Source organism: Paenibacillus sp. FSL R7-269 (genome assembly GCF_000517865.1).
GTDB lineage: Bacteria > Bacillota > Bacilli > Paenibacillales > Paenibacillaceae > Paenibacillus_AQ.
Genome location: NZ_ASPS01000004.1, coordinates 57672 through 115342, shown reverse-complemented (window position 1 = coordinate 115342; position 57671 = coordinate 57672). Strand labels below are relative to the sequence as shown.

Here is a 57671-nt window from a genome sequence, read left to right as displayed (position 1 = left end):
TGCCTTTGATCCGAACCGGGGCGATTTCTCCCTTATGGCGGATCTGGACAGCCCGATTTTTGTGGAACAGGTCATCCACAAAACCTATATCGATGTGAACGAGCGGGGAACGGAGGCAGCGGCTTCCACTGTAATTGGTATGCTTGCCGGAGCAGCAGCGCCCCCTGCAGATAAGCCCTTTGAAATGAATGTCAACCGGCCGTTCCTGTTCATGATCCGGGACACTCAGAGCGGAGCTGTGCTGTTCCTTGGGGCGATTGAGAATCCGCAGCGCACGGATTGAATTCAGGCTGGGATGAATTTCAAGCATTTACGCATAAATGATCCCTTCACAGGTCACAATAGGAAAAAACCAGAATGAAGGGATTAACGTGAATGCTTTTCGCCTGAAAAAACAACTGTGGCGGCGGTGGAGACGCTGGAAAAAAGCTCCCTGGGTAGGTGCGGCATGCCTCGTGCTGACGTTGCTCGCCTGGCGCGGCATGCAGGTTCCGGAAGAGATCAGCACGCTGCTTAAATCTTCGTCATTCCTGAGCGGCAGCGCAGGGCAGAATCTGGAACCCGGAAGCAGCTTACCGGCTGTAGCCGCCCTATATAACCATACAGATGATGATGCCGAAGAGGATGCCGCCGTGTTGAACAGTCAAGAGCTGCTGAAGGCTGTGGGCAAGGAAGCCATCAGCAGAACAGTGCATCTCAAGACGCTCTATGTAGCCGGTGAAGAGGTACAGACCCTGCCGGGCAAGCAGACCCCGGCCCAGCTTAACGAGCTGATTGTCCGGCATGCGGGCTGGAGCGGCTGGATTAGCCGGGAAGGGGACCTGTGGCTGGAGCAGCGGGTCAATGACCTGTCGCCGCTGACCAAAAAAGAAGCCTACTTCGGGGTGGACGAGCAAGGCAACCTGACCTTGTTCCAAGGACCGCCCGAGGCGGAGCGGGTCATGAAGACCTTTTTCCAAATGGACATGGGCTCGATTAAATCCTCTTTACCCAAGGGGATCTGGGAGCAGCTTCATCAGGGCATCCGGGTGCAGGATCTGGAGGAGTACAACAGCGTACTCTCCACATTCAGCGACTATGCGCGGGATTCCTCTGAACAGGTGATGCATGCGGAGTGAGGGAGACTATAGAATTAGCAGCAGTAGCATGAAGACTCGCGGCGCACAAGTGGCCTGCGGGTCTTTGTTGTGTTTGGCAAGGTTCATTTCCCCGGGGACAAACTTTTTGTCTCCCGGGGAATTTTTTTTGCTATAATGGGTGGAAGGAATACATATGTTCGCTTTAGGGCCGGAGGGATGGATGCAGAGGGCCTGCATCCGCAGGGTTATTCTGCCTTGGCGTCTATCCGAAAGTATCCGCCCGGGCATAGAGGAGAGAGAAGGATCTTGCGCATTTTGGGGATTGATCCGGGGCTGGCGATTGTCGGCTTTGGCTTCGTAGATAAGGTTGGCAACAAATTAACACCGGTCCAATACGGCTGTATCCAGACCGAGGCACATACCCCGGAAGAAGAGCGTCTGCTGCATGTCTATGAAGGCATGGTGCAGCTGATTGATAAATATAAGCCGGATGCGGTAGCGGTAGAGAAGCTGTTCTTCAGCCGCAATGTGACCACGGCCTTACCGGTGGCGCAGGCACGCGGGGTGCTGATTCTGGCAGCCGTACAGCGCGGGCTTCCGGTGGCAGAATACACCCCAATGATGGTGAAGCAGGCTGTAGTCGGTTACGGCAAGGCGGAGAAGAAGCAGGTGCAGGAGATGGTCAAGCTGCTCTTGAAGCTGACGGCTGTACCGAAGCCCGATGATGTGGCGGATGCGCTGGCGGTGGCGGTATGCCATGCCCATTCCGTGAGTCTTAATTCCAAATTAAATGAGGTATTGCGAAAATGATAGATTTTCTTAGAGGGCCGGTTGCGCATCTGGAGCCGGAATATGTTGTGCTGGATGTTCAGGGCGTGGGGTACCGGGTATTCTGCCCGAACCCGTATGCTTTTGCCAAGACTGAGGGTCCGGTGACTGTGTTCATTCATTATCAGACCCGCGAGGATGCTACGCTTCTGTTCGGATTCCCGTCGCGCGAGGAGCAGCGGCTGTTCCGCAAGCTTATTGAGGTATCGGGCATCGGCCCGCGTGTCGCGCTGGGCATTCTGACTGGCGGAACGCCGGATCAGCTGATCGCGGCTATCTATCAGGAGAATATCACCTTCCTGACGAAGCTGCCGGGAATCGGCAAGAAGACGGCGCAACGGATGATTCTGGACCTGAAGGACAAGCTGGACGGCTTCGGCGGGGCAGCCTTACAGACGGGATTGTTCGCAGTAGCGGCTGAAGCGCAGAACAAGGCGGAGGCGCTCCCGTGGGAAGAAGCCAGAGATGCCCTGAAGGCGCTTGGTTACACCGATGCCGAGCTGGACCGGGTGCACTTGAAGATGAAGCAGGAAGGCACGGATACCGGACCGGTGGATGTGCTGATGAAGAAGGCGCTGGGGCTGCTGTATATCGCCAAATAGGTCCCAGAAGAACGGAGTGAGAAAGAATGGATGACCGGATTATATCGGCTAATCTGATGATGGACGAGCAGGCGGTGGAATTAAGTCTGCGCCCCCGTTATCTGGGTGAATATATCGGCCAGAACCAGGTGAAAGAGAACCTGAAAATATATATAGAAGCGGCCAAGATGCGCAGTGAAGCGCTGGATCATGTGCTGCTGTACGGGCCTCCGGGTCTCGGCAAAACGACGCTGGCCAATATTATTGCCAACGAACTTGGAGTCAATCTGCGGACCACCTCCGGCCCGGCAATTGAACGGCCCGGCGATCTGGCGGCGCTGCTGACGAACCTTCAGGAAGGCGATGTGCTGTTCATTGACGAGATTCACCGTCTGCACCGGACGGTGGAGGAGGTCATGTATCCGGCGATGGAGGATTTCGCGCTGGATATTATGATTGGCAAGGGGCCGAGCGCACGGTCGGTCCGGCTGGACCTGCCGCCCTTCACGCTAATTGGGGCAACGACACGCGCAGGACTGCTGTCTGCTCCGCTGCGTGACCGCTTCGGAGTGGTCAGCCGGCTAGAGTATTACACCATCGATGAACTGAGCTTCATTGTGGCCCGCAACGCCGAACTGCTGGGCATTGAGATTCTGGGCGATGCAGCGGAAGAGATTGCCCTGCGGGCCCGGGGGACGCCGCGGATTGCCAACCGTCTACTGAAGCGGGTACGCGATTACGCCCAGGTCCGGGGCGACGGAATCATCACCCCGGAGATTGCTGCCGAATCGCTGAAGATGCTCCAGGTGGACCCCCGGGGACTGGACAGTATCGACCATAAGATGCTGCAATCCATGATCAGCTCCTTCCGGGGCGGGCCTGTTGGGCTGGATACCATCGCCGCTACGATAGGCGAAGAGAGCCAGACCATTGAGGATGTATACGAGCCCTATCTGCTGCAGATAGGTTTCTTGCAGCGCACGCCGCGCGGTCGCATTGTTACGCCTGCGGCATATCATCATCTCGGCCTTCCGCTTCCACCGCAGCCTAACTGATTGCTGAGAATCCTGCCTATACCGCAACATCTTGCGTATGATCTAGGTACAAACTAAAGTTGATTTATCACTAATACTTTATAGGAGGCCTACAATGAAACTTGCGAAGTGGACAACAACAGGAATCGGGCTGCTGGGCCGGGGGGCAATGGCTGCATTGCTTGCAGCAGGCAGTCTGCTCATTCCGGCAGATCACGCCCGCGCCGATTCCGGCGGGCCCATCCGGGTTGCACTGTATGCCGACATTGGCAGCAAATATAAATCTACCGTACCGCTGGTAACCCTGCAGTCTGAGCAGAGCTTCAGCCTGCTTCCGGCAGCCGGCGGCAGCCCGTTATTGTCGGTTCCGGCCCAGAACAAGGTCCGTGTCAGTCTGGACGGGTTCCGGGTGAAGGTGCTGGAGACGCCAAGCTGGCAGACCGCTGCGGATGCGGCGAAGAAGCTTCAGTCTTCTTCCAATAAGCCGCAGATCTTCATGATTGCGAGAGGCGGCGCCAAGGTATATCAGCTATATACCGGAGGCTATGCCAGTGAGAGTGCAGCCAATAACGGGCTGAACGCCGTCCTCAAAGCCGGTCTGGCGATTCCTGAGGGGCAGACCCCTGCGGTGGCCGGAACCAAGCATCTGACTGCGGGCTCCTACGCTACACTCGAGGAAGCCCAGGCGGTAGTCAGCAGCCTGACCACTGCCGGCTTAGATGCTTGGCCGGTATTCATATCCGGTGATGGCGGCAGTGCGCGTACCGAGGTATGGGCAGGCGAGGCGTCAAGTGACAGCGAGCTTGCGGCGGTCTCTGCTTCGGCAGCTGCGCTGCTTCCTCAGCTTGCTCTGACGCCTGTGGCTCCGGGTGCACCCGGAGTAATGATCCGCATGGACGCAGGGCTCGATTTCAACAGCGAAATCCAGGCCTTTCATTATCTGTTATCCGGAAGTGACACGAAGTTCATCTTGTCCGGCAATGAGAAGGGAATCATGCTTACGGAAAGGTCCAAGCGGATCTACCGCGGCGATATGGAGCTTGGCAATCTGAATGGTTCATTGTCTGTCATTAACGTGGTTCCGCTGGAGCAATATCTGTATGCCGTAGTGGGAGGAGAGGTATCCTCCGGCTGGCCGGAAGAAGCGCTGAAGGCCCAGGCTGTAGCGGCACGCAGTTACGCGCTGTCCCAAGGGAACCGCTTCGATGTTGCCAATGTGGTGGATACAACGCTCAGCCAGGTCTATAACGGAATCGGTGCAGAAGCACCCACAATCATCAAGGCGGTCGATGCAACGGCAGGGGAAGTGCTGCAGAGCGGCGGCAAGGTCGTAGAGGCAGTTTTCTCCTCGAACAGCGGCGGCGTTACGGCTGACCCTTCAGAAGTATGGAACAGTGGCGGCAACTATGCCAGTGTGCCCAGCGCAGAGGATGTAGCTGCGGTGGGTTCGGCCAAGAAGTGGTATTATGTACTGCTGGACAGCGGCGTCTCCGGCTATGCCCGGGAAGATAACATCAAATTAACAGGCGATAAGACAGCCGCAGGGCTCCCCATTGCCACAGCCACAACCAAGGATGTGAATATCCGGCCGCTGCCTGTTGTTGACAGCAGTGCTGCTCCAGCAGGCAAGCTGAATCCGGGCCAGAACGCCGTAGTGCTTAATCAGGTCTATGAATCCGGCAGCTACAGCTGGATCAAGGGTCCGTATTCTTCAGCTGAGCTGCTGAAGAGCCTGACCGGCAAGACCAGCGGTACTTTGCCCTCTTCCATAACCACTCTGGAGGTTACCCGGCGCGGGCCATCGGGGAGAGCGGTAGAGGTCAAGGCGAACGGCCAGATCCTGCAGGTGAAGTACCCGGATCTGTTCCGTTCCTCCTTCGGCGGATTGCCCAGCACCTTGTTTGATATTGTACCTGCCGGAAGTTATACTGTATTAGGCGCTGACGGCTCTACAGCTGCTATCGGCAGCGCAAGCTCTGCCGGAGTGCTGTCTGCCTCGGGCCAAGTAACGTCCAGCGGCAGCGGAACGGTTGTGATGGGCGCGGATCAGACCTCCAGAGTCGTGACCGGCAGTCCGGGCTTCTATTTCATCGGCTGGGGTTACGGGCACGGACTCGGCATGTCCCAATGGGGCGTGAAGGGAATGGCCGACAAAGGGTATGATTATAAGCAAATATTGCAACACTATTTCAATAACGTTACTATAATTAAGAATTAAGGAATGAAGATCCTATTATGAATGTTGAACTTTATGATTTCAATCTGCCGGAGGAGCTGATTGCCCAGACTCCGCTTGCCGACCGCAGTTCATCCAGACTGCTGCTGGTAGACAAGGAGAACGGCCAACTGGACCACGGTCATTTCACGGATATACTGGGGCAGTTCCGCCCGGGCGATACGCTTGTACTTAATGATACACGGGTTATTCCCGCCAGACTGTTCGGAGTCAAGGAAGATACCGGAGCCAAGGCGGAGGTCTTGCTGCTTAAGAATATGGAAGGGGACCGCTGGGAGGCGCTGGTGAAGCCCGGCAAGAAGCTGAAGACTGGAGCGGTCATCGTCTTCAGCGAAGAGCTTCGTGCCGTGATTGAAGATGAGGCGGATATGGGCGGGCGGACACTCCGCTTCATCTATGAGGGGATTTTTCAGGAGATTCTGGACAGGCTCGGCTCCATGCCGCTCCCTCCTTATATCAAGGAAACCCTGGATGACCGTGAGCGGTATCAGACCGTGTATGCCCGGCATGAAGGATCGGCGGCAGCGCCGACAGCCGGACTGCATTTCACCACAGAGCTGCTGGAGCAGATTGCAGCTATCGGTGTGAATATCGTCTATGTCACACTTCATGTCGGTCTCGGAACCTTCCGTCCGATGTCTGTCGAGACCGTGGAAGAGCATGTCATGCATGCTGAATATTTCGAGCTGTCTCAGGCAGCGGCGGATGCACTCAATGAAGCCAGAGCAAGAGGCGGAAGAATAATAGCTGTAGGCACAACCTCCTGCCGGACTCTGGAGACCGTAGGCAGACAATGCCAGGGCGGGCCGATTGAGGCATGCAGCGGCTGGACGGATATTTTTATCTATCCGGGTTATGAATTCACTGTCGTCAATGCACTGATCACCAATTTCCATCTGCCCAAGTCAACCTTGGTTATGCTGGTAAGCGCTTTGGCTGGACGGGAACTGATTCTCGCTGCGTATGAAGAAGCGATTAAGCAGCAGTACCGGTTCTTTAGCTTTGGCGATGCAATGTTCATTTATTAAGCAAGAGGAAGGGTTAAACCAATGGCAGCAATTACTTACGAACACATTAAGACCTGTAAACAATCCGGGGCACGGCTCGGAAGAGTCCACACCCCGCACGGAATTATTGAGACACCGACCTTCATGCCGGTAGGCACCCAGGCTACTGTCAAGACGATGAGTCCTGAAGAGCTTAAGCAGATGGAAGCACAGATCATTCTGAGCAACACGTACCATCTGTTCCTTCGTCCGGGTCATGAGATTATCGGCGAAGCGGGCGGCCTGCATAAGTTCATGAACTGGGACCGCCCGATCTTGACCGACAGCGGCGGCTTCCAGGTATTCTCCCTGAGCGACATGCGTAAGATCACGGAAGAAGGGGTTCATTTCCGCTCCCATCTGAACGGGGATAAGAAGTTTCTGTCTCCCGAAGTAGCTATGGAGATTCAGAATGCGCTCGGTTCAGATATTATGATGGCCTTCGATGAATGCCCGCCTTACCCGGCAGAATATGAGTATGTGAAAAAATCGCTCGAACGCACCACCCGCTGGGCCGAGCGTTGCCTCAAAAGCCATGCCCGTCCGAATGACCAGGGACTGTTCGCCATCGTACAGGGGGGCATGCATGAGGATCTCCGCCGCCAGAGCGCGGCTGATTTGACTTCCATGGATTTCCCGGGGTATGCTATTGGGGGACTCAGCGTCGGAGAGTCCAAGCAGCTTATGTATGAAGTGCTGGATTACACGGTTCCGCTGCTGCCACAAGGGAAACCACGCTATTTGATGGGCGTAGGTTCACCGGATGCGCTGCTGGAAGGGTCAATCCGCGGAATAGACATGTTCGACTGTGTTCTGCCTACCCGTATTGCCCGTAATGGAACAACGATGACCAGTCAGGGAAGACTCGTCGTGCGCAACGCGCAGTATGCCCGTGATTTTGGGCCGCTTGATCCGGAGTGTACCTGCTACACCTGCCGGAATTATTCCCGCGCTTATCTGCGTCATCTGATTAAGGCCGACGAAACCTTCGGCTTGCGGCTGACAACGTACCATAACTTACACTTCCTGCTGGAATTGATGCGTAAAGTGCGTGAAGCCATCATGGAAGATCGGCTGCTTGATTTTCGCGATGAGTTTTTTGCACAATACGGATTATATGATAATCTAAAAGGCTTCTAGAGAGTACGGAGTGTTCATGTTTATTCTTGAAAGGGGGGAAATGATATGTCACAGTTTTATATGGCAGCAGGTTCAGGCGGCGGAGGCAGTATTCTGGGTCTTGTAGGTCCTTTTGTACTGATGTTTGTCGTGTTCTACTTCCTGCTGATTCGTCCGCAGCAGAAGAAGACCAAGGCACGTAACGGAATGCTCAAATCGCTGAAAAAGGGCGATAAGGTAGTTACCATCGGCGGTCTGCACGGAACGATCATGGAGATTTCGGATGACATCGTTATTCTGCGGGTTAATGATGTGACCCGATTGACGTTTGACCGTGGTTCGATCAGTCACTCGGTTGTGGAAGTAGAAGACAAGATGTAAGGGTCTCTACCAAATTACATAAAAATCGGCGTTTCTCCTAGGAGAAACGCCGATTTTTTTAAAATATAAGTATTTTTATGTTTTACGCTATAAATTATCCTTCTATTTCTCGCTGAAACGGTACCGTCCTTTAAAAGGACGGCAAAGCCGTTTCCACTTGTATGCTCCTCATATGCGGAAATGATTGCACTACCTTGTGTTGGTGACCCGGCCCCGCACTCTCAAACCCTGTTCCCCGCTGCGCAGTGTAAGCTTGGCAAGCGGTACGGCAATAGCCGTGGACAGCACAGCCAGCAAGGTGCCGCCAATCATGTCGGTCAGCCAGTGAATGCCGAGATAGAAGATTCCAAAAACGATAATAACGGCTGAGATTGTACTAATCACCATCCAGCGGCGGTTGCCGGAACGGTAAGCGAGCAGAGCCATGGAAACGGAGATGGCGGTATGCAGGCTCGGGAAGCAGTTATTGAGGCCGGATAGCGGCCGGTATTCCTGTTCAAACTTCGGGAAAACGTCGAGCATGATGAACCGTACCCCGGCAGGCGCATAGGACCATACCTCGTTAACCGGAAAGTACAGGTAGAACGGAATAGCGATAGCATAGGTTAAAATAATGGTGTAGCAGGTCGCATAGAGGATCACACGGTTTTTGTCCAGCAGATAGATCCCCAGTGAGGCCGCCAGCACGGCTTGCAGCATGAAGATATAGAAGAAGACAATCACCGGTGTCAGCCAGGGAGCGTAGAACAGCTCTTGAACCATCCTGACGAAATGCCCCTCCAGCCCGAAGATAAAACCTGTGTAATCTGCGGTCAGCCGCATCTTTTCTTCGATCTGCAGCTCATATTTATTCAGGGCAAGAATACTGAACATCCCTATAATAATGAGTGTGAATTTATAGGACCTCAGCAGCTCTCTTCCGATTTCAACTAAGGCCATCAGCGGATTGCGCCGTGCGCCGATCCAGATTAAGATCACAACAATGGCAACGGTGTACACAACTACAAGATTCATGGACTGATACAGCAAAGCATTCGAAGCCTCCTTGATAATCGCTCATATGAAGTCAGACATAGGTAGTGTACCATATTTTCAAGGGAAGGTTTCAAATTTCGAAAATTATATTAATTAGGATTTCTGTAAATTAACCCCAAACACTCCTCCGAGTGCGCTAATGCCTGCGGCCGCCAGAACCCACAGGAAGTCCATTCCCCCCGGCGAACTGTCAAGCGCCAGAAATCCGATCAGCAGCACAGCCAGTCCGTATAACATGCCTGTGAGTGCTCCTTGGTACCAGCCTCTGCGGACGGCCCTGCTGCCTGCGGTCAAGCCTCCGAATGCGGCAGCGACGCCGTGCACAATGTAGGTGTACATAGTGAGGTCCTGTTCCTGCAGTCCGCTGCCCCAGAGCAGGAGGGAGAGGATGAACGCACCCAGCATCATCCACAGGAACGAGCGGATTAAACCCGATAATACCGGACTAGATATTTTCCATGAGAATAGACGCCTGATCAGAGACATGGTAAAACCCCCTAAAAGTTTGTTAACCGGATACTAATTATTGTATGGGGAGGCTTGCCCCAATAGTACAAGAATAGGCGGTATGACTTTTACCAGTAATTAAGCAGCAGCTTTCCGAATGTTCCCCTTACGGTCAGGTCAGAATAGGGGTACATTAATCCCCCTATATGGGGGAGTAGCGGAAGGGGAGCGAAGAGAATATGTTCCAGCATATTACGACCCATGTCTTTCTGACCGTGCTGATGTATATCTTCATTTTCCTGAGCATGCGCATCATGGGCAAACGTGAAATCGGCAAGCTGTCTGTATTTGACCTGACCATTTCCATCATGATTGCCGAGATCGGTGTCTTTGTGATTGAGGATATCGAGCGCCCCATCTATGATGGTGTTGTGCCTATGGCGACCCTGGTGCTGATTCAGGTTATCGTCGCACAGCTCAGTCTGAAGAGCCGGAAGCTGCGCTTATTGGTGGATGGCAGACCCAGCATCCTGATTTCGGACGGGAAGATTCACCGGGGCGAGATGCGCAGGCAGCGGTATAATATTGATGATCTGCTGGTGCAGCTCCGCGGGCAGAATATTGTCAGTCCGGCAGATGTAGAGTTCGCTATCCTGGAGACAAGCGGGCAGTTAACGGTGATTGAGAAGAATGCCAAAGTCACCTCATCCAATCAGTCGGGCAACAGCAGCTCCGGCGCAGAGCGGAAGGAGAAGAACGGCGGTAGCCAGAAGGACTCCGGCGATGCTGAATCATCCGGCGGTGACTCTGCTTCCGTGAAGCTCCCGAAGCATAAGATCCGTTATGAAGGACTGCCGATTCCGCTGATTATGGACGGTAAGGTGCAAGACGGCAATCTCGAGATGATCGGCAAGAACCGGTTCTGGCTTAGAACCCAGATCCGGCAGAAGGGTGTCGCTGATTTCCGGGATGTGTTCCTGTGCTCCGTGGATCATAAAGGAGAGCTCTACATTGCCCCGATCAGTCCCGATAAGGGGAAGCAGACCTAACTGCGCCAGCGTCTGAAAAAGGGCACCCGTTCCAGGTCACGCCTGGAGATCAGCCCGGATAACAGGCAGATGCTTAGATAGATGGCCATGCCACAAATAGCAGCGGCCAGAAATTGTATCCACTGCGACTGTGAGATTGGAACAGACGTATAGACATACGACATCCCGGCGGCCATGATGACCGTAGCGGCCAGGATTTTCAGCGGGTCCGACCAGCGGAGGGACATTGTGGTCAGCCTGACTACACTGTAGCCGTGCAGAAGCGTGACAAGTAAGCTGTTAACCATAATGGCGATGATGGCGCCCAGAATGCCGTATTCGGGCCGGGAGGCCAGCAGGAGGATCAGCAGGATTTTGACAATAGCTCCTATCAGCGTATTAATCAGCGCCTTGCCCGGACGGTCCATGGCCTGGAGGGCCGCCTGCAGTGGGGCCTGGACATATAGAAACACAGCGAATGGGGCCATCATCCTAAGCATAGGGGCAGTATCCGCGGCATTGCCGTACATTAATGTGCAGAGAGGTACGGCAAGAATATACATAACCGCAGCAAATGGGGCACCGGTCACCATGGCGAGCCGCAGGGCTTGGTGCATTCTTTTATGAATCGTGGGCAGATCGTTGCGGGCGGCCGCCTCGGATAAGGAAGGAACGAGGGATACGGCCAGCGAGGAGCTGAGTACGCCCGGCAGCAGCAGCAGCGGAATCACCATTCCCTGCAAGGAACCGTATTGTGCGGTTGCGGCCGCAGCCGCGATTCCGGCAAGCGCGAGGCTGCGCACGGTAATGATGGATTCCAGAAGGTAAGAGAATGAGCCGATCAGTCGACCGGCCGTTACCGGTATTGAAATGCCGATTAGACGCTTAAAGACAGGTGTAGTTGTATGATCGGGCTCGTGTCCGGCACTGCCCTGTGTATCTTGATTAGTTACATCCACGGAAGGCGGGGGTTCAGACCTGTCTTTTTTGTCGTTAAAATAATATTGCCCCAGCAGGGCCAGCATTCCGGCGATCTCCCCCACAGTCACGCCAAGCATGGCACCCGCAGCCGCAAAGGCGATGCCCTTCGGCAGCAGCATCCAGGAGAACCACAGCATGAAGAAGATCCGGATGACCGATTCCAGCACGGAGGAGAAGGCCGAGGGAATCATGTTCTGCCTGCCTTGAAAGTATCCCCGGTAGATGGATGAGACGGCGACGATGGCGATCATGGGGGTCATGCTGACGAACGTATAATAGACACGCTGGTCCGTCAGAAGAACGCTGGATACCCAGGAGGCGCTGAACAGGGCAACGAAGGTGAACACAATGCCCAGCGACAGGCTGAGGGCAAGGCCGGTTTGCAGGATTTTGCGCGACTGCTCCGGGCGGTTCTCCCCTTCGGCTTCCGCCACCAGCTTGGCAATGGCCAGCGGAATTCCTCCCGTAATTACCGTAATAAGCACAATGAAAAACGGGTATCCGAGCTGATACAGACCCACCCCCTCAGCACCGATGATCCGGGGCAGGGCAATCCGGGGAATGAAGCCAAGCATCCGGTTAATGATACCGGCGAGCAGCAGGATGATCGTTCCTTGTATAAAGGTCTGTTTCCTCACAGGGCACTCCTTCTTCCTACATATGAGATGAAACTGCAGGTGAATTACCGCCATAATCAAGCCAGGCTTGTATAAGGATATGCCAGTACAGGCCTACTCCATGACAAGCATTCCATAGACAAGTTTTTTGACTGAAAGCAGGAAAGTATGAGCGCAGGGTCGAATACGTAGCACTGAGCATACGTAATTGAGGAATCTTTGGAGGTGCCTGCACGTGGAATCGGAACAATGGAGATATGACGAGCTTAGTGAAGATATCGAAGCCATGTGCATCAGCAAAGCGGAGGAATTCCGGCTCCTCGGCTATGAATATGTGACCGGTAAGGATATTTGGGATTGTATCAGCCGCAATTATGCCAAGGAGGGAAGACCTCCCCTGCACAGGCTGGTCAATGACATCTATTCGCTCAAGTCAGGCAGTTATATGACTTATCTGACCTTGGCGGCCTACCGGGGATTGAATTAACGGGGGGATTTGTCAAAAGGAACGATTTTCTTTTGCAAACGGGTACGCGAAGCAGTAAAGTAAGTACAGAGTGTTCAGACTTGTCCTATCAAACGGAGGTATCCTCGCTGTGCAGCAGAACCTGCCGTTTCTTTGTGTGAATCAAGACACCGTCATTCCTTATGAATTGACGGTCATTTCGCACGTAGCTATAATAGGAATATTGAAGTAATGAAAGGGGAACTAGCTAGAGCATGAAGAGAATGATGAGCTTTATCATTACCGTGGTCGTTCTAACCGGCGTCATGGTATTTACTACTCCCGGGCTGCTGGACAGAGTCCGTCTGGGTCTTGACCTTAAGGGCGGATTCGAAATTCTGTACCACGCCGAGCCAATGGATACGGGAGGAACTCTGACCCGCGCTTCGCTGCAGAAGACTGCAGAGAGCCTGGAGAAGCGGGCGAATGCACTCGGAACCAGCGAGCCTGAGGTGACCACCGAAGGTACAGACCGCATCCGTCTGAAGATCGCAGGTGTTACCGACGAAGCAGAGGTCCGCAAGAAAATGAAAGAACCCGCAGTTCTCACCTTCCGCAGTGCCAAGGAAGGGGATGCTCCCGGAGTATTCAGTAAGATTGAGCTTGTAGGCAGTGACTTCGTGGAAGGTGCGGCAGAGGTTCAACGCGACAGTCTGAACCGTCCCGAAATCAGCATCTCGATCAAAGACAAGAAGAAATTCGCAGAGATTACCGAGCGTCTGCTGGGTAAGGAACTTGCTATCTATCTGGATGAGAACCTGTTATCTGCGCCTCCGACGGTACGAGCTGTGCTGACCGATGGTAAGGCTTCGATCTCCGGGGGATATACACTGGATGAAGCCCGTGAGATTGCCGATACGATCAACCTCGGTGCGTTACCGCTGAAGCTGACAGAGAAATATTCCCAGAGCGTAGGGGCTACACTGGGTAAGCAATCCCTGGATGAGACTGTCAGAGCCGGTATTGTCGGTTCTGTAATTATTTTGATCTTCATGCTGCTTATGTACCGTCTTCCGGGCGTACTGGCCAGCTTCGCGCTGATCCTGCACACCTGGCTGCTGATTCTGGTATTTGTCCTGGCGGACTTTACGCTGACCCTTCCCGGGATCGCCGCGTTCATTCTCGGTATAGGGATGGCCGTCGATGCCAATATCATTACCAATGAACGGATCAGGGAAGAGATGCGCAGCGGGAAGGGCATTATGTCTTCCGTCAAAGCAGGGAACAAGACCTCCTTCCGTACAGTTATGGATGCGAATGTAACCACTATTATCGTAGCGGCTGTCATGTTCGCCTTCGGTACTGGTGCGGTCAAAGGCTTCGCACTGATTCTGATCGTGGAAATTGTACTAAGTATCGTAACAAACCTTTATTTTGCCCACTGGATGCTGACTGTGCTGGTTAAAGCCGGCGCACTCAAGAAGCCGAAGCAATTTGGGGTAAAGGAGAGTGACATCAGTGCGCTTTAAGAAAGAGCTTGACTTCGTACATTTAAGTAAATTTTTCTATATCTTCTCGATCGCCATTACTGTAGCTGGTCTGATCTTTCTGGCGACCTTCGGCCTGAATTACAGCGTTGACTTCAAGGCTGGTTCCAATGTGGACGTGTCGCTCTCGAAGAGTGTCACGCTGGCTGAGCTTCAGCCGGCTCTAAAGGATGCAGGCATTGGGCATGAGCCGACGATTACCATCGGCGACAAGCGGGTCAACATCCGTTATGATCAAGAGCTGAGTGATACACAGAGCGAGACCCTCAAGAAGTCAATCAACAAGATTGATGAGAAGGCGTCTTTTGAGATCAACACCGTAGATACCGAAATGGCCAAGGAGCTGGCCCGGAATGCGATTTATTCTGTGCTGCTTGCCAGTATCGGGATTATCATTTATGTTAGTATCCGGTTTGAATGGCGTTTCGCGTTGGCTTCCATTGTGGCGCTGCTCCATGACGCATTCATGGTAGTGGCGATCTTCTCGATCTTCCGTCTGGAGGTTGACATTACCTTCATTGTCGCGGTGCTGACCATTATCGGTTACTCGATTAACGATACGATCGTTATCTTTGACCGGATACGCGAGAATCTGCGCTTCGGTAAACAGAAGTCGTATGAGGACCTGAAGCACCTGGTTAACAAAAGTGTAATGCAGACACTCATGCGTTCTCTTTATACAGCCTTCACCGTATTTATCGCCGCGTTCTTCCTGCTGATTATGGGCGGCGAGTCGATCCGCATGTTCTCGCTGGCCATGGTTATCGGTCTGCTCTTCGGAGCCTATTCATCGATCTTCATCGCAAGTCCGCTCTGGCTGCTCCTGAAGAAGCGCCAGAAGCCGGCTAAGACCCCGGCCAAAGTCTAACACCCGCTTGTTCTGTAAGCCGCGTCTGTAGCGACGCGGCTTTTCGGAATCTTCGGGTTAGGGCGTCTTGCTTGATTTCATCATCATGAGTTTACCTGCTAGTGGTAAGGAGGGCCTCGTTATGAATGACAAACCATTACCCCGGAAACAAACTGTTGCCTGGACCGGAATCCTTAGTGATGTTCTGCTTGCTGTAGCCAAGGGAAGTATCGGTTATCTGTCAGGCAGCAAAGCATTGTTGGGGGATGCAATTTATTCGGGAGCAGATGCCGCTGCCAGACTGGCGGGGGTGATTCCGTGGAACCTGAAGCAGAGTCACAAGACTGCAGGCGCAGCCGAACGTGGCCGCACTGTACAAGGAAGCAAGGAGCCCATGGCGGCTATTCTTTTCTCTGTGCTGATTATTATGGGCGGGCTGCAGGTTGCTTTCTCGGCTATCCGTGATTTGACAAGGGGACATCTGTCGGCACCGGAGGAGTCAGCGCTTGTTGCTGTCCTGCTGTGCATTGTGTTCAAAGAGGCGGTATTTCAATACCAGTACCGTTATTTCAAAAAAAAGGGTGACGGCAGTCATGCAGCTTATGCCGATAGCCACCGGTTCAGCCTCTATACGTCTATAACTGTATTTATCGGAATTGCCCTGGCCATAACTGGAGGATACTTGAACTGGCATCCTCTGCTCTACATGGACCCCATTGCAGCTCTGCTGACCGGATGTCTGATTCTCCGCAAAGGCTATTCATTAATTGCTTCCTCTGTGTACAGCAAGAAGATTCAGGAGCTTCCTTCCGAGGAAGCAGCCAGCTTCATCGAGACGGTTCAGCGGGTACACGGAGTCATCCGGGTGGAGCAGCTCCGGGCGCTGGAGGAAGGCGACTATGTGAATCTGCATGTAAAGATTAGTGTGAATCCGCGGATCAGCGTGATGGAAGCACAGGATATTTCGGAATGTGCAAGGAAGCTGCTTCAGCACCGGTTCGTTCATGTTGGTGAGGTTCATATGGATGTTGTGCCGTATGATCCGGGTTATCCTTATAAAAGCAATCACGAGCTCGTGGACAACGATATTCCCACGCTGCTTCAGTAGTCTGCAAGGTGAGAGAAAGGTGAGCTGTATTGCTTCATTCAAAAACAAGCTGGCAATCTCCGGCAGCCGATTCCGAGCGTATTCAGGAACTGGCCCGGAGCCTTTCTATTTCTCCGCTCCTTTCTTCACTGCTGGTGCAAAGAGGTATGGATACCGCTGACAAGGCGCGCGTATTCATGGATTCAGGAGCGGAAGATAGACATGATCCATTCCTGCTCAAAGGAATGGCTGAAGCGGTGCCACGGATACAGAAGGCACTGCAGGAGGAAGAGCATATTCTGGTGTACGGTGATTATGACGCAGACGGGGTATCCAGCACAGCGCTGATGATCTACCTGCTGCGTCATCTCGGCGCCTCCTTTGACATTTATATTCCCCATCGGTCCAATGAAGGCTATGGACTGCATAATCATGCGCTGGACTGGGCGGTCCAGCAGGGTGTATCTCTCGTCATTACGGTTGATACTGGTATCAGTGCCTATCATCAGATTGCCTATGCCTCGGAGCTGGGCATTGATGTTATTGTCACGGACCATCATGAGCCGCCGGAGCTGCTGCCGGAGGCGTATGCCCTGATTAACCCGAAGCTGCCGGACTGCCCGTATCCGTTCAAGGGTCTGGCCGGAGTGGGGGTGGCTTACAAACTGGCTGAAGCGCTCCTGGGCAGCGAAGTGCCGGAGGAATGGTGTGAGATTGCCGCCATCGGCACCGTAGCTGACCTGATGCCGCTGCTGGGCGAGAACCGCAGTCTGGTGCGCAGAGGCCTCAGCAGCATGCGGAATTCATCCTTCCCGGGCATCCGAGCGCTGCTCTCGGTGAGCGGTATTGCGATGAACACCGTCAGTGCGGTGAATATCGCCTTCGGGATGGCTCCGCGTATTAATGCCAGCGGAAGACTGGATCATGCTGGCCGGGCGGTTACACTGCTGACCACGGAAGATTCGGCAGAAGCTGAGCAATTTGCCGGTGAGCTGGATCTGCTGAACAAGGAACGCCAGCTGGTTGTGGAGCGAATTGTCACTGAAGCCACCGCCAAGCTGGAGGAGAGAATCAGCCGGAGCGGACTGCCGGATATTATTGTGCTGGCGGACCAGGGCTGGAATGTCGGCGTAGTCGGCATTGTGGCCTCCAAGCTGCTGGAGCGGTATTACCGTCCGGTCATTATTCTGGACATTCATCCGGAGACCGGGATGTGCAAGGGCTCTGCCCGCTCTATTCCGGGCCTGGATATCTATGCAGCCTTATCCTCATGCGCCGGACTGATGGACCACTTCGGAGGACATCCGGCTGCGGCGGGGATGAGTCTGCCGCAGGATAAGCTGGAAGCCTTCGATGCGGCGCTGAACAGCTATGCTGCGTCTATTCTGAAACCGGAGGACTTCGTAGCTGTTACAGCTGCGGACGGCGAGGTCTCCATTGCCGATCTGACCCTCCAGGCTGCGCTGGAGCTGGAGCGGCTTGCCCCGTTTGGCATGGCCAATCCGCTGCCGAGATTCATTCTGCGCGAAGCGGTTGTGAAGGAGACCCGGAAGATGGGCCAGGAGGGCAAGCACCTGAAGCTTGTGCTCCAGCAGGACAAGCTGACGATTGAAGCTGTAGCCTTCGGCAAGGGTCCGCTGGCAGAGCTGCTTCCGGACGGAACAGTCGTGGATGTATTGGCAGAGCTGTCCGTCAATGAATGGAACGGCTCGCGCAAGCCCCAGCTGATGCTGCAGGATCTGGCGGTGCCGAAGGCGCAGCTGTTCGATCTGCGCGGCGCAGCTGATGCTGTCAAGCAGGCAGCGCATATTCAGGAGCTGCTCCGCACCTATAGCGGCAGCAATCCGGGCCGGAGTGCTGCGGTCTTCCAGAACAGCCGGACGACGCCGCTGCGTGATCTTAAGGGCATGTCCCTCTGGGTATACGATGAGTCTGCCGGGATCTCTGCTGTACATGAGCCGGAAGGCGCGCATGATGAAGAGGGACTGTCGCTGCTCTGTGTGCTGGATATGCCCGAGTCCCCGGAACAGCTGGAAGCGCTGTTCACTGCTTTTCCCCGGGCGGAGAACATTGCCCTGCTGCATTCGATCCGTGACGGGCGTGACCGGCTGCAGGTGCCGACCCGTGATCATTTCAAATCGTTATATAAATGGATCGCCGCAATCGCTGCATCTCCAACTCCTGAGCATGAAGTGCTGCTGCGGCTTAGCCGCCAGTCGGCGCTTGGTGTGCGTATGGTGAGCAGAATGCTGGATGTGTTCGATGAGCTTGACTTCATTGAGCGCAGCGGCGGCACAATCACCTTTGTCCCGCAGCCTGCCGCCAAGAGTCTGAGCTCATCAGAGCATTTCGTCAGACTGGGCAAGACGGCGGAGATGGAGCAGTATTTCATGGAAGGCAGCCGCAGTGAATTGCAGGAGTTTATGCTGTCACGGTCATTGGTTCAAGTAACTTCAGCGGGGTGATTCCCGCTTACTTTTAGGAGATGATGATGTTGGATTTCAAAGACAATATTCGCGTAATTCCGGATTTCCCCCAGGCGGGAATCAGCTTCAAAGATATTACTACACTGCTCAAGGACGGCGCTGCGTACCGTGCAGCCATCGATGAGCTTAAGGCTCTGGTGGCCCACCTGGAGATCGACGTCATTGCCGGACCGGAGGCGCGCGGCTTTGTAGTAGGCGCACCACTGGCTTACGCGCTCGGGGTAGGCTTCGTGCCTATCCGCAAAAGCGGCAAGCTCCCTTATGAGACAATCGAAGTAGGCTATGATCTGGAATACGGCAAGGATACCCTCGCTGTGCATACCGATGCGATCAAGCCCGGCCAGAAGGTGCTGATTGCGGATGATCTGCTGGCTACAGGCGGTACAATTGCTACTTCTGTTAACCTGGTAGAGCAGCTTGGCGGCCAGGTGGTCGGCGCTGCATTCCTGATCGAATTGACAGCCCTGTCCGGACGGGACAAGCTGACGGATATTGAAGTTGTTACCTTGTTGACTTACGAGGATTAATCCTTGTACCCGGCAACTTTTCCCGGGAAATATAAAGCGGACTGCTGTCGAATGAAGACAGCAGTCCGCTTTTTTTGAAATATAAGCATTTATATGTTGCACACGATAAATTATCCTTCTATTTCTCGCTGAAACGGTATCGTCCATTAAAAGGACGGCAAGGCCGTTTCCACTTGTTATAGGTTGAATTGGGTGGACAATAACAGTTGAGAGGTACTTAATGTGCCGATTTGTCAGCTTCCTGTTCATTGGACAGGCCCAGTACCTCGATCAGCTTGAAGAGCAGGGCAAGGACCATACCGACGATAGTCGCCAGTGCCATCCCTTTCAGCTCTACACCGCCGAGCTTCAGCGAGATGCCGCTGATGCCGACAACCAGGACGAGCGTAGCAAGAATCATGTTGGTGGCTTTGGAGAAATCGACTTTCTGTTCCACGAAGATACGCAGGCCTGACGCCGCAATAACCCCGAACAGCAGCAGGGATACACCGCCCATGACCGGCAGCGGAATGTTGGCAATAACCGAGGAGAACGTTCCGGAGAACGACAACACAATGGCGATTACAGCAGCTCCCGCGATAACATATACCGAGTACACCTTGGTCAGAGCCATTACGCCGATATTCTCACCATAAGTGGTATTAGGCGTAGATCCCAGGAACCCGGAGAGAACAGTTGATATCCCGTTACCCATCAATGAGCGGTCCAGTCCCGGGTCCTTGGTGAGGTCCTTGCCGACAATATTGCTGGTAACCAGCAAATGGCCGATATGCTCTACAATGACCACAAGTGATACAGGAATAATAGTCAGAATGACCTGCCAATTGAAGGATGGGGTGATGATCGTGGGATGCGAGAGGAAGCTTGCTTGAGAGATGGCACCGGTATTCACCTCACCCAAGATATAAGCGAGTACATAACCGGTAACAATACCGATGAGGATATGAATGATTTTGGGGAAGCCGCGGAACAGCACGGAGCCGAGCACGGTAACACCAAGCGTGACGAGCGACAGGGAAATCGCTTTGCCGTCAGGCGTCCAGTCGGCGGTGGCCACACCATCAGGAGCAATCAGTCCGGCCATCCGTGCGGCTACAGGCACAAGCTCCAGTCCGATCGTGGCAACTATCGCTCCCATGACTGCAGGAGGGAATACAATATCAATCCAGCCGGTACCAGCATAACGTACAATTAAGGCCACAAGAATGAATATAACACCAGTCACGATAAAAGCGCCCAGTGCAAGCGAATATCCGCGCTCATGATCGCCGGCATGCTCTTTCAGCACAAGCAGTACCGGAGAGATGAAGGCAAAGCTTGAACCCAAATAGGCGGGGATTTTGCCGCGGCAGATCAGAATGTATAGCAAGGTGCCGATACCGTTCATCAGCAGGATCATGCCGGGATCTACCCCGAACAGGTTGGGAACAAGCACGGTGCTGCCGAACATGGCGAACAGATGCTGAAGACTCAGGAGGAAGCCCGGGCCCCAAGGGAGTCTTTCGTTAATTTGAATTTCGCGTTGCAATGGAGTTCACTTCTCTTTCTGATCTAATTTGATTTGACAATTCTTATCTTTATAAAAAACCGCCTTTACTAGATTAAATAGAACAGCGGTTTTTTACAACAACATTTTTACCCGTGCCACAAAATTGTCTTTTCTTGACCCTTTCCCTGACAAGAATACCACGCTATGGCAAGTGTTGACGGAATCCCTCGTAAGCGTCATAATTATAGACAACTTTAACCTGAGCGTAATGCAGCCGGGAACGTATGGAACCTGCAAATTCTGCATGCTTGCAGGTTCATTTTATTATAGAAGGGAAACGGATACGACGAGAATGGGCATAGAGCAATTAACCGAAAAGGCTGGCGCCTATATAAAAGAAAAAGATCTTCTCCGCATCCGTGAAGCTTATGAATTCGCTGATCAGGCTCATCACGGGCAGGTCCGGAAGTCGGGGGAGCCATACATTCTGCATCCGCTAGCGGTCGCAGATATTGTCGTAAATATGCAAATGGATGTCATATCCATTATTGCTGCGCTGCTGCATGATGTTGTGGAAGATACGACGGTGTCCCTGGAGCAGATCCGCACGAAATTTGGCGATACCTGCGCAATGCTGGTGGACGGCCTGACCAAGCTGGAACGCATCCGCTTCCGCTCCAAGGAGGAGCAGCAGAACGAGAACTACCGCAAGATGTTCATCGCTATGGCCCAGGATATCCGTGTGATCGTGATTAAGCTGGCGGACCGTCTGCATAATATGCGTACGCTCAAATACCAGTCCGAAGAGAGTCAGCGCCGGATTTCTTATGAGACGCTGGAGATCTTTTGTCCCATTGCGGACCGGCTGGGGATCTCTGCGATCAAGTGGGAGATGGAGGATATTGCGCTCCGTTACCTGAATCCGCAGCAGTATTACCGGATTGCGAATCTTGTACACAAGAAACGGGCAGAACGCGAGCAGTTCATTGACAGTGTCATCGGCCGCATCCGTGCCAAGCTGGATGAAATGGGCATCGAAGGCGATCTCTCGGGACGCCCGAAGCATATCTACAGTGTCTATAACAAGATGAACACGAAGAACAAGCAGTTCAACGAAATCTATGATCTGCTGGCTATCCGCATTATCGTCGACAATATTAAGGATTGTTATGCCACTTTGGGTATTATTCATACGCTTTGGAAGCCGATGCCTGGCCGTTTCAAGGACTATATTGCTATGCCCAAGGCGAACATGTATCAGTCTTTGCATACAACCGTAGTTGGTCCGGGAGGAGAGCCGACGGAGGTCCAGATCCGCACCTGGGAGATGCACCGCACGGCCGAATTCGGGATCGCTGCCCACTGGGCGTATAAGGAAGGCAGCAGCAACAACGTCAATCCGGAGAACCGGATGCCGTTCTTCCGCGAGATTCTGGAGCTGCAGCATGAAGCCAAGGATGCCGAAGAGTTCGTGGAATCGCTCAAAATGGACTTTTTCTCCGATCTGGTCTTCGTATTCACGCCTAAGGGTGAGGTAGTAGAGCTGCCTGCCGGCTCGGTGCCGCTGGATTTCGCGTTCCGCATTCATACCGAGGTGGGGAACCGGACGATCGGCTCCAAGGTGAACGGGCGTATTGTTCCGCTTGACCATAAGCTGAAGACCGGAGATATCGTGGAGATTCTGACCTCGAAGAATTCATACGGTCCGAGCCGCGATTGGCTGAAGATTGCACAGTCCTCGCATGCGCGGAGCAAGATCAAGCAGTGGTTCAAGAAGGAGAAGCGCGAAGAGAACGTGGAGAAGGGCCGGGAGGCCATTGAACGTGAGCTGAAGCGTCTGAACGTGGAGGTCTCTGACTGGCTGACAGAGGACAAATTGTCGGAGGCTGCGAAGAAGTTCGCCTTCAATGATGTGGAGGATATGCTGTCGGCGGTCGGCTTTGGCGGGATTACCGCCGCTCAGATCGCTTCCAAGCTGACCGAGAAGCTGCGTAAGGACCAGGAGGAGGCCGCAGGCCATCTGGAGCTTACCTCCGAGATGAAGGCGATCAAATCCAGCGGAGAGAAGCGCAACCAGCCGACCAACGGGGTACGTGTCAAGGGGATTGATAATCTGCTTGTGCGCTTCGCGCGATGTTGTAATCCTGTGCCGGGCGACGATATTATCGGATACGTGACCCGTGGACGGGGCGTATCGGTACACCGTGAGGATTGTCCGAACATTCCGAACGAGATGGACGGGGAGGAAGCAGCCCGCGTGATCGAAGTAGAGTGGGAAGGCAGTATGGAGGCTAATTACAGCGTTGATATTGAGATTACCGGCCACGACCGCAACGGGCTGCTGAATGAAGTGCTGCAGGCAGTATCGGAGAGCAAAACCAATATTTCAGCGGTCACCGGGCGCTCCGACAAGAACAAAATGGCGATGATCCATATGACGATTCTGATCCGCAATACCGATCACCTGCAGTCTGTGGTCGACAAAGTGAAGCGGGTCAAGGATGTCTATACCGTTAACCGCATTATGCAATAGAGGTAGTAAGGCAAGGAGCTGAAGAATGAGATGAGAGTAGTTGTGCAGCGCTGCAAGAACTCCAGTGTGACGGTGGACGGAGCAGTGACCGGAGCGATTGGAGAGGGCTTGCTGCTGCTGGTCGGCGTAACCCATGAGGATACGGAGAAGGATGCCAAGTATTTGGCGGACAAGGTTGCCGGACTGCGGATTTTTGAGGATGCGGCCGGTAAAATGAACCATAGTGTGACGGAGGCCGGCGGGGCCATTCTGTCCGTCTCCCAGTTCACGCTGTACGGGGACTGCCGCAAGGGCAGACGCCCCAACTTCATGGCGGCAGCGGCTCCGGCTGAGGCAGAGCGCCTCTACGACTACTTCAATCAGGAGCTGCGTGCCGGAGGGCTGCAGGTAGAGACCGGCGTGTTCGGAGCGATGATGGATGTCGCCCTGACCAACTGGGGACCGGTTACGCTGCTGTTGGACAGCAAGGGTTAGGAATGGAGGCGGCAGACGCCGCCTTAACTGTAAATATAAGAATTTATAGGTTTCACACGATAATTTATCCTTCTATTTCTCGCCGAAAGGGTACCGTCCTTTAAAAGGACGGCAAAGCCGTTTCCACTTGATAAGATATATCACGGGACTCCACATGGTGGGGTCTTTTTGCTTCGAGTTAACCAGGGCCGGATAGCAGCAGCTCTGACTGGATAGACTATGAATGATGCATCATTATTCACAAGTGCGGGGAGCAAGCAGAATGAGACAAGCACCAAAAGCATGGATGTGGAACACGATTCAGGCCCATGTGGCCGGGTCGATGGCCGAAGCTTCAGCGACAGCCAAGGAAGCCGGAGACCCGAAGGAGCCGCAGGGGCTTCAGCGCAGAGGCCGCGGTCTTTTGCCGCGTACCTGACCGCAGAGAAGGCAGGCGCGGAGTGGTATTTTTTGAAAATATAAGAATGTATATGTTTCACGCTATAAATTATCCTTCTTTTTTCTCGCTGAAACGGCACCGTCCTTTTAAAGGACGGCAAAGCCGTTTCCACTTGGCGCGGTGGCAGTAGGTACGGAACAGAATTTACGGGAACTGCTTAGGCTTCGTTATAAAGCGTGGGAATGAGGGTAATAGATTGACGAGACGACAGCAGCTTAGAGAGGAGATATGGATCTCATGAGTAAAGTAGCTTTTCTGCTCGCCAATGACTTTGAAGATTCTGAAATGAAGGTTCCTTACGAAGAAGTTTTACAGGCAGGACATCAGGCAGAAATCATCGGTCTGAAGAAAAATGAGACCCTGCTCGGCAAACAAGGAAGCGCATCCTATGCCTCCGATAAAGCGGTCAGCGAGGTCACAGCCGAAGAGTATGATGCGATAGTCATTCCAGGCGGATCTTCGCCGGAGAATCTTCGTCTTGACCCGGATATTCTGCAATTCGTGAAGGATGCTGACCGTGCAGGCAAGCCGATTGCCGCCATCTGCCACGGCCCGCAGATTCTGATCAGCGCTGAACTGCTGCAAGGCCGCACCCTTACTGCCTACCCGCCGCTGAAGGATGATCTGATCAATGCCGGCGCGGAGTTCAAGGATGAAGAGGTCGTCATAGACGGCAATTACATTACTTCACGCACACCCAAGGATGAGCCCGCTTTTGTGCGTGAGCTGCTTAAGGTGTTGTAATACATGAAATACATGCATAACCCGTTTGGCATAATACAACTTTATGGGAGGGATTTACAATGACTAGAAGAATCCAGGCCTATTTCAGTACAGAAGATGCAGCGGAAGGTGCTAAGACTTCTTTGATTCCTTATGGTGTAGAGGGGATTGAGGTATCGGCTTTAACCGACCCTTTGGATAATGGAGTAAATAACCGGCGTAACATTCTGATCCCGCTGGGGTCTACCAATACTGCTTCAACAGGTGCCGGGGGCGTGTACGCTGCCGGAGGTGCAACGGGTATGGGGTCCGGTGCGGCCATTGTCCCGGCAGTTGTGACCGATGATGATCTGAAACGTACGGATGAAGTTCGCGCTGATGAAGTACGCAGTGAGGGCGAAGTTCACAGAGGCGATGAGCTGACAAGCAGTGACCTGGAGCACCTGCATTATGTCATGGATCTCAAGGTAGCCGAGAATCATTACAATGAGGTTGTAGAGGTTCTGCGCGGCAAGCAGGCCTATGTGGAGATTTTTGATTAAGAAGATTATGTTCAAGTTCAATCTATATCGTTTCTATTTCAGCTCCAGCCCTCCGTTATAGAGAGGCTGGAGCTGTTTTATATGCAGCATAAAAGGGAGGACGGCGGGATAGATGTAGACAGGAGCAGTGGGATGGTGTAACCTATGGATTAGCATGACAGCGGGGATTTAGACGGTTTGGTGAAACGCTTTCTTTTCTGTAATGCAACTGTAACACTACATTCATTATTCCTTAATATAGTGTGTTTATAATAGAAGCATGACCCCCTTTTTTATAATATATGATGATGGACCTGCAGCAATCGGCTGCAGGTCACTTTTTTGTTTTAAGGGTTGGAGCAAGTGTGAGTGCCAGCAGAATGAAGCGGACTGAGAAGCGCCTATTTGTCCAAAAATCGCTAATTTGAGGCAGACGCGGACTGACATTCCGTTATTAAGTTGATTTGAGCAGATAACAAGGCCTATGTAGGCGCATAACGGAATCTGAGTCCGTTTAAGCCGGGAATTATGAGTTTTTGCCCCAATAGCGGAATCTCATTCCACTTAGCGGAAGGAAAGCTGGTGGCAGCTTATTTTATTCAATCCTTGACTTTAGCGCAGTGGTTCAGTAGAATCTAACAGTATAGGTAAGTTTATATTGTTTTGATGACGGGACCAAGTAATCCGTAACCCACAACCCCAGAGAGGAATCCCGCAGATCATGGCTGTCGTCCAGGTAAGGAGGACCGCGCGCTGATCCGCACGGCTGTAAGGATTCTGTTGATGAACGGATGAATGACCTCCCCGAGAACGCACGGCGAACGCAGGCAGCAGGATTGCCTATAGTCAGTAGCCGATTGCGCGTAGGCGGGCGTTAACCGCTTAGAGCGGAGCTTATGCAGAGCAAGTTGCATTGAGCCCGGAATGTGGGTGGTACCACGGGTGAATTATTGGTTATGATAATCCCTCGTCCCTGTTGTAATTGAACAGGGATGAGGGATTTTTTGCTGTTTTTAGGGGTTATTTTCAGGAGGGATAGACTGTGGCTAAAGAAAGATTCGAGAAACCTACAGGTACGCAGGATGTACTTCCGGGTGCAGTAGAGAAATGGCAGGTAGTGGAGGCCAAGGCAAGAGAGCTGTGCCGCCGCTTCAATTACCGGGAGATTCGTACCCCGCTGTTCGAGCACACCGGGCTGTTCGAGCGCGGAGTCGGTGAAACAACGGATATTGTAGAAGGTGAGATGTATACCTTCAAGGACAAGGGCGACCGCGATCTGGCGCTTCGTCCCGAAGGGACAGCAGGCGTGGTACGCGCGTATGTTCAGAACAAGCTATACGGGGAGCCGGATGTCAGCAAGCTGTATTACATCGGACCGATGTTCCGTTATGAACGTCCGCAGGCCGGCAGATACCGCCAGTTCCATCAGTTCGGCATCGAAGCCTTCGGCGCGGTGGACCCGGCGATTGATGCTGAAGTCATCTCGCTCGGGTACCAGTTCTACATTGATCTGGGGCTGAAGGATGTGCGGGTAGAGCTGAATTCGGTCGGCAACGCGCCGAGCCGTGCGGCTTACCGCGAGAAGCTGCTGGATTTCCTGAGACCTATGAGAGAGAGCCTGTGCAGCGACTGCCAGCGCCGGATGGAGCGCAACCCGCTGCGTGTGCTGGACTGCAAGGTCGATCAGGACAAGTTCGGCGGAGCGCCTTCCATTCTGGACAGTCTGGATGAAGAGTGTACAGAGCATTTTGCGAAGGTGAAGGGGCACCTGGATGTGATGGGTGTGGAGTACAGCATCAACCCCCGCCTGGTGCGCGGTCTTGATTATTACACGCATACGGCGTTTGAGTATAAAGCGGCAGGCATTGGCTCCATCGATACGGTGGGCGGCGGCGGCCGGTACAACGGTCTGGTTGAGGAGATCGGCGGACCGGATCAGCCGGGTATCGGGTTCGGTATTGGCCTGGAGCGGATTCTGCTGATCCTGGAGAATCAGGGTGTCGAGCTGGAAGCGGCAAAGCCGCTGGATGTGTACTTCGTTGCACTTGGCGAAGCAGCAGATCTGGAGATCACGAAGCAGTTGTTCCGTCTGCGCAGCCTTGGATTCTCTGCGGAGCGCGATTACCTGGGACGCAAGATGAAGGCGCAGATGAAGTCGGCGGACCGCATGTCGGCCCGGTATACGGCGATTCTCGGTGAGGACGAGCTGAATAGCGGCGTCATCGCACTGAAGTCGATGGAGACCGGCGAGCAACGGACGGTGAAGCTGGACGAGCTGGCAGAGGCGCTGATTCAGAATTAGGCCAAAAGGCAAGCATATGTAATTTTAATCATGAAGGGGTAGGATAAAAGATGACCAGAAGCCATAACTGTGGACAATTAACGACAGCGAGCATCGGTGAGACAGTAACATTGAACGGTTGGGTGCAGACCCGCCGTGACCTTGGAGGCGTGTTGTTCATTGACCTGCGCGACCGCACAGGGATTGTACAGATTGTATTCAACCCTGACTATTCCGGAGAAGCGCTGCAGATTGCCGATAAGGTCCGCAGTGAATACGTGCTGTCCGTGACAGGTACTGTGGTTAAGCGCGATGAGGAGACTATTAACCGCAACTTGCCGACCGGTGAGATTGAAGTGCAGATTACAGACATCGAAGTGTTGAATGCAGCTAAGACACCTCCATTCTTCATCGAAGACGGAGTGGAAGTAGACGAATCCCTGCGTATGAAATACCGTTACCTGGATCTGCGCCGTCCGGAGATGCATAAGACGCTGCTGCTCCGTTCCAAAGCGGCGAAGATCTTCCGCGATTTCCTGGACAGCGAAGGCTTTATCGATGTAGAAACGCCGATCCTGACCAAAAGCTCTCCGGAAGGCGCACGTGACTATCTCGTGCCAAGCCGTGTGCATGAAGGGGAATTCTTCGCGCTTCCGCAGTCGCCGCAGATCTACAAGCAGCTGCTGATGGTAGGTGGCATCGAGCGCTATTACCAGATGGCCCGCTGCTTCCGCGATGAGGACCTGCGCGCTGACCGCCAGCCGGAATTCACGCAGTTCGATATTGAGACCTCATTCATGCCGCAGGATGAGCTGCTATCGATGATGGAGAAGCTCATGCAGCGTCTGCTGAAGGAGACGATCGGGGTTGAGGTATCCGCACCATTCCAGCGGTTGACGTATGCCGAAGCAATTGGCAAATATGGTTCTGACAAGCCGGACCTGCGGTTTGGCCTGGAGCTGGTAGAGATGAACGATATCGTTGCTGAGAGCGGTGTGAAGGTATTCGCTTCCGTGATTGAGAAGGGCGGAGAAGTGAAATGTCTGAACGCCAAGGGCTGCGGCACATGGACCCGCAAGGAGATTGACGATCTTGGACCCTACGCTGCCCGTTACGGCGCCAAGGGTCTGGCCTGGATTCAGGTCAAAGACGGCGAGTTCAAGGGACCGATTGTGAAGTTCTTCTCCGAGGAAGAAATCGCTGCCGTGAAGGAGCGCACAGGTGCCGAGGATGGCGACTTGCTGCTCTTCTCCGCTGATACCAAGAAGGTGGTAGCGGATGTACTTGGCGCCTTGCGTCTGAAGATCGGCCGTCAGCTTGGCCTGATCGATGACAGTGTGTTCAAATTCGCTTGGGTAACAGAATTCCCGCTGCTCGGCTACGATGAGGACCAGAAGCGTTATGTGGCTGAGCATCATCCGTTCACACGCCCGATGGATGAAGACTTGCATCTCTTCGATACCGATCCTGGCGCGATCCGTGCGCAGGCCTATGATATCGTACTTAACGGCTACGAGGTAGGCGGCGGTTCCCAGCGTATCTACAAGCGTGACGTTCAGGAGAAAATGTTCAATGCACTAGGCTTCTCGCAGGAGCTGGCTTATGAGAAATTCGGCTATCTGATGGATGCCTTTGAATACGGGACGCCTCCGCATGGCGGCATCGCGTTTGGCTTCGACCGTCTGATTATGCTGCTGGCAGGCCGCACGAATCTGCGTGAGACCATTGCCTTCCCTAAGACGGCAAGTGCAACGGACCTGCTGATGGATGCCCCATCCCCGGTGGATGCGGGACAACTGGAGCAGCTGCACATCAAGCTGGCACCGAAACCGGAGAAAGAAAAGAAATAAATCAACTATGGACTGACGGGGCGCACCAGGAGAGCAGAGTGACGTCCCGGAAGCCTTGCCCAAGGAGGCTGACATCATGCTGAATCAGTTCTCGCGTACGGAGCTGGCGATCGGGCCGGAGGGCCTGGAGATTATGAAGAACAGCACAGTGGCTGTGCTGGGGATCGGCGGAGTCGGCGCCATGGCGGCGGAAGCGCTGGCCCGGACCGGAATCGGCCGGATTATCCTGATTGATAAGGATTCGGTGGATATTACCAACATCAACCGCCAGCTTCATGCGCTGACCACGACCATCGGCCAGAACAAAACCGATCTGATGGTGGACCGTATCAAGCTGATCAACCCGGAATGCGAAGCAATTGCGCTGAATATGTTCTACACCGAAGAGACGTATGAGGAGCTGTTCAAATACAAGCTGGACTATGTGATTGACGCTTCGGATACGATTATCTATAAGATTCACCTGATCAAGGAATGTCTGGCCCGGAAGATCCCGCTGATCTCCAGCATGGGCGCGGCCAACAAGATGGACCCGACCCGCTTCCAGGTCGCCGACATCTCCAAGACCACCATGGACCCGATTGCCCGGGTAATCCGTACCAGACTGCGCAAGGAAGGCATCAAGAAGGGCGTGAAGGTAGTCTTCTCCACCGAGAAGCCTATGAAGCCACGCGCGGATGTGACGGAGCAGATTGTGCCTGCGAATGCGCCGGACCGGCGCAAGGCGAAGCAGCCTCCGGCCAGTACTTCTTTTGTACCCCCTGTAGTCGGCCTGATTATGGTCAGTGTAACGGTACGGGATTTGCTCGAAACGGGCGGCATTACATTTGAATGAATTCTATCAGTTAAAAGGGTGTGTAGCTGGTTTTCGGCTATATGCCCTTTTATTACGGTATGTATTGGGGCCCCCGCAAAGTACCTGAATAGGCTTCGGAGCTAAAGCCGCACTTTGAGGGGTTATTTTACGGTATGTTTTGTTGGGAGATACTTGACATCCTATGAGATGAACTTAAGTGGAGGTTGTTACATGAAATCGAATATTTGGCGGAATAGCGTGGGAATGGAGCCGGGCGATAACTGGAAGCAGGAATGGGCGGCCGGCATTCTGTCGTATTTCGCTTCGGTATATATTGTGATGGTTAACGCAGCGATCCTGGCAGATGCAGGCATGCCGCTGCGGGCCGGGATGGTCGCCACGCTGCTGACAGCGGTGACAGGCTGCCTGCTGATGGCTTTTGGCGGCAAAACGCCGATCATCGTCGTCCCGGGCATGGGGATCAATGCCTTTTTTACCTATACGCTCGTGCATTCCATGAAGCTGGACTGGCGCGAGGCGCTGGCGGTGGTGGTGGTGACCGGGGTGCTGTTTGCCATTGTGGCCTTCACCTCGCTCTACCGCATTCTCAGCGATGCGATTCCCCATAATCTGCAGCATGCGATCACCGTCGGCATCGGGCTGTTCCTGACCTTCATCGGCCTGCAAAAAAGCGGGATTGTCATTGCCCACGCCACCACCTTCGTCGCCATCGGGCATTTCAGCGATCCTGCGGTCATTACCTCGGTGGTGACGCTGCTGCTGGCGCTGGTGCTGTTCATCCGCGGCACGCGCGGCGGGCTGCTGATCAGTATGCTCGCGGGCACAGGGCTTGCCTATCTGCTGGGAGCCGCCCATGCGCCGAAGAATACCGAGCCGGGACATGTGTTCAGCGGTTACGGCAGCGTGTTCGCCAGTATGGACTGGAGCGGATTCGTCAGTCTTGTCTTCTGGATTGCCGTTTTCCTGCTGCTGCTGATTGTGGTGTTTGAGAATATCGGCCTGATCTCTTCCCAGACGCTGATGGCAGGACGTCCGGAACGCTTCAAAAGCAGTCTGCGGGCGCTCTCGCTCGCCAACATCGCGGCAGGTCTGTTCGGCAGCAGCCCGGTGGTCGCCGCTGCCGAATCCACCGCCGGGATTGCGGCAGGGGGCCGCTCCGGCTTAACTTCACTCGTCACCGGCCTGCTGTTCGGAGCGACCTTCCTGTTCATCCCGCTGCTGGCTTATGTGCCGGACAGCGCGATTGCGCCGATTCTGATCGTAATCGGCGGGCTGATGGTGCAGAGTGTGCGCGAGATGGATCTCGGCGACATGACGGAGCTGTTCCCTGCGTTCCTGGTCATGGTGATGATTCCCTTCACCTACAGCATCGTGGACGGCATGGCGTTCGGCTTCATCACCTATCCGCTGGTGAAGCTGGCTACCGGCAAAGGCAAGGAGGTTCCTCCTGCCTTGTACGGCATTGCCGGACTGTTCATTGCGAACTTCGTGCTGCATGCGCTGATGGGCTAACGGCAAAGGCGGAAGGGGGGGGGAGCACTGCTTCCCCATTTCCGCTTATCCGCAGCCCCGGCAGCGGCTAGAAATATATGGATTTCCCTATCCTGTTGTGATAAGATGGACTGCTCACATCACTTAAGGTGCATGCTTCCGAAGCGAGTTATGCTCGTAGTGATTCAGGAAGTGAATGCCCGCAAAACTTTTAGGAGGTAACTGAAATTGGAAGACAACTTTCAAAGTGCCTATCAAGAGGAAGAAGACAGGCTGAACCACGCGCTGACAGAGATTGACTCTACCCTTGAACGATTGCGCGGAACTCCGGTATACACAGGACACGATTATACGGAGCAAGTGCTGGAGGATTCAAGGGAGCAGAGGCGCAAAGATCTTGCCAAGCTTAGGCAGGAGCCTTATTTCGGACGGCTTGATTTTCAGGGCAATGATGAAGAGGAACGCAAGGCACTCTATATCGGCAAAATCGGCGTAGACCGCGAGCAGGTAAGCGACCGTCCGCTTGTCATTGATTGGCGGGCACCGGTGGCAAGCCTGTTTTATTCTTTTACCGGAGGAACGGAGGCCGCCTCATATGAAGCGCCGGAGGGGCTGATTGAAGGACTGGTCTATCTCAAGCGCAACGTAGTGATCCGCAAGCAGATCCTGGAGCGGGTGGCGGATACGTATAACCGTGACAGCGACGCGCCGGCGGTATCGGATGAATTCCTGGTCTACCGGCTGGGGGAGAACAAGGATAACCGGCTGCGGGACATCGTCTCCACGATCCAGGAGGAGCAGGACAAGATTATCCGGGCGGCCAAGAACACGGCGCTGATCATCCAGGGGGTCGCGGGAAGCGGCAAGACCACCGTTGCGCTGCACCGGCTGGCGTTCTTATTGTATCAATACAAGGAGCAGGTCTCGGCGGAGAAAATGATTATTTTCGCCCCGAACCGCATGTTCCTGGACTATATTTCAGATGTGCTGCCGGAGCTGGGCGTCGGCAATATTGCCCAGAGCACGTTCCCGGACTGGGCGGCCGAGGTGCTGGGTGTGGACTTGCCGGAGCAGGATGCTTCGGAGGTCATGAGCCGCTGGTTCGAGACGGCGGGAGCAATGCCGGTCATCACGGAGGAGACCCCCGGGCGCTTCAAGGGCTCAACGGTGCTGATGGGCGTCATTGAATCCAGCGTCAAGCTGCTGGAGACCAGCGCTGTGCCGGAGGGGGATTTCAGCCCTTGGGACGGGGCAGTGCTGAGCCGCCAGGTGATTCTGCGCTGGCACAATGAGGAATACGCACCGTATCCTCCGGCGAAGCGCAAGGAGCGGGTGATGGCAAGGCTTCACCGCTGGATTGAGATGGAGCTGAAGAAGAGCCCTTCAGCGGCTGCGCTGAAGGAACGCAAGAAGAAGGGCACGGCACGTGAGAAGGCTTACAGCGCCAAATGGCCGAAATACGAGCCGCTCGCCATCTACAAGCAGATCTTCCGGGCGGCGAAAGCACCGGAGGACTGGCCGGCGGGAGCGCCGGAAGAGATTCCGCCTGCCGTGCTGAAGGAGACCGTCAAGGAGCTGAAAAAGGGGATTCTGCGCGAAGAGGATCTTCCTCCGCTGTTGTATATCCATTATCTTCTGAACGGGAACGAGGGTACGGAGCGCTTTGACCATATCGTGATCGATGAAGCGCAGGATTTCTCCCCGTTCCAGATTGCTGTGTTGGATCTGTATGTGAAGGGACATTCCTTCACGATTCTGGGTGACCTGTCGCAGGGCATCCACGCCTACAAGGGAGTGCATGCGTGGAGAGAGATGCAGACGCTGTTCGCTGAACAACACACGGCATACCATGCACTTACCCGAAGCTACCGCTCAACGATGGAAATTATTGAGTTCGCTAACGGCATTCTGTCTGCGGGCGTGGGCAGTGAGCTGCTGGCCGTTCCGGTTTTCCGCAGCGGGAATCCTGTGCGGCTGATCTCCTATGAGGAGGATGTGCTGCCGGGAACGGCTGCGGCTGCACCGGCAGACCAGCGGCTCAGCGCGGTCAAGAGCGCCCTGGCGCAGCTCTCCGGGCGTGAATACCGCACGGTGGCGGTATTGACCCGCAGCCTGCGGGAAGCCTCTGAGCTGTACGATGAGCTCGCTGGTCAATTCGAGGATCTTCATCTGATTGACGGCAGCATCACGGAATACCGGGGCGGCTTGTCGATCCTGCCCGTCTACTTGTCCAAGGGGCTGGAGTTCGATGCCGTCATTCTGGCGGACGCCGACAGTGACCATTATGGAGCGGCGGCCTGGGATGCGAAGCTGATGTATGTGGGCTGTACGCGTGCCCTGCATGAGCTGTGGCTGCTGAGGGGCGGCGAATTACCGCCTTATGTTCAATTGAACGCAGAGGAGACCGTCTCCGGCTGGCCGGCGCTTGATTAGAGTAATTAAGATATTCAGTCTGCAAGAGGGATAATAGCACGGAGAAAAGAGGGGTGTCCCCCAAAGCCAGATTAATGGCATTGGGGGACACCCCTTGTTTGTCTGTTATGGATAAGTTAAATGTATGCGAAAAATCGAATACAATCGATGAAAGGGTATTGGCTACTCCTGGTTAACGCTGTCTGTCGAACCGTACAGCTAAGTCTTATTTATGCCTTATTCTTCGCATCGAACTGGAACCGTTCCACCTGTCCCTGCATATCCGCAGCCATACCGGAGAGTGCCGCAGAGGAGGAAGTGATCTCCTCCATCGAAGCAAGCTGCTCCTCGGTAGCTGCGGTTACGCTCTGGAAGGAATCGAGCGCGGCCCGGGCAATTGTGGCCATCTCCTGGACGGAGGTGGCTACTTCGGAGCTGCTGGCCGACATTTGCTCCGTAATAGCCGAGACCTCATGGATCTGCTCGCCGACCTGCCGGGTGGACTGTTCGATCTGCTGGAAGGCCTCGCTCGCTTCCAGGGTAAGCGCCATGCCCTGCTCCACATCCTCTGCCACCTTATGCTTCATCACATCATACGCGCTGGCGATCAGGCTTACCATCTCGGAGATGGTCTCCTGAATCTGTCCGGCGCTGCTATTCGTGGCCTCCGATAGCTTGCGCACTTCACCGGCCACGACGGCGAAGCCCCGCCCGTGTTCTCCGGCCCGGGCCGCCTCGATGCCGGCATTCAGCGACAGGAGATTGGTCTGCTTGGCAATGGCGGAGATCGCCGTGCTGGTCTCAGCGACTCTGGCGCTTAAGCCGTTAAGCTCAGCGATCAGGATGCCGGACTGCTGCACCGATTCTCGTATAGTTCTCATCTGTTCGCCGACCTGCTGCATTCTGGAGCTGCCGGTAGAGACATCCGTTTCCGTAAGTATAGCGGCACTCACAATTGCCTCTGAAGCGGAAGCGATTTTCTGAATGCCAGTGGACATCTCCTCCATCGTTGTAGCGACTTCGGCGGAAGCATAGGCCTGGGTCTCCACGCCCCGGGTGGATTCCTCCACCAGCTCCGTCACATACTCGACCGCCTTGCTGTTCTCAGCCGTGCTGGCTGTGAGCTGTTCACTGGCAGCGGCGAGCTGGCCGGAGGTCTCGGCAACCTCCTGCACCATGGTGCGCAGTGAAGAGACCATTTCATTATAATTGCCGGCAAGCTGACCGATCTCATCCCTGCGGCTGGTCTGGACGAATTCATCCAGATATCCTTCGCTTACCCGCTTGGCTGAACGGTTCAGGCGTTCTACGGGCCCGGTAATGCGGCGGATAATCAGGAAGGTAATCACTGCAGCAAGCAGCAGCGCAACCACGAGAACGATAGCAGCCTTGTACAGAATCGGGTAGACCGCCTTCGTGTATTCACTCTCTGGAAGCACTCCGGCCAGGGTGAAGCCGGTCAGCTCATTGGTAATGTAGTATCCGTCCATTTGCGTATCGGCTGCAGTATCCTTATAGGAGATTTTGCCCGCCGGACCTTGCTTGGTTCCTGCTGTCATTACGTCTGTGGCTTCCGAAGCAACCTCCATGGCAGGGTGGTAGATCACCTTGTTATTTCCATCCAGGATGAAGACATATCCGCTATCGCCCAGACTGACATTCTTCGCCAGCTCCATAAGCTCCTTCATGCTGATGCTGATTGTAACAGCACCCTTACCGTCCGGAAATGCCTTGGAGATCGGCAGAATATAGCTATTCGTTACTTTGGAGAAAATGGGATTGATCACCGATGTTGTCTCCGGGGTCTTAAGTGCATCTATGTACCAGTCGCGTATCCGGGGATCATAATTGTCCAGCTTGGAATCCGGCGCGAACATGTATTTCCCGTCCTCGTTGCCTATCGCCACGATCTCTACCTCAGGATGCTCCAGCTTGAAGTTGTCGATCAGCTTGCGCAGCTGTGGAGAATTGTTCGTTAGCCCGGCGCTGCTCATCTCGTACGCCACCTCATTCACTGCGGCACTCTCCAGCAGGATCAGCTGCGACAGTGTTTTATCCAGGAGGTGGATGCTGGAGCGTGTGGTGTCTTCCATTTTGGAGCGCAGGGCCGATTCTGAGGTTTGTGTGGATATGGCTATCAGAGCCAGTGAGGGCAGCACAATAGCTGTAATGATAAGCAGCATCAGTTCAGTTCTGAGCTTCGTGATACGGAATAGGCGCTTTCGGTTTTTTTTCGGTGTTGGCATGGAAGTTCCTCCTGAATTTCTGAATGGATGGCGGTTAAAATTTATTTCCATATCTCGAAGTAACTAGATATTTTAATATATATTTCGACAGCGATCGACTAAATAATTAGTATTTCGTCAAAAAATTAACTCAAATTCTTCTCAATCTGTTCCTCATTCCAGGTAGTACGCGCGCCAGCTTTTCAGGTGGAGAACGATTATAACTATTCTTGAACTTGTAACCCCGGGCGGCCTGTGGCTTAATAATAAGTGTCCGGCCGGGCAAGATTACTTCTGGAAGGAGGCTGAAGATATGTTTTCAGAATACGAGGTGGTTTCCGTCTAAGACGGAGACCTGTTTAGGGGGAGGCCGCGAGGCCTCCTTATGTATAACGAGCGAACACGAGCAGATATGTAATTCCGGTTCCTACAATATATAGAATGACACTGACCAACCACTGACAGATTGCTGCTGATTCATAATGAATGTAGACGATAACCGTAGGGTTTAATATAATGAATTTAGGTGATTTACCAAATTTGAGGAGAAGAAAGGAGGCAGGTGGAATGATTATTCAGAACAGCACCGTGATCGGACTGAACGGAACACACCTGTTGAAGGAGGAAATTGAACGTGAGTTACGTCAATGGAAAGGATGTGCTCCCCCCGGGGCTGCTCGAAGAGCTGCAGGGTTACATACAGGGTGAGCTGTTATACATCCCGAAGAAAGCGGAAGAACGGGTAAGATGGGGCGAGAACAGCGGCTCCCGGCAAGAGATTGCTGCCCGCAACGAAGAGATCTTCTGTAGTCACAGCAGCGGCTGCTCGGTGAACGAGCTGCAGAAGAGATATCACTTATCCGAAGAAAGCATCCGCAAGATCATTTCAAAAATGCGGCAAACGCGGCTGGCGATGAACCGCTAGTCTGGAACGCATATGAGTTCTAATTATAGAACAAAGAGCATGGCTCGCGCCGGTGGCGGCGGGGTCATGCTCTTTTTAAGTCTATTTCTCGCTGAAACGGTACCGTCCTTGTAACAACGGCAAAGCCGTTTCCACTTGCGTTCGGGACAGGTATGGTATGATAGGAGAAGTGTATGTATTCTATCGAAATCTTAGATGATAGCAAGGAAGTGTAGGGATGGATTTATTCTCGCAGGGTGAAGACAACGGGAGCGGACGGCTGCTTGCAGACCGGATGCGGCCCGGTAATCTGGATGAATATATCGGACAGGAGCATATTGTAGGCAAGGGCAAGCTGCTGCGCAGAGCGATTGAAGCGGACCAGGTCTCTTCTATCCTGCTGTACGGGCCTCCAGGCTGCGGCAAAACCACTCTGGCCCATATCATATCGCATCACACCCAAGGTGAATTCGTGCGGCTGAATGCGGTGGAGGCTTCGGTGAAGGATGTGCGGGAGGTCATTGAACGCGCACAGAGCAATAAGGCGCTGTACGGCTCGAAGACGATTCTGTTCCTGGACGAGGTACACCGCTTCAACAGCTCCCGCCAGGATGCGCTGCTGCCGGCCGTGGAGAAGGGGACGATTACCTTCATTGGTGCGACAACAGAGAATCCGTTCCATTATGTGAACGGGGCCTTGATGAGCCGCTCGACGCTGTTTCAACTGGAGTCCCTGACCAGCGAGCACAGCCTGATCGCGATGAAGCGGGCGCTTGCTGACGATCAGCGGGGGCTCGGCTTCATGGATCTGAAGGCTGACGAAGACGCGCTGCTGCATATCGCCGCCATGGCGAATGGCGATATCCGCCGCGCTTTGAATGCTCTGGAGCTGGCGGCGATGACTACGGCGCCGGAGCGTGACGGCAGCGTGCATATTACGCTTGCAGTGGCGGAGGAGTCGATCCGCCGCCCGATTGTCAAAGCGGACGAATCGACGCAGTACGATGTGCTGTCCGCTTTTCACAAAAGCATCCGCGGCTCCAGTGACGCCGCCCTGTTCTGGTTCCTCTACGCGGTGGAGAAGCTCGGCATGGACCCGATGACCTTCATCCGCCGCCTGATCGCGGCCAGCAGTGAGGATATCGGCCTGGCGAACCCGCAGGCGATGGTGCAGGCGGTTAGTGCGCTGGATGCCTACCGCAATAACGGCTGGCCGGAGGCCAAGCTGAATATCGCGCAGGCGATTCTGTTCGCTGTAGAGAGTCCCAAATCTGACGGGGTAGTGACCGCTATCGCGAACGTCATGAACAGTCTGGAGGATCTGAAATCGGCTGAGGTGCCGCTGCATTTGCGGGATACGCACTATAAAGGCGCGTCCCAGCTGGGCCATGAGGGCTACCAGTACCCGCATAATTTTCCTGGCCACTATGTGAAGCAGGATTATCTGCCGAAGGCAATTTCCAATAAGGTCTTCTATCAGGCCACTGAGCAGGGCAACGAGGCCAAGATCCGCCATAACCAGCAGCTGCGGCGCGGGCAATAGGGCTTCGAGGAAAGCCCGCTCCGTCTGTTCCAGCCAACTGTACATTTTACAAACCGAGAGCAGCCATTCTCCCTAACCGGAGGAGGCTGCTCTTTTGACGTTGTAGGCTCCTTAGTAAATGGCGGGTTCGCTCGTTTGGGCTGCGTTTGCTGAATATTCAGGCTTCGCTGGATGATTTACCTTGCCGAATGTCGGCTGGAAGGTGGAGGTCAAAAATGAAAGGGATAAATCCCTCTGGTCCAGCCGAAGGTGGCTAGCTGAGCAATGAGGAGCACTAGTGCCCCTGAATTCTCCGAACTGGAGCTAAACGAGCGAATGAGGAGCACTAATGCCCCTCACTCCTGGTGGCCCTATATGTAGTCGAATGGAGAATCCGTTAGGCGGCGTCAACCTGTGCATTCTACCACCAATAGCTGACGCTGGAACGGTAAATATGATAGAAATGGAAATTTATTGACAAAAAACCGGTATACTTAGAAAAATGTAATGTAAATATATAGAATTAATTTACTGTATGTGGTATATGTGTAGGTAGGGGTATTTTACCTTAATTTGTAATATGGAGGTGGTAAATGGAACGTACCTAAATACTATGTCTAATAATGGACACTGGGGAGGTATTTGTGCGTGCCTGAGTCTGGACGGACTGAAAAAGCAAGAAATCGAAGGGAGATGAGTAAGGATGAGTCAAAGTAAACGGAAGACCGGCTGTATCGCTTCACTAAGCCTGATGTTAGCCTGCACCATTGTATCAGGGACGGCTGTTCGCCCGTCTGTCACCGAAGCCGCCACCGCCGGAGTCAATTATGCAGAGGCACTGCAGAAATCGATCTATTTCTACGAGGCCCAGCGCTCAGGTGAGCTGCCGGCGGACAACCGCGTGGAATGGAGAGGCGACTCGGGGCTGCAGGATGGTGCCGATGTCGGCCATGATCTGACGGGAGGCTGGTATGACGCAGGGGATCATGTCAAATTCGGCTTTCCGATGGCGTATACTGCTACCATGCTGGCATGGTCAGTCTATGAATACAAGGATGGTTACGTGCAGTCCGGGCAGCTTGATGAGATTCTGGACAATATCCGCTGGGCCACAGACTATTTTGTGAAAGCGCATACTGCGCCGAATGAGCTGTGGGGACAGGTAGGTAACGGCACGGCGGACCATAACTGGTGGGGACCGGCGGAGGTCATGCCTATGGCGCGCCCGGCCTACAAGATTGATGCTGCACATCCCGGCTCGGATCTGGCTGGTGAGACTGCCGCCGCCCTTGCCTCAGCTTCCATTATTTTCAGGGATTCAGATCCCGCTTATGCGGACAAGCTCCTGCTGCATGCCAAGCAATTATACAATTTTGCCGATACGTACCGGGGGGCTTACTCCGATACCATCACTGACGCCAAGCAGTATTACAATTCGTGGAGCAGCTATGCCGATGAATTAAGCTGGGGCGGTGTCTGGCTATACCTGGCGACAGGTGAGCAGACCTATCTGGACAAGGCGATTGCCGCCAGTGATCTGTGGGGCACCAACCAGGCCGGTGACTGGGGTTACCAATGGACCCAATCCTGGGATGACAAGCATTACGGGGCACAGCTCCTGCTGTCCCGCATCACCGAGGACCCTAAGTTCATTCAGTCCACGGAACGCAATATGCAGTTCTGGACGACCGGGGTGAACGGCACCTCTGACCGGGTAACGTATACTCCAGGCGGGCTGGCCCATTTGGATCAATGGGGGGCGCTGCGGTATGCAGCCAACCATGCTTTCCTTGCTTTTGTCTATGCAGACTGGGTTACTGATCCGGTGAAAAAGAATACCGCCCAGGCCTTCGCAGAGCGCCAGATTAACTATATGCTGGGCGACAATCCGCGTAATAGCAGTTATGTCATCGGCTTCGGCGCGAATGCACCTGAGCATCCTCATCACCGCACCTCACACGGCTCCTGGAGCGATAGCCAGACCACTCCGGCGGACCACCGGCATGTGCTCTACGGCGCACTTGTTGGCGGCCCCTCCAAGACCGATGCTTACACCGATGCGATTAGCGATTATGTCTCGAATGAAGTTGCAACCGATTACAATTCGGCCTTTACCGGCTCTCTGGCCCGGATGATGATGCTTCACGGCCAAGGGCAGAGTCCGCTGGCGAACTTCCCGCCGGCCGAAACGCGTGAGGATGAGATGTTCACGGAGACTTCTGTGAATGCCAGCGGCAGCAATTTTGTGGAGATCCGCGCGGTCCTCAATAACCGTTCCGCATGGCCTGCCCGCTCCAGCAGCCAGCTGTCCTTCAACTACTATCTGGACATCAGCGAGGCTGTTGCTGCGGGATATGGTCCCGGCGATATCACGGTTAAGGCCGGAGGCTATAACCAGGGAGCCACCGTCTCACAGCTGCTGCCTTACGATGAAGCGAACCATATCTACTACACCAAAGTAGATTTCTCCGGCACCCCGATCTATCCGGGAGGACAGTCTGCTTACCGCAAGGAGGTTCAGTTCCGCATTGCCGGACCGCTGAACACCACCTTCTGGGATAACAGCAATGACTTCTCCTTCAAGGGAGTGGCCGCGAATGCTTCAGCGGCAACGAAGAACCCTTATATCCCAGTATACGATGCAGGTGTCAAAGTGTACGGGGAGCTGCCTTCCGGCGGCGGAACGCCAGGTGAACCGCAGGTTCCTGGACGTCCGTCCGGCCTCCAGGCTGAGCCCGGCAATGCCAGCGTAGCCTTGAGCTGGAATGCAGTCAGCGGTGCAACGTCGTATACCGTCAAGCGCTCTTTGGTGAGCGGCGGACCGTACACTACAGTGGGTACAGCTACTTCAGTAGTCTACAGCGACAGCGGACTAACGAACGGAGTGGACTATTATTATGTGGTAACCGCTTCGAACAGCGTAGGGGAGAGTACAGCGTCTGTACAGGTGACCGCCAAGCCGCACGAGATTACAGTGCCTGCCGGCGCTCTGCGTGTGCAGTACCGCACCAATGATACCAGTCCCGGGGATTCACAGATCCGCAGCCAGTTCCGGATTATCAATACAGGAACCGAGGCCATTCCGCTCAGCGGTCTGAAGCTGCGTTACTATTACACTGTTGACGGGGACAAGCCGCAGGAATTCCACTGTGACTATGCAGCTGTCGGCAGCGGGAACCTGAACGGAAGCTTCGGGAAGCTTAGTGCACCTGTTACCCTGGCCGACTCTTATCTGGAGATTTCTTTTGCGGCAGGAGCAGGAAGCCTGGCGCCAGGGGCAGACAGCGGGGAGATTCAAGTGCGCTTCAACAAGTCCGATTGGACGGCCTACAATGAGAGCAATGACTATTCCTATGGAGGTACCCAGCAGACCTTCGCAGATTGGAATAAAGTCACCTTGTACCGTGCAGGAACACTTGTCTGGGGCCTCGAACCCTAAACCATACCAGAGAGGAAGTATGCCGAAATGATGAAGATGAAGCTAAGTTCATTCAAGAAACCGGCCTCTATAGTCATGTCTGCCGTTCTGACCCTTTCCCTCACCAGCGGAATCTTAAGCTTCAGTCCGGGAACCGCCAAGGCGGCATCGGTGGAGAAGACCAGATTCCTGCAACTGTATGACCAGCTGAAGGACCCGGCCAGCGGGTATTTCTCGGCTGAAGGCATCCCGTATCATGCGGTAGAGACCCTGCTCAGCGAGGCGCCTAACTATGGGCATATGACTACCTCCGAGGCCTATAGCTACTGGATGTGGCTTGAAGTGCTGTATGGCCATAACACCGGGGACTGGAGCAAGCTCGAATCAGCCTGGGACAATATGGAGAAATATATCATTCCGATTAATGAAGGCGATGGTGTGCAGGAGCAGCCGACCATGAGCAGCTATAACCCGAACAGCCCGGCCACTTACGCCTCGGAGCTTCCTCAGCCGGATCAGTATCCAAGCGCACTGAACGGCAAGTACACTCCGGGTAAGGACCCGCTCGATGCAGAGCTGAAGGCCACCTACGGCAATAACCAGACCTATCTGATGCACTGGCTGGTGGATGTGGACAACTGGTATGGCTTCGGCAACTTGTTGAATCCTAAGCATACCGCCAGCTATGTGAACACCTTCCAGCGCGGCGTGCAGGAATCGGTGTGGGAGGCGGTCTCCCATCCTTCACAGGATAACAAGACCTTCGGCAAGCCGAATGAAGGCTTCATGAGCCTGTTCACCAAGGAAAATAGTGCGCCTTCCGCGCAGTGGCGTTACACGAACGCTACGGACGCCGATGCACGCGCTGTGCAGGCCATGTACTGGGCCAAGGATCTTGGCTATACCAATACGGTCTATCTGAACAAAGCCAAGAAAATGGGCGATTTCCTCCGTTACGGCATGTACGATAAGTACTTCCAGAAGGTCGGCAGTGCGGCTAATGGTTCGCCTCAGCCGGGAACCGGCAAGGATTCCAACCAGTACCTGATGGCCTGGTATACCTCCTGGGGCGGCGGTCTGGGCAGCGGCGGAGACTGGGCCTGGAGAATCGGCGCGAGCCATGCGCACCAAGGGTACCAGAATGTGGTTGCAGCCTATGCGCTGTCCACTGCAACCGCAGGGCTGGTTCCGTCCTCTGCCACAGCCGGAACGGATTGGAGCAAATCGCTGACCCGCCAATTGGAATTCTACAACTGGCTGCAATCCTCTGAAGGAGCGATTGCAGGCGGTGCCACTAATAGCTACGGCGGTTCTTACAGCGCTTATCCTGCCGGGGCCAGCACATTCTACGGCATGCTCTACGACGAGGCACCTGTCTATCAGGACCCGCCATCCAACAACTGGTTCGGGATGCAGTCCTGGAGTATGGAGCGCGTAGCAGAGCTGTATTACATCCTGGCTTCCAGCGGGGATACCACCTCGGATAATTTCAAAATGGCCAAACGGGTCATCGAGAACTGGATTGACTGGTCTTCAGATTATGCTTTTGTTGGCAGCCGTCCCGTATCGGATGCCGCCGGCTATTATCTGGATCAGCAGGGCAACCGGATTCTGGGCGGAGCCAACCCGCAGGTGGCTACCGTGTCTGCACCCGGCGAATTCTGGATTCCGGGCAATGTGGAATGGCACGGCCAGCCGGATACCTGGAACGGCTTCAGCTCTTTTAACGGCAACAGCAGCCTGAAGGCAGTGACCAAGGACCCGGGGCAGGATACCGGCGTACTGGGCAGCTATATCAAAGCGCTCACCTTCTTCGCCGCAGGGAACAAAGCAGAGCACGGCAACTACACTGCGCTTGGCGGAACAGCTTCACAGCTGGCTAAGTCCATGCTGGATACCGCCTGGGGCTACAATGACGGCCTTGGAATTACCACTCTGGAGAAGCGAGCCGATTATTTCCGGTTCTTCACCAAAGAGGTCTATTTCCCGGCAGGCTGGAGCGGTACCTTCGGCCAGGGCAATACCATTCCGGGGAACGCGACAGTTCCATCTGACCCGGCTAAGGGCGGCAATGGAGTGTATGCGAGCTACACCGATATTCTCCCGAAAATCAAAAATGATCCCAAGTGGAGTTATCTCGAAGGAAAATACAATACTTCCTACAATAAAACCACTAAGACCTGGGACAATGGCGCACCTGAGTTCACCTATCACCGCTTCTGGTCACAGGTGGATATGGCCACGGCCTATGCCGAGTATGACCGGCTGATTAATAACGGCAGCGGCCCTATGCCGACAGCTACCCCTACAACCACGCCAACGGCTACTCCAACAGCAACACCAACCGCTACACCGACAACAGTGCCAACAGCCACACCGACAGTCGCACCGACGGCTACACCGACAACAGTGCCAACAGCCACACCGACAGTAGCGCCAACGGCTACACCGACAACAGTGCCAACCGCTACACCGACAGTCGCGCCAACCGCTACGCCTGCCGTAGGGAATTTGGTCGTTCAATACCGTACAACGGATACGAACGCCACAGATCCGCAGTTCCGTCCGCAGTTGCGGATTGTCAATAACGGGACCACAGCGGTAGACCTCAGCAAAGTTAAGGTCCGGTATTACTACACGATTGACGGCGAGCGGGCACAGCAGTTCAATGTCGATTATGCGGCCCTCGGCGGAAGCAATGTGCTGGGCAGCTTCGTGAAGCTTGATTCTGCAGTGACAGGCGCAGACCATTATCTGGAAATATCCTTCAGCGCCGGCGCCGGCAGTCTGGCAGCAGGTGCGAATACCGGCGAGATTCAATTGCGCATTAACAAGACCGACTGGAGCAATTACAATGAGGCTGAAGATTACTCCTATGATGCAACCAAAACATCTTTCACCGACTGGAACCGGGTGCCTCTGTATCTGAACGGTGTACTGGTCTGGGGCGCTCAGCCGCAATAAGGCTGAAGCCCTGTGAGTCAGCCCAGGCGTGACTCTATATCCTGACCAATCAATGAAAAAGAACCTTCAACTCCACGATCTGTGGTTTTGAAGGTTCTTTTTTGGATGTACTAAGAAGCATCTATGCGAAAAACCGAATACATTGGATTCAGCACCAGCACTGTTCACCCGTTAGGATGTTGTCTTTAGGGGAGCTCTGGCTGAGAACGCAGTCAGGCCTGTGCCAGCGGCACAACCTTGTCGGCCGTCTCAATCGTTCCGCCGCCAAGGCAGGTCTCGCCCAGATAGAAGACCACGGCTTGTCCGGGCGTAATGGCTTTTTGCTGAACATCAAAGGCCACATGGACGGTTCCATCGGCCTGCTTCGTTAGCGTAACTCCCTGATCCGGCTGGCGGTAGCGGAACTTGGCCGTACATTTCAGCGGCTCATCGCCAAGGGTATCCGGATCGATCCAGTTCACCCCTGAGGCTATAAGACTGGTCGAATACAGGCTGATATGCTTCTCGCCTTGCACCACATACAGGGTGTTGCTTGCCAGATCCTTCTCGGCCACGAACCAGGGCTCGCCTGTCCCCGAGCCGCCGATACCCAGCCCCTGGCGCTGGCCCAGCGTGTAGTACATGAGGCCGTCATGCCGGCCCTTCACTTCGCCCGTAGCGATATCGACCATATTGCCTGACTGTGCAGGCAGGTATTGGCTGAGGAATTCGCGGAAATTGCGTTCGCCGATGAAGCAGACGCCGGTGCTGTCTTTTTTCTTCGCGGTATAGAGTCCGGCTTCCTCGGCAATCCTGCGTACCTCCGGCTTCGGCAGATGTCCGATCGGGAACATGGCCTTCGAGAGCTGGTACTGGTTCAGCGCATTGAGGAAGTACGTCTGGTCCTTGTTGTTGTCCACGCCGCGCAGCAGCTTGAATAGTCCGTCTTCTTCCACGACCCGGGCGTAATGCCCCGTAGCGACATAATCTGCGCCAAGCTGCAGCGCCTTGTTCAGGAATTCGCCGAACTTGATCTCGCGGTTGCACATCACATCCGGATTCGGGGTCCGGCCAGCCTTATATTCTTCAAGGAAATAGGAGAAGACTTTATCAAAGTATTCCTTCTCGAAATTAACGGTATAGTAAGGAATATCGATCTGCTCGCAGACGCGGCGCACATCCTCGGCGTCGGTCTCGGCCGTACATACGCCGAACTCGTCGGTATCATCCCAATTCTTCATGAAGATGCCGATGACGTCATATCCCTGCTGCTTCAGCAGCAGCGCTGTAACAGAGGAATCCACACCGCCTGACATCCCGACGACGACCCGGATATCCTGATTAGCTTTTGTCATCGTGATCACCATTTTCTGTACACAAAATACCGGCGTTCTCACTGAACACCCGGCTCATTGTGTATTATAACATACCTGTCTACCCCAAACGAGGACACATAGGCTATAAAATATAGCGAAAAACCGTCCGGAATTGACAATTTGTCCACCAGTGGCGAACAAAATCGCGAATTATTACCGTTTGCTGTTCCAAATGTGTCTATAGATATGATAACATAAGCTGAGAGCAGACATCGGAATACGTTGATATGACATATCGCATGTCCAGTCACGCTGAATAGCCACCACAGAACCAGTAACTATATGAAAGAGGTGCCCCTTTGAAAATATCAACCAAAGGACGTTACGGATTAACCATTATGATGGAGCTTGCCCTGAAATTCGGCGAAGGGCCTACATCACTTAAGAGCATCGCCGAGAAAAACGGACTGTCTGAGCATTACCTGGAGCAGCTCATCGCCCCGCTGCGCAATGCAGGCCTGGTGAAGAGCATCCGCGGAGCCTACGGCGGTTATATACTGGCCCGCGAGACCAGCACCATTACCGCCGGAGACATCATCCGCGTCCTGGAAGGCCCAATCTCCCCGGTAGACTTCACCGAAGAAGACGACCCGGCCAAGCGCGACCTCTGGCTGCGCATCCGCGACAGCATCGCGGACGTCCTGGACTCCACCACCCTCTCCGACCTGATTAACTTCAAGGAAGAGAGCCAGGCGGATAATTATATGTTTTATATTTGACAGGGGACTGAAACCTGTTGATTTCAAAGGGATTGTTGAAAGTGTTACCCGCAAAGTACCCGCATATAGAGCCCACATATTGGTTGTTAGAATAAACCAGCTCATTTGCATAAAGGCTTCAGCTCGTCCTTCTCAAGAAATTTGGGGAGGACTTTTTTGTTTGGAATTCTGAACAGCCCTGCTGACCATACTAGTCGGCAGGGCTGAATTATTATATATAGTTTACCTAAGCATTATTTAGTCAGGTCATCCACTTCATCAGTAAACGCGCTCAAGTATTGTTTGAAAATTCCTGTATCAAGTTTAGAATTTGTATCGTTTGCTTTCGGTGGGGTATCCTGAATTTGTTTGTACATCCGATCAATTTCCCCTGAGAGTTTTATCCATATTTTCTTTATCGAATCATATTTTGTATCCAGGCCTCTTATGTAGGCATCGTATTCTGCCTTTTTATTCATTGCTTTCCCTAATTGTTCGATTGTAAAATCTATATCCATATTTTCACCTGTACTACTTGTTCCACTACTAATATATGAGCTTATATCAACAAAGCCAACATTCCAAATGTCAGAAACGACAAAGTTTCTGATGTCGGTCAGCATACTTTTAGGAGATTGTTCACCTGTGGCAGAAGAAACATTGCCTGAGTCAGAAGTATCAGGCACGGGCTCTTTGAAGAGCTTTCTGATCTCATTAAATGCTGCTTTTTCCTTGTCGGATGAGGAGTAGCCCCAGCCAATTTTATCATCTTTAATGAGAATGACTAGTTCACTTTTAGGGTTTGATGGTTTCTCACCTTGAATTAAAATAAGCTTATCTTTTCCGCCTGTGGAATCGGTATAATCTTCCGACTCAATGACCGTTGCATTCTTAAGCTTGTTATCTTCTGGGGTTTCAGTTGATTGTGCCATTTGGAAAATCGCTTTAACATCTGGGTGGATTTTATCAGAAACAAATTTCTTTTTCGCTTCAATATCTGATCCATTTAAGAAAGTATTCACATATTCAAGTGCCAGGTTTTCCAAATCAGAAAGCTCTTTTTGCGGCTCGGGTGAGTTGGTTGGTGAAGCGGAAGGGATGGACGATGTTGCGGACTCTGTAGCGGTCGGAGATGCTCCTGTGTCCTCTGAACTATTATTTTTTGAGTTACTGCATCCTGAAAGAATTACTGTCGTTACGATGATGCAAAAAAAAGTTGCTTTTTCAATTTCTTTCCCCCTAATTCTGATACATATATCAAAATCTACTTTATCAGAATTGGGGAATATTTACTATGGCATTATGTTCTCCCCGCAATGTCTATCAGTAACTGATTGAGCTTGCTTTCAGGGACGCAGGAACTATTTGGCTAGCGGGTCTATTTATTTTATCCCCCGCCCAGCAGCCGGTGAAGCCGTGCTGCCAGCTTTTGGCCGATATTGGCCTCAACGAGCGTAAGGTCCCACAATACCGCATGGGTTCGAGGGTCGGCAGCATCGGTTTTGACTGTAAGGGTCAGCTCCTGTTTGCCTTCAACTGAAACCTGAAAAGACAGCGGCTGATTCTCGCCTGGTGCGATATTCACATCCAGGGAGTAAAGCTCTTCTCCGTCGGCGCTGATCATGACGCTGCTGGTGCCGCTGCCCTTAGCAGGTATAGCATCGTTAGGGACGCCAAAATTCCCGGCTAACTCCTTATACTGTCCATCCAGGCGCAGGGAGAACTCGTGGAGTCCCGGATGATCAGGGCTATAAAGATTAACCGCCGGTTCAATCTGCTCCTGCGCTACAGTGAAGCTGCTAAGCGTTTCTTCCCACCGTATTTCTCCCTGCTCAATAGGGAGCTGGTCCAGCGCTCGGATCTCCCCGCGGCCATGATCCAGATAATAGTTGATACCGCTCACGGCGGAGTAGACGATTAACGTCAAGATAGCGACTGATGACAGGAGCTTGAGCACACCTCTTGGGGTTGTCCGGTCGCGGCGGATCAGCCGCTGGGCACCGTAGCCGACAGTCGCGCCGAGCGTATTAATGACGATATCGTTGATATCGAACGAACCCAAATGCGTTACCATCTGAATCAGCTCAACTCCCGTAATGGCTGCTAAGAAGACTAAGAAGAACGGCAGGAAACGGCAACGGATCAGCAGCGGGATGACGAGGCCGAACGGTACGAAGGCCAGATAGTTACCCAGATCGAAGACCCATAGATTCAAATAACCACCACCTGGAAAATGCAGCGGAATTCCGTCAAAGGTCAGTTGATACCTGAGGCCTGTCTCCGGCAGAGCTGTTGAGCGGTTGAAGCCGGCAAACAAGAAAAATAAAGTAAGGATCGTGTAGAGACCTAAACCGATCCAGATGGCGGTCCTCGTTTTGCCTTGGAACATGATGTTTGACCTCTCTTTATCCTTAGTTTAGTCTCCCTTGCAGGGATAATATAGGAAGTACTTTATACCGGGATAACCAGCCAATTTTTAATGTAGGAGCAAGCGGATTTGCTATACTCGCAATACAGCCGGTTACGATCTCGTATTTGGATTTAAATGTTCCAGGCGGTTATCATGCTTATTCTTTGGGGGCAGCTAATAACAGCACCAATATTCTGCTCAATACTGCCAGCATTACCGGCCCGTGACCTTTTCAGGCGTTTCGACTGGGTAAAAGGGCAAAAAACCTGTCAGCTGCCTTAATTGGCAGGAGGTTTTTTTATACTATATCAATCCATTCATCCTCTGTTCTCCTTGACCAGTGGCCTTTTTTACAGCATTCCATTGTACAAAATGCAGTTACTATCGTTCCAGTGCTTCGTTAAGGTCCGATAATGGTCATATTCACAAGTTAAAATTACTTTAACTAATCGCTTGCTGAGGGTTTGCCGCGCCCCGATTAGGGTGCAAGGGACCGGCTTAATTGTAATCTGTACAACTAAATCGCCGGATGTGCTACCGAATCTCTGTTTAGCTGTATTTCGTGCAATTAAAATGTCTCTATACCTGGATTTTCGCCCATCGTGGCAGATTTAGTTGTACAGAATACAGTTAGAACAGGAAAGTCTTCCGTTTCACTGTTTTTAGTTGTACAGAATACACTTATCTCTGATGGTTCGCTACAATCTGGATGCATTCTTTACTCCATCCAAATATGAGCTCCTCCGTCCGTTACACTGAGTCCTCTAACGATGAATGTCTCTTTCATTCAGCATGACCGCAGGCCCGAATAGAGCAGTTCGGGACCCTTGCTTGTAGGCTTCACTGCTCAATTTTTGATTTTACAATTTTGTTAGCGGTAACTTGTGCCGGAAATGAATCATCACTTGTTTGATAGAACACTTCAATCTCTTCACCTTTTTTATATTTAGAAGGTGAAACTTCATTTACCCAAATGGCTTGAGAGTACATATTAGTTTCTAGAACCTCCTTGTAATTCTTACTCAAATCTTCTTCTTTTAATTGAGCAATGACTAGAATCCTTTTATTGTCTACATCTACTGTGTGTACAGTTCCCTTAAAAACAGTGTCATCCTTACTGCAGGCAGTAACTACTAACAAGAACATAAAAATAAGAGCCCATTTAGAGATAGTTGTTTTTGGTAGCATGGACCCTCTCCTTTGAAGGATTAATCGGTTGATACAGTTGTAATCTCCGCTAGCGTTAATATGAATTTTACCGCCTTATGGGTTTAAGTTCCAGCTAAGAAACATGGTGAATTCCCTGTTTGTTCTAGAAATTCTTGCCCTTTAATTTCTCTTCCCGGTTCTAATTATCCCCTCAGTTGCATATACTGTTTCGAAACAAGAACATCTGTTCTATTTTACCATTGCTTAAAAATCTTAATCCTGGTTATAATACAAACAAATGTTCTTACTTGAGCCCGGAGGCGATTAATCATGAAGATGAGCATCGGCCAAACTATAGAGATGATATATCTGGACCAAGCGGGGAAGATTACGCAGCGGACCATTGAGGTGCGCGGGATTCGGGACGGCCGGATTCGTGCCACCTGTCTGAGCACCGGCCAGCCCCGCGTATTCCTGACCGCGGGCATCCTGTCATGGCATCCGGCACGGGGGCGGAGGTATGCCTAAGGACCGGATCATTCTGCTCTCTGACTGCCAGTCTTTCTATGCCAGCGTGGAGAAGGCCGCCCATCCCGAATATGCGGATCAGCCTGTCGCTGTGGGTGATCCGTCGCGGATGAACGGGATTGTCCTGGCCGCTTGCCCCCTTGCGAAATCCTATGGCGTAACTACCGCATCACGCGTGGGGGAAGCCCTGACGAAATGCCGGGAGCTCGTGGTTATCCGGCCGCGGATGGGGACATATATTCAGGTCTCGCTGCTGATCTCCGAGATCTACCAAGGGTATACCGATCTTGTAGAGGCGTTCAGCATCGATGAGCAGTTCCTGGATGTGACCGGCTCTCTGCGCGTGTTCGGAGGAGATCTTCCGGAGATGATTAACTCGATCCAGCAGCATGTTCTGTTATCTACCGGAGTGTGGACCCGGGTGGGCATCGGCCCGTCCAAAATCCTCGCCAAAATGGCCAATAACCTCGCCAAGAAGAAGGCGGGCGGAACCTTCCGGCTGGATTACGATAATCTGGAGACAGAGCTATGGCCGCGCCCGGTGCATGAAATGTTCATGGTGGCGGGCCGGATGACCAAGAATTTCTACCGTATGGGCATTACGACCATTGGAGATATTGCCCGGATGGAGCTGGGCGAGCTGAAGCGGAGAATGCGCAGCACTCTGGGCAAGCAGAGCGATATTCAAGCGGAATATTATTGGCAGACCGCACGCGGCATCGATCCCAGCCCGGTGGTGACCGGGATACGCCAGGAGATGAAGTCTGTCGGCCACGGAAAAGCGCTGCGCTGGAATCTGTATACCCGGCTGCCGGAGATAGAGGTGGTGCTGCTGGAGCTGGTGATCGAGGTCTGCCGGCGGGCGCGGAAGTACCGGTACATGGGAACGGTGGTGTCCGTTGCGGTAGTAGAGACAGATGGCAACACCTCGAATGCCTACAGCCGGCAGACGACACTGCCGGAGCCTTCGTCGTTAACCCATGAGGTGGCAGCAGCAGCCTACCGTCTGTTCGTGGATCATTGGAGCGGCCTGCCGATAAGCCGGTTGACTATCTCTATATCCCAGCTGACGGATGACAGTGTGATGCAGCTGACCTTGTTCGACGACCGGATGCGGAGCAGTAACAGAGAACGGGCGATCGATCAGATCAAGAACCGGTACGGAAGCGGGGCGCTGATCCGCGCGTCTTCTTTGCTGGAGTCTGGGGTTGCTCTGGAACGGGCGCAGCAGATTGGGGGGCATTATAAATGAGCAAGCTAGACGGAAACGAACGGTGGAAATCCAAAATGTTAATGACAGAGCATGTCCAGCAGTATGAACAGAAGCAGGGGACAGAGGGCAGGAAAATGATTACGGTAGAGGAGCGGACGATGGTGCGTGACCTCATCCTGCTGCCTTACCTGGATACGATGGTCAGTAAAAGCCTGAAGGAGCTTGAGCTGTCGAGCAGCATTCTCAAAAGGGCTTTCATGATCGCCGGCCAGGCGATTCAGCAGCGTATAATGGAGGATACCTACCAGCTGCAGAAAGAGCTGAAGCAGCATAATATCCGGGTGCTGGCAGATGAGCAAGAGGAGTTCCTGGTATACTACAAGATCTTTTGCCGGGGCTATCAGGAACGCTTCGGACTTACGCGGGATGTGATGCGCACCGAGATCAGCCTGCGGCTGACCAGGTACACAGCGGAGCTTGGAGCCGGTCTGAAAAACCAGCATTTGAGCAGTTAGTATCAGCTACAGCGCTTTGGTGAAGAAAATCTCCAGCGGCTCATTGTCCGGCAGCAGGCAGCCTGAGTCCCGGTAGCCCAGTTTCCGGTAGAAATGCTGGGCCTCTTCATTGGCCATCGAGGAGGTCATGACCTGCTTGTGGCCCATGGCCTGCATCGCTTGCTCCCAGTGCTGCACCGCCTGTCTGCCGAAGCCTGCGCTGCGATAAGGCTCATCAATCCACAGCAGATTCATGAAGGGGATCTGGTCCCAGAAATAGCCGTAACGCAGCCAGCCAATGTCCAGCCCGTCCTTGCTCAGAATGTAAATCTCCTGCTGGTTTATTTTAGGGAGAAGAAGTGAGTTCAGGACATGATGGTCACGGCTTGCGAGATAATCATAATCGGCTTCGGTTGCAATTCTAATGTTCATGCGGCGGCTCTCCTGTCATTGTATAGGGTGTGAGGAACGTGTGTGAAGAACGATTTACAAAAGTATATCACCTCTGGTAGCCAGGTTCAGTGTAGCAAACGGCTATAAGCAAACAAGCCCCTTCCCGGGGCTTGTCTTTGTCTATCCTATAATAGTTCTCAGGCTTCGCCGCCAGCTTGTCCGCTATACAGAATGCGGTATCCCAGCGGCTCCAGCGTCATGCGGATTTTCTCCCCATCCTGCTCTACAGGCTCGCCGCTCAAGGCATCCTGCCAAGCTCCGCCGCCCAGTGATTGCGTCAGCGTCAGCCGTTCGGCAGAGTTGTTCATCCAGACCGCGAAGCGGGTGTGCTCATTCCAGCGTTCATACACCATACCCGGGCTGCCCGGATCACTCAGCAGGAAGCGGAACTGGCCGGTGCGCAGCACCTCGTGCTTTTTGCGCAGGGCAATGAGGCTCTGATAAAAGCGCAGCAGCTCCCGGTCCTGCCGGTCCTCTTCCCAGATCATGCATTTGCGGCAATCCGGGTCATCCCCGCCTGTAATTCCGATCTCATCTCCATAGAAAATACACGGCGTACCGGTGAACGTGAAGAGGAAGGTGATGGCCAGCTTCAGCCGCTGCTTGTCTCCGCCCAGCCGGGTGAGCACTCTCGGGGTATCATGGCTTGCCAGGAGATTGAACAGCACTTCATTCGCCTGCCGGGGATAGCGCATGAGCAGCCCGTAGATCTGCGCGGCGAAGGTGTCCACATCCATGTCGTTGTCCGCGCCGAAGAACTTCAGCAGCCGGTCAGAGAAGGGATAGTTCATCACCGAATCGAACTGATCGCCCTGCAGCCAGCTGAGGGAGTCGCTCCACACCTCGCCAATGATGAACGCTTCCGGGTTAATCTCTTTGACCGCCTTGCGGAAATCCCGCCAGAACACATGGTCTACCTCATTAGCGACATCCAGCCGCCAGCCGTCGATATGTACCTCCTTGAGCCAGAACTTGGTGATATCGAGCAGATAATCTCTGGCTTCCGGGTTGGCAGTGTTGAGCTTGGGCATTCCGCTGAAGAAGCCGAAGGTATCATAGTTGGCCTTGCCGTCTACCACCTGAACAGGATAATCATGGATATGGAACCAGCCTGCATATTTGGAGTCCGCTCCATGCTCCAGCACATCCTTGAACGGTGCGAACTCGGAGCTTGTATGATTGAAGACGGCATCGAAGACCACCTTAAGCCCTTTGGAATGGGCCAGGTCCACCAGTTGCTTGAGCTTATTGAGATCCCCGAAGTTTGCATCGACCGTTCCATAGTCAACGGTGTCATATTTATGGTTGCTGGGAGCCTGGAAGATCGGGGTCAGATACAGCGCCGTTACGCCAAGCTCCACAATATAATCCAGATGATCAATCATCCCCTGCAAATCACCGCCAAAATAGCTGTCGTAGGTGGGGTGTGCCCCCCATTCGAGCGTCCCTTCGGGGTCATTCGCCGGATCACCGTTAGCGAACCGGTCCGGCATGATCTGATAGAAGACCGCAGATTTCGCCCATTCGGGAACCTGCAGCAGGTCGGCCTCGTGGAGATAAGGCATTTCGTAGTAGCCTCCAGCAGGCGCAGGCAGCCCGTCTGTAAAGAAGCCGGATTCTAGCATCCATACCGTCTCCTGACCGGTTTCCAGCCGGAAGCCGTAGGAGAAACGTTTGAACTCGGGGAAGATCTCTGCTTCCCAGTAATCGAAGAAGCTGTCAGTAGCCACCTTGCGCATGTTCAGTTCCTGATGATGCTGCTCCCAGTCGTATTTGTCGCCAATCAGGGCAAAGACCCGGTCTACGTTGTTTTTTTTGCTGCGGATTCTTAAATGGAAGGTATCCTTGTCATACGCATACGCCCATCGTCCCTGCGTTGAATGATAGAGACATTCCAGCTCGATGGAGGAGGCGGATGAGGGGTGGGACACTGCTTGTCTGCTGAGAGCCATATGAAATTCCTCCTGGGATTTGTATTGTAGATGGATATTATGAGATATGAGCTTTAGTTAATACCCTGGGACCGGAGGTTTCAAACAGCAGATATTCGTCTTGAGAGTGGTTAAAATAGGGTGCCCTGCACCGGCTCCGGCCCAGCTCTGCGGATCAGCTCCGGGTAGTCACTCCGGACATCGCCTACGGCTGCGGAGACGGGATAGGCCAGCATTTGCTCCGCATCGTAAGGCCGCAGCAGCTTCATCAGGGCGGAAATATTCCGGTTGCTGCGCTCCAGCCACTGCGCTTCCCCGTCCGCATCCAGAATGACCGGCATCCGGTCATGGATGTCTTTCATGAGAGTGTTCGGGGCGGTGGTGATGATCGTGCAGGTGGAGATTCTGCCGCCGTCCGGACCGGTCCAGATATCATATAGAGCAGCCATGGAGAACAGCTTCCCGTCCCGCATCGTGATCCGCAGCGGCTGCTTGCCGCCTTCCTGGACCTTCCAGTCATAGAAGCCGTCTGCGGGAATAACACAGCGGCGGGAGGCCACCAGCCCTTTGAACGAAGCCTTCTCCAGCAGAGTCTCACTGCGGGCATTGATTAGCTTGGCAGCGTTCTTGTCCTCCTTGGACCAGGAAGGGAGCAGTCCCCAGCGTAGTTCTCCGAGCTTATTCTGTATGCCGTCATGAATAACCGCAGCAATATACTGCATCGGAGCCGCGTTATACCTCGGTGCATATTGGATGAGCGGATGCTCCCGGATGAAGTACTTGGCGATCAGCTCCTCCAGCGTTACCGTGATCGTATATCTTCCGCACATGTTCTCTATGCCTCCCTGGATCGTTAATGGTTTACAGACCGGACAGCTTGTCTTAGCATTATATAAGATGAGACTGAGGATTGCGAAGGGGGACGGCGGGCAATGATTATCGTAAGCTCCTGCCTGGCAGGAATGAAGGTCAGATATAATGGAACGGATTGTCTGGAGCAGGGCATCCGGCAGTTGCTGGACAGCCGGCAGGCGGTTGCTGTATGTCCCGAGCTGCTGGGCGGCCTCTCTACCCCGAGAGAACCGGCAGAGATTATAGGCGGCAGCGGCAGAGATGTGCTGGAGGGGCAGGCCCGGGTGGTTGACAGAACAGGGAATGATGTAACAGCAATGTATGTAGAGGGTGCTTATGCTGCGCTGGAGCAGGTACGGAGCTTAGCTGCCACGCTTGTTGTCCTTAAGGAGAATAGCCCTTCCTGCGGCAGCTCCAGGATCTATAACGGAGAATTTGCCGGCATGAAAATCCCTGGAGAAGGCGTGACCACAGCTCTCCTGCGGCTGCATGGTATTGAAGTGATCTCCGAGGAGCAGCTCGCGGCGCGGTTGCCGGGAATAGAGGGCTGATCCGGGGTACTGGCCATGGACAAATGTTACAATATTGTGTTTATTAACAGGTGGTAAAACAGGCAGTTCAGCAGTATAATCTAGTAGTCCTGTAAGAAAATCCTGAATTTCAAGAAGCGGAGAATTTCGTTATGAAACCCATCTATTTGGACCACGCCGCCTCAACACCGGTTCATCCGGAGGTGGCAGCGGTTATGTATGATATGCTGTTGAACGAATACGGCAATGCGTCCAGTGTGCACCAGTTCGGACGGTCTGCCAAGAGAATTATAAATGGGGCGCGCGACAGAATCGCGGGCTTTTTGGGCTGTTCCCCTGAGGAGTGGGTCTTCACCAGCGGCGGCACGGAGAGCGATAATCTCGCGCTGTTCGGCGCAGCCTATGCTTCTGCTTCCAAGGGTAGACATATCATTACTACAGCGGCCGAGCATCATGCAGTGCTGCATACCTGCGCGGAGCTGGAAGGCCAGGGCTTCGAGGTCACCTATCTTCCTGTGGATTCTACCGGACGTGTCTCTCTGGAGGATGTGGAATCGGCTCTGCGCGAGGATACAGTACTGATTAGCATAATGTATGTGAATAATGAAGTGGGAACTGTACAGCCTATAGAAGAGATTGGCAGA

Annotated in this window: 48 protein-coding genes (2 of these 48 cut by a window edge); 36 read left to right on the top strand and 12 right to left on the bottom strand. The window is 53.5% G+C overall.

The features are described from left to right. The 9 genes from C162_RS01680 to yajC form a co-directional block, all read left to right on the top strand. A protein-coding gene (locus C162_RS01680) for a serpin family protein (protein WP_051493137.1) crosses the window boundary here: on the top strand, positions 1-283 show its 3' end. 962 nt of this gene lie to the left of the window's left edge; the window shows 283 of its 1245 coding nt (coding positions 963-1245); its start codon lies beyond the left edge, outside the window; its stop codon occupies positions 281-283. Between the two features lie 88 nt (positions 284-371). After that, positions 372-1118 carry a BofC C-terminal domain-containing protein gene (locus C162_RS01675; protein WP_036690561.1) on the top strand — a complete coding sequence of 249 codons (747 nt, stop codon included), beginning with the start codon at positions 372-374 and terminating at the stop codon, positions 1116-1118. Between the two features lie 267 nt (positions 1119-1385). After that, positions 1386-1889 carry a crossover junction endodeoxyribonuclease RuvC gene (ruvC, locus tag C162_RS01670; protein ID WP_036690559.1) on the top strand — a complete coding sequence of 168 codons (504 nt, stop codon included), beginning with the start codon at positions 1386-1388 and terminating at the stop codon, positions 1887-1889. Continuing rightward, entirely contained in the window at positions 1886-2509 is a 624-nt protein-coding gene (ruvA, locus tag C162_RS01665; protein ID WP_036690557.1) for a Holliday junction branch migration protein RuvA, read from the top strand. Before ruvC ends, ruvA begins: the two co-directional genes overlap by 4 nt. A gap of 26 nt (positions 2510-2535) precedes the next feature. Further along, positions 2536-3543 (top strand): Holliday junction branch migration DNA helicase RuvB, encoded by a 1008-nt coding sequence (ruvB, locus tag C162_RS01660; protein ID WP_036690556.1) that lies wholly within the window; start codon positions 2536-2538, stop codon positions 3541-3543. A 94-nt stretch (positions 3544-3637) separates the two neighbouring features. Then, a complete protein-coding gene (locus C162_RS01655) occupies positions 3638-5740 on the top strand; it encodes a SpoIID/LytB domain-containing protein (RefSeq protein ID WP_051493135.1) in 2103 nt (700 codons plus the stop codon). A 17-nt stretch (positions 5741-5757) separates the two neighbouring features. Next, entirely contained in the window at positions 5758-6786 is a 1029-nt protein-coding gene (queA, locus tag C162_RS01650) for a tRNA preQ1(34) S-adenosylmethionine ribosyltransferase-isomerase QueA (RefSeq protein WP_036690554.1), read from the top strand. Between the two features lie 21 nt (positions 6787-6807). Next, a complete protein-coding gene (gene tgt / locus C162_RS01645) occupies positions 6808-7944 on the top strand; it encodes a tRNA guanosine(34) transglycosylase Tgt (RefSeq protein WP_036690552.1) in 1137 nt (378 codons plus the stop codon). 45 nt (positions 7945-7989) lie between these two features. After that, a complete protein-coding gene (gene yajC / locus C162_RS01640; RefSeq protein WP_036690550.1) occupies positions 7990-8304 on the top strand; it encodes a preprotein translocase subunit YajC in 315 nt (104 codons plus the stop codon). 189 nt (positions 8305-8493) lie between these two features. On the opposite strand, the gene C162_RS01635 is transcribed toward yajC, so the two are convergent. Beyond that, entirely contained in the window at positions 8494-9333 is an 840-nt protein-coding gene (locus C162_RS01635; protein WP_235218327.1) for a phosphatase PAP2 family protein, read from the bottom strand. 99 nt (positions 9334-9432) lie between these two features. Then, on the bottom strand, positions 9433-9825 hold the full coding sequence (locus C162_RS01630) for a TIGR04086 family membrane protein (RefSeq protein ID WP_036690548.1): 393 nt from the start codon (positions 9823-9825) through the stop codon (positions 9433-9435). A gap of 200 nt (positions 9826-10025) precedes the next feature. Here C162_RS01630 and C162_RS01625 point away from each other — a divergent pair, with 200 nt between their 5' ends. Beyond that, positions 10026-10835, top strand: coding sequence for a DUF421 domain-containing protein (locus C162_RS01625; RefSeq protein WP_036690546.1), 810 nt, complete (start codon positions 10026-10028; stop codon positions 10833-10835). Here C162_RS01625 and spoVB read toward each other — a convergent pair. Continuing rightward, positions 10832-12433, bottom strand: coding sequence for a stage V sporulation protein B (gene spoVB / locus C162_RS01620; RefSeq protein WP_036690544.1), 1602 nt, complete (start codon positions 12431-12433; stop codon positions 10832-10834). The genes C162_RS01625 and spoVB overlap by 4 nt on opposite strands. Positions 12434-12647: 214 nt before the next feature. Here spoVB and C162_RS01615 point away from each other — a divergent pair, with 214 nt between their 5' ends. The 6 genes from C162_RS01615 to C162_RS01590 all read left to right on the top strand — a co-directional run bounded on the left by C162_RS01615 (position 12648) and on the right by C162_RS01590 (position 19351). Next, positions 12648-12899, top strand: a complete 252-nt coding sequence (locus C162_RS01615; protein WP_036690543.1) for a post-transcriptional regulator — start codon at positions 12648-12650, stop codon at positions 12897-12899. A 233-nt stretch (positions 12900-13132) separates the two neighbouring features. Continuing rightward, entirely contained in the window at positions 13133-14386 is a 1254-nt protein-coding gene (gene secD / locus C162_RS35145) for a protein translocase subunit SecD (RefSeq protein ID WP_036690541.1), read from the top strand. Continuing rightward, a complete protein-coding gene (gene secF, locus C162_RS35140) occupies positions 14376-15272 on the top strand; it encodes a protein translocase subunit SecF (RefSeq protein ID WP_036690539.1) in 897 nt (298 codons plus the stop codon). Before secD ends, secF begins: the two co-directional genes overlap by 11 nt. 121 nt (positions 15273-15393) lie before the next feature. Next, on the top strand, positions 15394-16359 hold the full coding sequence (locus C162_RS01600) for a cation diffusion facilitator family transporter (RefSeq protein ID WP_036690538.1): 966 nt from the start codon (positions 15394-15396) through the stop codon (positions 16357-16359). Between the two features lie 29 nt (positions 16360-16388). After that, positions 16389-18803, top strand: a complete 2415-nt coding sequence (gene recJ, locus C162_RS01595) for a single-stranded-DNA-specific exonuclease RecJ (protein WP_036690537.1) — start codon at positions 16389-16391, stop codon at positions 18801-18803. A 29-nt stretch (positions 18804-18832) separates the two neighbouring features. Further along, entirely contained in the window at positions 18833-19351 is a 519-nt protein-coding gene (locus C162_RS01590) for an adenine phosphoribosyltransferase (RefSeq protein ID WP_036690610.1), read from the top strand. Positions 19352-19568: 217 nt separating this feature from the next. On the opposite strand, the gene uraA is transcribed toward C162_RS01590, so the two are convergent. Continuing rightward, on the bottom strand, positions 19569-20879 hold the full coding sequence (gene uraA, locus C162_RS01585) for a uracil permease (protein ID WP_036690536.1): 1311 nt from the start codon (positions 20877-20879) through the stop codon (positions 19569-19571). 313 nt (positions 20880-21192) lie between these two features. Here uraA and C162_RS01580 point away from each other — a divergent pair, with 313 nt between their 5' ends. The 10 genes from C162_RS01580 to C162_RS01540 all read left to right on the top strand — a co-directional run bounded on the left by C162_RS01580 (position 21193) and on the right by C162_RS01540 (position 34402). Then, on the top strand, positions 21193-23373 hold the full coding sequence (locus tag C162_RS01580) for a RelA/SpoT family protein (RefSeq protein ID WP_036690535.1): 2181 nt from the start codon (positions 21193-21195) through the stop codon (positions 23371-23373). A 30-nt stretch (positions 23374-23403) separates the two neighbouring features. Continuing rightward, a complete protein-coding gene (dtd, locus tag C162_RS01575) occupies positions 23404-23847 on the top strand; it encodes a D-aminoacyl-tRNA deacylase (RefSeq protein ID WP_036690534.1) in 444 nt (147 codons plus the stop codon). 262 nt (positions 23848-24109) lie between these two features. Next, positions 24110-24265, top strand: a complete 156-nt coding sequence (locus C162_RS35840; protein WP_156949513.1) for a hypothetical protein — start codon at positions 24110-24112, stop codon at positions 24263-24265. Positions 24266-24523: 258 nt separating this feature from the next. Further along, positions 24524-25030 carry a type 1 glutamine amidotransferase domain-containing protein gene (locus tag C162_RS01570; RefSeq protein WP_036690533.1) on the top strand — a complete coding sequence of 169 codons (507 nt, stop codon included), beginning with the start codon at positions 24524-24526 and terminating at the stop codon, positions 25028-25030. A gap of 59 nt (positions 25031-25089) precedes the next feature. Further along, positions 25090-25551 carry a hypothetical protein gene (locus tag C162_RS01565; protein WP_036690532.1) on the top strand — a complete coding sequence of 154 codons (462 nt, stop codon included), beginning with the start codon at positions 25090-25092 and terminating at the stop codon, positions 25549-25551. A 1021-nt stretch (positions 25552-26572) separates the two neighbouring features. Next, complete coding sequence (hisS, locus tag C162_RS01560; RefSeq protein ID WP_036690531.1) at positions 26573-27832, top strand: histidine--tRNA ligase; 1260 nt, start codon at positions 26573-26575, stop codon at positions 27830-27832. A 50-nt stretch (positions 27833-27882) separates the two neighbouring features. Beyond that, entirely contained in the window at positions 27883-29661 is a 1779-nt protein-coding gene (gene aspS / locus C162_RS01555) for an aspartate--tRNA ligase (RefSeq protein ID WP_036690530.1), read from the top strand. A gap of 76 nt (positions 29662-29737) precedes the next feature. Further along, a complete protein-coding gene (locus C162_RS01550; RefSeq protein ID WP_036690529.1) occupies positions 29738-30496 on the top strand; it encodes a tRNA threonylcarbamoyladenosine dehydratase in 759 nt (252 codons plus the stop codon). A 192-nt stretch (positions 30497-30688) separates the two neighbouring features. Further along, a complete protein-coding gene (locus C162_RS01545) occupies positions 30689-31990 on the top strand; it encodes an NCS2 family permease (protein ID WP_036690528.1) in 1302 nt (433 codons plus the stop codon). Positions 31991-32197: 207 nt separating this feature from the next. Then, a complete protein-coding gene (locus C162_RS01540) occupies positions 32198-34402 on the top strand; it encodes a HelD family protein (protein ID WP_036690526.1) in 2205 nt (734 codons plus the stop codon). A gap of 209 nt (positions 34403-34611) precedes the next feature. Here the strand turns inward: C162_RS01540 and C162_RS01535 are convergent, their stop codons facing one another. Beyond that, positions 34612-36627, bottom strand: a complete 2016-nt coding sequence (locus C162_RS01535; protein ID WP_051493134.1) for a methyl-accepting chemotaxis protein — start codon at positions 36625-36627, stop codon at positions 34612-34614. Positions 36628-37240: 613 nt separating this feature from the next. On the opposite strand from C162_RS01535, the gene C162_RS01530 reads away from it, so the two are divergent. The 4 genes from C162_RS01530 to C162_RS01515 all read left to right on the top strand — a co-directional run bounded on the left by C162_RS01530 (position 37241) and on the right by C162_RS01515 (position 45414). After that, positions 37241-37531 (top strand): CD3324 family protein, encoded by a 291-nt coding sequence (locus tag C162_RS01530; protein WP_036690524.1) that lies wholly within the window; start codon positions 37241-37243, stop codon positions 37529-37531. 217 nt (positions 37532-37748) lie between these two features. Beyond that, positions 37749-39053 carry a replication-associated recombination protein A gene (locus C162_RS01525; RefSeq protein ID WP_036690523.1) on the top strand — a complete coding sequence of 435 codons (1305 nt, stop codon included), beginning with the start codon at positions 37749-37751 and terminating at the stop codon, positions 39051-39053. Positions 39054-39735: 682 nt separating this feature from the next. Continuing rightward, a complete protein-coding gene (locus C162_RS01520; RefSeq protein ID WP_036690521.1) occupies positions 39736-42471 on the top strand; it encodes a glycoside hydrolase family 9 protein in 2736 nt (911 codons plus the stop codon). Positions 42472-42507: 36 nt separating this feature from the next. Next, positions 42508-45414 (top strand): glycoside hydrolase family 48 protein, encoded by a 2907-nt coding sequence (locus C162_RS01515; protein WP_442792417.1) that lies wholly within the window; start codon positions 42508-42510, stop codon positions 45412-45414. A gap of 212 nt (positions 45415-45626) precedes the next feature. Here the strand turns inward: C162_RS01515 and mnmA are convergent, their stop codons facing one another. Next, the gene (gene mnmA, locus C162_RS01510) at positions 45627-46748 is read right to left on the bottom strand and encodes a tRNA 2-thiouridine(34) synthase MnmA (protein WP_036690519.1); all 1122 of its coding nucleotides are present in this window, start codon (positions 46746-46748) and stop codon (positions 45627-45629) included. A 320-nt stretch (positions 46749-47068) separates the two neighbouring features. On the opposite strand from mnmA, the gene cymR reads away from it, so the two are divergent. Next, positions 47069-47488 carry a cysteine metabolism transcriptional regulator CymR gene (gene cymR / locus C162_RS01505; protein ID WP_036690517.1) on the top strand — a complete coding sequence of 140 codons (420 nt, stop codon included), beginning with the start codon at positions 47069-47071 and terminating at the stop codon, positions 47486-47488. 233 nt (positions 47489-47721) lie between these two features. Here the strand turns inward: cymR and C162_RS33980 are convergent, their stop codons facing one another. The 3 genes from C162_RS33980 to C162_RS01490 all read right to left on the bottom strand — a co-directional run bounded on the left by C162_RS33980 (position 47722) and on the right by C162_RS01490 (position 51065). Beyond that, entirely contained in the window at positions 47722-48513 is a 792-nt protein-coding gene (locus tag C162_RS33980; protein ID WP_051493133.1) for a hypothetical protein, read from the bottom strand. Between the two features lie 341 nt (positions 48514-48854). Then, on the bottom strand, positions 48855-49856 hold the full coding sequence (locus C162_RS33975; protein ID WP_051493132.1) for a VanZ family protein: 1002 nt from the start codon (positions 49854-49856) through the stop codon (positions 48855-48857). 861 nt (positions 49857-50717) lie between these two features. Continuing rightward, positions 50718-51065: a DUF3221 domain-containing protein gene (locus C162_RS01490; RefSeq protein WP_036690516.1), complete on the bottom strand. Its 348-nt coding sequence runs from the start codon at positions 51063-51065 to the stop codon at positions 50718-50720. A 291-nt stretch (positions 51066-51356) separates the two neighbouring features. Here C162_RS01490 and C162_RS01485 point away from each other — a divergent pair, with 291 nt between their 5' ends. Genes C162_RS01485 through C162_RS01475 form a run of 3 tightly spaced genes read left to right on the top strand, consistent with a single transcriptional unit; the run spans position 51357 to position 53282 of the window. Beyond that, entirely contained in the window at positions 51357-51554 is a 198-nt protein-coding gene (locus C162_RS01485) for a hypothetical protein (protein ID WP_372238046.1), read from the top strand. Beyond that, positions 51547-52806: a DNA polymerase IV gene (locus C162_RS01480; RefSeq protein WP_036690513.1), complete on the top strand. Its 1260-nt coding sequence runs from the start codon at positions 51547-51549 to the stop codon at positions 52804-52806. The genes C162_RS01485 and C162_RS01480 overlap by 8 nt, the downstream gene beginning before the upstream one ends. After that, positions 52803-53282 (top strand): hypothetical protein, encoded by a 480-nt coding sequence (locus tag C162_RS01475; RefSeq protein WP_036690511.1) that lies wholly within the window; start codon positions 52803-52805, stop codon positions 53280-53282. Before C162_RS01480 ends, C162_RS01475 begins: the two co-directional genes overlap by 4 nt. Before the next feature lie 6 nt (positions 53283-53288). Here the strand turns inward: C162_RS01475 and C162_RS01470 are convergent, their stop codons facing one another. From C162_RS01470 to C162_RS01460, 3 genes are all read right to left on the bottom strand, one after another. Further along, positions 53289-53693, bottom strand: a complete 405-nt coding sequence (locus tag C162_RS01470) for a GNAT family N-acetyltransferase (protein WP_036690510.1) — start codon at positions 53691-53693, stop codon at positions 53289-53291. A gap of 158 nt (positions 53694-53851) precedes the next feature. Further along, a complete protein-coding gene (locus C162_RS01465) occupies positions 53852-55666 on the bottom strand; it encodes an alpha-glycosidase (RefSeq protein WP_084648773.1) in 1815 nt (604 codons plus the stop codon). A gap of 110 nt (positions 55667-55776) precedes the next feature. Next, positions 55777-56475 (bottom strand): SOS response-associated peptidase, encoded by a 699-nt coding sequence (locus C162_RS01460; protein ID WP_036690508.1) that lies wholly within the window; start codon positions 56473-56475, stop codon positions 55777-55779. A 102-nt stretch (positions 56476-56577) separates the two neighbouring features. Here C162_RS01460 and C162_RS01455 point away from each other — a divergent pair, with 102 nt between their 5' ends. Next, positions 56578-57048: a DUF523 domain-containing protein gene (locus tag C162_RS01455; RefSeq protein WP_036690506.1), complete on the top strand. Its 471-nt coding sequence runs from the start codon at positions 56578-56580 to the stop codon at positions 57046-57048. 131 nt (positions 57049-57179) lie between these two features. Beyond that, positions 57180-57671, top strand: partial view of a cysteine desulfurase family protein gene (locus C162_RS01450; protein ID WP_036690505.1) — the 5' portion only. 660 nt of this gene lie beyond the right edge of the window; the window shows 492 of its 1152 coding nt (coding positions 1-492); its start codon is at positions 57180-57182; its stop codon lies beyond the right edge, outside the window.

Excerpts from the sequence above, each read along its gene's own strand:
- ruvA (WP_036690557.1), top strand. The coding sequence starts at position 1,886 with ATGATAGATTTTCTTAGAGGGCCGGTTGCGCATCTGGAGCCGGAATAT.
- ruvB (WP_036690556.1), top strand. The coding sequence starts at position 2,536 with ATGGATGACCGGATTATATCGGCTAATCTGATGATGGACGAGCAGGCG.
- C162_RS01655 (WP_051493135.1), top strand. The coding sequence starts at position 3,638 with ATGAAACTTGCGAAGTGGACAACAACAGGAATCGGGCTGCTGGGCCGG.
- queA (WP_036690554.1), top strand. The coding sequence starts at position 5,758 with ATGAATGTTGAACTTTATGATTTCAATCTGCCGGAGGAGCTGATTGCC.
- tgt (WP_036690552.1), top strand. The coding sequence starts at position 6,808 with ATGGCAGCAATTACTTACGAACACATTAAGACCTGTAAACAATCCGGG.
- yajC (WP_036690550.1), top strand. The coding sequence starts at position 7,990 with ATGTCACAGTTTTATATGGCAGCAGGTTCAGGCGGCGGAGGCAGTATT.
- C162_RS01630 (WP_036690548.1), bottom strand. The coding sequence starts at position 9,825 with ATGTCTCTGATCAGGCGTCTATTCTCATGGAAAATATCTAGTCCGGTA.
- C162_RS01625 (WP_036690546.1), top strand. The coding sequence starts at position 10,026 with ATGTTCCAGCATATTACGACCCATGTCTTTCTGACCGTGCTGATGTAT.
- secD (WP_036690541.1), top strand. The coding sequence starts at position 13,133 with ATGAAGAGAATGATGAGCTTTATCATTACCGTGGTCGTTCTAACCGGC.
- C162_RS01600 (WP_036690538.1), top strand. The coding sequence starts at position 15,394 with ATGAATGACAAACCATTACCCCGGAAACAAACTGTTGCCTGGACCGGA.
- C162_RS01580 (WP_036690535.1), top strand. The coding sequence starts at position 21,193 with ATGGGCATAGAGCAATTAACCGAAAAGGCTGGCGCCTATATAAAAGAA.
- dtd (WP_036690534.1), top strand. The coding sequence starts at position 23,404 with ATGAGAGTAGTTGTGCAGCGCTGCAAGAACTCCAGTGTGACGGTGGAC.
- C162_RS35840 (WP_156949513.1), top strand. The coding sequence starts at position 24,110 with ATGAGACAAGCACCAAAAGCATGGATGTGGAACACGATTCAGGCCCAT.
- C162_RS01570 (WP_036690533.1), top strand. The coding sequence starts at position 24,524 with ATGAGTAAAGTAGCTTTTCTGCTCGCCAATGACTTTGAAGATTCTGAA.
- C162_RS01565 (WP_036690532.1), top strand. The coding sequence starts at position 25,090 with ATGACTAGAAGAATCCAGGCCTATTTCAGTACAGAAGATGCAGCGGAA.
- aspS (WP_036690530.1), top strand. The coding sequence starts at position 27,883 with ATGACCAGAAGCCATAACTGTGGACAATTAACGACAGCGAGCATCGGT.
- C162_RS01550 (WP_036690529.1), top strand. The coding sequence starts at position 29,738 with ATGCTGAATCAGTTCTCGCGTACGGAGCTGGCGATCGGGCCGGAGGGC.
- C162_RS01545 (WP_036690528.1), top strand. The coding sequence starts at position 30,689 with ATGAAATCGAATATTTGGCGGAATAGCGTGGGAATGGAGCCGGGCGAT.
- C162_RS01535 (WP_051493134.1), bottom strand. The coding sequence starts at position 36,627 with ATGCCAACACCGAAAAAAAACCGAAAGCGCCTATTCCGTATCACGAAG.
- C162_RS01525 (WP_036690523.1), top strand. The coding sequence starts at position 37,749 with ATGGATTTATTCTCGCAGGGTGAAGACAACGGGAGCGGACGGCTGCTT.
- C162_RS01520 (WP_036690521.1), top strand. The coding sequence starts at position 39,736 with ATGAGTCAAAGTAAACGGAAGACCGGCTGTATCGCTTCACTAAGCCTG.
- C162_RS01515 (WP_442792417.1), top strand. The coding sequence starts at position 42,508 with ATGAAGCTAAGTTCATTCAAGAAACCGGCCTCTATAGTCATGTCTGCC.
- mnmA (WP_036690519.1), bottom strand. The coding sequence starts at position 46,748 with ATGACAAAAGCTAATCAGGATATCCGGGTCGTCGTCGGGATGTCAGGC.
- C162_RS33975 (WP_051493132.1), bottom strand. The coding sequence starts at position 49,856 with ATGTTCCAAGGCAAAACGAGGACCGCCATCTGGATCGGTTTAGGTCTC.
- C162_RS01490 (WP_036690516.1), bottom strand. The coding sequence starts at position 51,065 with ATGCTACCAAAAACAACTATCTCTAAATGGGCTCTTATTTTTATGTTC.
- C162_RS01485 (WP_372238046.1), top strand. The coding sequence starts at position 51,357 with ATGAAGATGAGCATCGGCCAAACTATAGAGATGATATATCTGGACCAA.
- C162_RS01480 (WP_036690513.1), top strand. The coding sequence starts at position 51,547 with ATGCCTAAGGACCGGATCATTCTGCTCTCTGACTGCCAGTCTTTCTAT.
- C162_RS01475 (WP_036690511.1), top strand. The coding sequence starts at position 52,803 with ATGAGCAAGCTAGACGGAAACGAACGGTGGAAATCCAAAATGTTAATG.
- C162_RS01470 (WP_036690510.1), bottom strand. The coding sequence starts at position 53,693 with ATGAACATTAGAATTGCAACCGAAGCCGATTATGATTATCTCGCAAGC.
- C162_RS01465 (WP_084648773.1), bottom strand. The coding sequence starts at position 55,666 with ATGGCTCTCAGCAGACAAGCAGTGTCCCACCCCTCATCCGCCTCCTCC.
- C162_RS01460 (WP_036690508.1), bottom strand. The coding sequence starts at position 56,475 with ATGTGCGGAAGATATACGATCACGGTAACGCTGGAGGAGCTGATCGCC.
- C162_RS01455 (WP_036690506.1), top strand. The coding sequence starts at position 56,578 with ATGATTATCGTAAGCTCCTGCCTGGCAGGAATGAAGGTCAGATATAAT.